At 68.0% G+C, this 50705-nt stretch carries 68 protein-coding genes and 2 tRNA genes (1 of these 70 running past the window's edge); 22 read left to right on the top strand and 48 right to left on the bottom strand.

Annotation, left to right across the window (positions count from 1 at the left end; genetic code table 11):
* The 3 genes in view from ACYQ0J_RS12065 to ACYQ0J_RS12055 are tightly spaced (at most 47 nt apart) and all read left to right on the top strand, a layout consistent with a single transcriptional unit that may run on beyond the window.
* On the top strand, window positions 1–833 hold the 3' portion of the coding sequence (locus ACYQ0J_RS12065; RefSeq protein WP_460172356.1) for a glucose-1-phosphate thymidylyltransferase. 214 nt of this gene lie to the left of the window's left edge; the window shows 833 of its 1047 coding nt (coding positions 215–1047); its start codon lies off the left edge, out of view; its stop codon occupies window positions 831–833.
* The gene (locus ACYQ0J_RS12060) at window positions 833–1717 is read left to right on the top strand and encodes a biotin--[acetyl-CoA-carboxylase] ligase (protein ID WP_460172355.1); all 885 of its coding nucleotides are present in this window, start codon (window positions 833–835) and stop codon (window positions 1715–1717) included. Before ACYQ0J_RS12065 ends, ACYQ0J_RS12060 begins: the two co-directional genes overlap by 1 nt.
* A 47-nt stretch (window positions 1718–1764) precedes the next feature.
* A complete protein-coding gene (locus ACYQ0J_RS12055) occupies window positions 1765–2190 on the top strand; it encodes a DUF2203 family protein (protein WP_460172354.1) in 426 nt (141 codons plus the stop codon).
* Here ACYQ0J_RS12055 and ACYQ0J_RS12050 read toward each other — a convergent pair.
* Both ACYQ0J_RS12050 and ACYQ0J_RS12045 read right to left on the bottom strand, forming a co-directional pair.
* On the bottom strand, window positions 2141–2533 hold the full coding sequence (locus ACYQ0J_RS12050; protein ID WP_460172353.1) for a metallopeptidase family protein: 393 nt from the start codon (window positions 2531–2533) through the stop codon (window positions 2141–2143). The two genes, ACYQ0J_RS12055 and ACYQ0J_RS12050, sit on opposite strands and share 50 nt — an antisense overlap.
* Window positions 2530–2943, bottom strand: a complete 414-nt coding sequence (locus tag ACYQ0J_RS12045; protein ID WP_460172352.1) for a 23S rRNA (pseudouridine(1915)-N(3))-methyltransferase RlmH — start codon at window positions 2941–2943, stop codon at window positions 2530–2532. The genes ACYQ0J_RS12050 and ACYQ0J_RS12045 overlap by 4 nt, the downstream gene beginning before the upstream one ends.
* Window positions 2944–3068: 125 nt before the next feature.
* Here ACYQ0J_RS12045 and ACYQ0J_RS12040 point away from each other — a divergent pair, with 125 nt between their 5' ends.
* Genes ACYQ0J_RS12040 through lpdA form a run of 6 tightly spaced genes read left to right on the top strand, consistent with a single transcriptional unit; the run spans window position 3069 to window position 8383 of the window.
* Window positions 3069–4172, top strand: coding sequence for a thiamine pyrophosphate-dependent dehydrogenase E1 component subunit alpha (locus ACYQ0J_RS12040; protein WP_460172351.1), 1104 nt, complete (start codon window positions 3069–3071; stop codon window positions 4170–4172).
* A 12-nt stretch (window positions 4173–4184) separates the two neighbouring features.
* On the top strand, window positions 4185–5159 hold the full coding sequence (locus ACYQ0J_RS12035; RefSeq protein WP_460172350.1) for an alpha-ketoacid dehydrogenase subunit beta: 975 nt from the start codon (window positions 4185–4187) through the stop codon (window positions 5157–5159).
* Window position 5160: 1 nt separating this feature from the next.
* Window positions 5161–5367: a 2-oxoisovalerate dehydrogenase gene (locus tag ACYQ0J_RS12030; protein WP_460172349.1), complete on the top strand. Its 207-nt coding sequence runs from the start codon at window positions 5161–5163 to the stop codon at window positions 5365–5367.
* The gene (locus tag ACYQ0J_RS12025) at window positions 5295–5609 is read left to right on the top strand and encodes a type II toxin-antitoxin system HicA family toxin (protein WP_460172348.1); all 315 of its coding nucleotides are present in this window, start codon (window positions 5295–5297) and stop codon (window positions 5607–5609) included. Before ACYQ0J_RS12030 ends, ACYQ0J_RS12025 begins: the two co-directional genes overlap by 73 nt.
* A gap of 10 nt (window positions 5610–5619) precedes the next feature.
* Window positions 5620–6987: a dihydrolipoamide acetyltransferase family protein gene (locus ACYQ0J_RS12020; RefSeq protein WP_460172347.1), complete on the top strand. Its 1368-nt coding sequence runs from the start codon at window positions 5620–5622 to the stop codon at window positions 6985–6987.
* 10 nt (window positions 6988–6997) lie between these two features.
* Window positions 6998–8383, top strand: a complete 1386-nt coding sequence (gene lpdA, locus ACYQ0J_RS12015) for a dihydrolipoyl dehydrogenase (protein ID WP_460172346.1) — start codon at window positions 6998–7000, stop codon at window positions 8381–8383.
* On the opposite strand, the gene ACYQ0J_RS12010 is transcribed toward lpdA, so the two are convergent.
* From ACYQ0J_RS12010 to ACYQ0J_RS11930, 17 genes are all read right to left on the bottom strand, one after another.
* Window positions 8380–8652, bottom strand: coding sequence for an AzlD domain-containing protein (locus ACYQ0J_RS12010; RefSeq protein WP_460172345.1), 273 nt, complete (start codon window positions 8650–8652; stop codon window positions 8380–8382). The genes lpdA and ACYQ0J_RS12010 overlap by 4 nt on opposite strands.
* On the bottom strand, window positions 8649–9299 hold the full coding sequence (locus tag ACYQ0J_RS12005; protein WP_460172344.1) for an AzlC family ABC transporter permease: 651 nt from the start codon (window positions 9297–9299) through the stop codon (window positions 8649–8651). Before ACYQ0J_RS12005 ends, ACYQ0J_RS12010 begins: the two co-directional genes overlap by 4 nt.
* Window positions 9300–9371: 72 nt before the next feature.
* Window positions 9372–9809, bottom strand: coding sequence for a PIN domain-containing protein (locus ACYQ0J_RS12000; RefSeq protein WP_460172343.1), 438 nt, complete (start codon window positions 9807–9809; stop codon window positions 9372–9374).
* Window positions 9781–10056, bottom strand: a complete 276-nt coding sequence (locus tag ACYQ0J_RS11995) for an AbrB/MazE/SpoVT family DNA-binding domain-containing protein (RefSeq protein WP_460172342.1) — start codon at window positions 10054–10056, stop codon at window positions 9781–9783. The genes ACYQ0J_RS12000 and ACYQ0J_RS11995 overlap by 29 nt, the downstream gene beginning before the upstream one ends.
* 206 nt (window positions 10057–10262) lie before the next feature.
* Complete coding sequence (locus tag ACYQ0J_RS11990) at window positions 10263–11132, bottom strand: NAD(P)-dependent oxidoreductase (protein ID WP_460172341.1); 870 nt, start codon at window positions 11130–11132, stop codon at window positions 10263–10265.
* 9 nt (window positions 11133–11141) lie between these two features.
* Complete coding sequence (locus ACYQ0J_RS11985) at window positions 11142–11501, bottom strand: DUF3054 domain-containing protein (protein ID WP_460172340.1); 360 nt, start codon at window positions 11499–11501, stop codon at window positions 11142–11144.
* Complete coding sequence (gene lipA, locus ACYQ0J_RS11980; RefSeq protein WP_460172339.1) at window positions 11498–12469, bottom strand: lipoyl synthase; 972 nt, start codon at window positions 12467–12469, stop codon at window positions 11498–11500. Before lipA ends, ACYQ0J_RS11985 begins: the two co-directional genes overlap by 4 nt.
* Window positions 12453–13112 carry a lipoyl(octanoyl) transferase LipB gene (gene lipB / locus ACYQ0J_RS11975; RefSeq protein WP_460172338.1) on the bottom strand — a complete coding sequence of 220 codons (660 nt, stop codon included), beginning with the start codon at window positions 13110–13112 and terminating at the stop codon, window positions 12453–12455. The genes lipA and lipB overlap by 17 nt, the downstream gene beginning before the upstream one ends.
* Before the next feature lie 55 nt (window positions 13113–13167).
* Window positions 13168–13989, bottom strand: a complete 822-nt coding sequence (locus tag ACYQ0J_RS11970) for an SDR family oxidoreductase (protein WP_460172337.1) — start codon at window positions 13987–13989, stop codon at window positions 13168–13170.
* Window positions 13990–14045: 56 nt separating this feature from the next.
* Window positions 14046–14489 carry a 50S ribosomal protein L9 gene (gene rplI, locus ACYQ0J_RS11965; protein WP_460172336.1) on the bottom strand — a complete coding sequence of 148 codons (444 nt, stop codon included), beginning with the start codon at window positions 14487–14489 and terminating at the stop codon, window positions 14046–14048.
* A gap of 9 nt (window positions 14490–14498) precedes the next feature.
* Window positions 14499–14789 (bottom strand): 30S ribosomal protein S18, encoded by a 291-nt coding sequence (rpsR, locus tag ACYQ0J_RS11960; RefSeq protein ID WP_460172335.1) that lies wholly within the window; start codon window positions 14787–14789, stop codon window positions 14499–14501.
* Window positions 14786–15613: a single-stranded DNA-binding protein gene (locus ACYQ0J_RS11955; RefSeq protein WP_460172334.1), complete on the bottom strand. Its 828-nt coding sequence runs from the start codon at window positions 15611–15613 to the stop codon at window positions 14786–14788. Before ACYQ0J_RS11955 ends, rpsR begins: the two co-directional genes overlap by 4 nt.
* A 9-nt stretch (window positions 15614–15622) precedes the next feature.
* On the bottom strand, window positions 15623–15928 hold the full coding sequence (gene rpsF, locus ACYQ0J_RS11950; RefSeq protein WP_460172434.1) for a 30S ribosomal protein S6: 306 nt from the start codon (window positions 15926–15928) through the stop codon (window positions 15623–15625).
* A gap of 97 nt (window positions 15929–16025) precedes the next feature.
* Window positions 16026–16101 (bottom strand) — tRNA-Asn (locus tag ACYQ0J_RS11945).
* A gap of 87 nt (window positions 16102–16188) precedes the next feature.
* Window positions 16189–17541, bottom strand: coding sequence for an NAD(P)(+) transhydrogenase (Re/Si-specific) subunit beta (locus ACYQ0J_RS11940; protein WP_460172333.1), 1353 nt, complete (start codon window positions 17539–17541; stop codon window positions 16189–16191).
* Window positions 17541–17843, bottom strand: coding sequence for a proton-translocating transhydrogenase family protein (locus ACYQ0J_RS11935; RefSeq protein WP_008630585.1), 303 nt, complete (start codon window positions 17841–17843; stop codon window positions 17541–17543). Before ACYQ0J_RS11935 ends, ACYQ0J_RS11940 begins: the two co-directional genes overlap by 1 nt.
* Window positions 17843–18970 (bottom strand): NAD(P) transhydrogenase subunit alpha, encoded by a 1128-nt coding sequence (locus ACYQ0J_RS11930; RefSeq protein ID WP_460172332.1) that lies wholly within the window; start codon window positions 18968–18970, stop codon window positions 17843–17845. The genes ACYQ0J_RS11935 and ACYQ0J_RS11930 overlap by 1 nt, the downstream gene beginning before the upstream one ends.
* Before the next feature lie 106 nt (window positions 18971–19076).
* Here ACYQ0J_RS11930 and ACYQ0J_RS11925 point away from each other — a divergent pair, with 106 nt between their 5' ends.
* From ACYQ0J_RS11925 to ACYQ0J_RS11915, 3 genes are read left to right on the top strand one after another with little or no spacing between them, the layout of a single operon-like run.
* Window positions 19077–19964, top strand: coding sequence for a DMT family transporter (locus ACYQ0J_RS11925; protein ID WP_460172331.1), 888 nt, complete (start codon window positions 19077–19079; stop codon window positions 19962–19964).
* Window positions 19961–20773, top strand: coding sequence for a DMT family transporter (locus ACYQ0J_RS11920; protein WP_460172330.1), 813 nt, complete (start codon window positions 19961–19963; stop codon window positions 20771–20773). Before ACYQ0J_RS11925 ends, ACYQ0J_RS11920 begins: the two co-directional genes overlap by 4 nt.
* 1 nt (window position 20774) lies before the next feature.
* Window positions 20775–21911 (top strand): MFS transporter, encoded by a 1137-nt coding sequence (locus ACYQ0J_RS11915; RefSeq protein WP_460172329.1) that lies wholly within the window; start codon window positions 20775–20777, stop codon window positions 21909–21911.
* Here ACYQ0J_RS11915 and ACYQ0J_RS11910 read toward each other — a convergent pair.
* Entirely contained in the window at window positions 21896–22954 is a 1059-nt protein-coding gene (locus ACYQ0J_RS11910; RefSeq protein ID WP_460172328.1) for a Fic family protein, read from the bottom strand. The two genes, ACYQ0J_RS11915 and ACYQ0J_RS11910, sit on opposite strands and share 16 nt — an antisense overlap.
* Window positions 22955–23071: 117 nt before the next feature.
* Here ACYQ0J_RS11910 and ACYQ0J_RS11905 point away from each other — a divergent pair, with 117 nt between their 5' ends.
* Window positions 23072–24556 carry a YifB family Mg chelatase-like AAA ATPase gene (locus ACYQ0J_RS11905; protein ID WP_460172327.1) on the top strand — a complete coding sequence of 495 codons (1485 nt, stop codon included), beginning with the start codon at window positions 23072–23074 and terminating at the stop codon, window positions 24554–24556.
* Here ACYQ0J_RS11905 and mgsA read toward each other — a convergent pair.
* A complete protein-coding gene (mgsA, locus tag ACYQ0J_RS11900) occupies window positions 24551–24931 on the bottom strand; it encodes a methylglyoxal synthase (protein WP_460172326.1) in 381 nt (126 codons plus the stop codon). The two genes, ACYQ0J_RS11905 and mgsA, sit on opposite strands and share 6 nt — an antisense overlap.
* 22 nt (window positions 24932–24953) lie before the next feature.
* Between mgsA and ACYQ0J_RS11895 the strand changes: the two genes are divergently transcribed.
* Together ACYQ0J_RS11895 and ACYQ0J_RS11890 are read left to right on the top strand one after the other, a co-directional pair.
* Window positions 24954–25985: a M42 family metallopeptidase gene (locus ACYQ0J_RS11895; RefSeq protein ID WP_460172325.1), complete on the top strand. Its 1032-nt coding sequence runs from the start codon at window positions 24954–24956 to the stop codon at window positions 25983–25985.
* Window positions 25986–25987: 2 nt separating this feature from the next.
* Window positions 25988–26308 carry a nucleotide pyrophosphohydrolase gene (locus tag ACYQ0J_RS11890; RefSeq protein WP_460172324.1) on the top strand — a complete coding sequence of 107 codons (321 nt, stop codon included), beginning with the start codon at window positions 25988–25990 and terminating at the stop codon, window positions 26306–26308.
* Here ACYQ0J_RS11890 and ACYQ0J_RS11885 read toward each other — a convergent pair.
* Window positions 26305–27840, bottom strand: a complete 1536-nt coding sequence (locus tag ACYQ0J_RS11885; protein ID WP_460172323.1) for a carboxypeptidase M32 — start codon at window positions 27838–27840, stop codon at window positions 26305–26307. The two genes, ACYQ0J_RS11890 and ACYQ0J_RS11885, sit on opposite strands and share 4 nt — an antisense overlap.
* Before the next feature lie 179 nt (window positions 27841–28019).
* Here ACYQ0J_RS11885 and ACYQ0J_RS11880 point away from each other — a divergent pair, with 179 nt between their 5' ends.
* The 3 genes from ACYQ0J_RS11880 to ACYQ0J_RS11870 all read left to right on the top strand — a co-directional run bounded on the left by ACYQ0J_RS11880 (window position 28020) and on the right by ACYQ0J_RS11870 (window position 30597).
* Window positions 28020–29084 (top strand): prepilin peptidase, encoded by a 1065-nt coding sequence (locus ACYQ0J_RS11880; protein WP_460172322.1) that lies wholly within the window; start codon window positions 28020–28022, stop codon window positions 29082–29084.
* Between the two features lie 75 nt (window positions 29085–29159).
* On the top strand, window positions 29160–29663 hold the full coding sequence (locus ACYQ0J_RS11875) for a DUF2939 domain-containing protein (RefSeq protein WP_460172321.1): 504 nt from the start codon (window positions 29160–29162) through the stop codon (window positions 29661–29663).
* Between the two features lie 13 nt (window positions 29664–29676).
* The gene (locus ACYQ0J_RS11870; RefSeq protein WP_460172320.1) at window positions 29677–30597 is read left to right on the top strand and encodes a nitroreductase family protein; all 921 of its coding nucleotides are present in this window, start codon (window positions 29677–29679) and stop codon (window positions 30595–30597) included.
* Here ACYQ0J_RS11870 and ACYQ0J_RS11865 read toward each other — a convergent pair.
* Window positions 30551–31363, bottom strand: coding sequence for a C40 family peptidase (locus tag ACYQ0J_RS11865; RefSeq protein ID WP_460172319.1), 813 nt, complete (start codon window positions 31361–31363; stop codon window positions 30551–30553). The two genes, ACYQ0J_RS11870 and ACYQ0J_RS11865, sit on opposite strands and share 47 nt — an antisense overlap.
* Before the next feature lie 65 nt (window positions 31364–31428).
* Between ACYQ0J_RS11865 and ACYQ0J_RS11860 the strand changes: the two genes are divergently transcribed.
* Both ACYQ0J_RS11860 and ACYQ0J_RS11855 read left to right on the top strand, forming a co-directional pair.
* A tRNA-Trp gene (locus ACYQ0J_RS11860) sits at window positions 31429–31504 on the top strand.
* Window positions 31505–31555: 51 nt separating this feature from the next.
* Window positions 31556–32254 (top strand): FAD-dependent oxidoreductase, encoded by a 699-nt coding sequence (locus tag ACYQ0J_RS11855; RefSeq protein ID WP_460172318.1) that lies wholly within the window; start codon window positions 31556–31558, stop codon window positions 32252–32254.
* Here ACYQ0J_RS11855 and mutY read toward each other — a convergent pair.
* From mutY to ACYQ0J_RS11790, 13 genes are all read right to left on the bottom strand, one after another.
* On the bottom strand, window positions 32171–33148 hold the full coding sequence (gene mutY / locus ACYQ0J_RS11850) for an A/G-specific adenine glycosylase MutY (RefSeq protein ID WP_460172317.1): 978 nt from the start codon (window positions 33146–33148) through the stop codon (window positions 32171–32173). The genes ACYQ0J_RS11855 and mutY overlap by 84 nt on opposite strands.
* Window positions 33149–33150: 2 nt before the next feature.
* Window positions 33151–33573, bottom strand: a complete 423-nt coding sequence (locus ACYQ0J_RS11845) for a CoA-binding protein (protein WP_460172316.1) — start codon at window positions 33571–33573, stop codon at window positions 33151–33153.
* Window positions 33573–34223 carry a nuclease-related domain-containing protein gene (locus ACYQ0J_RS11840; protein ID WP_460172315.1) on the bottom strand — a complete coding sequence of 217 codons (651 nt, stop codon included), beginning with the start codon at window positions 34221–34223 and terminating at the stop codon, window positions 33573–33575. Before ACYQ0J_RS11840 ends, ACYQ0J_RS11845 begins: the two co-directional genes overlap by 1 nt.
* A 9-nt stretch (window positions 34224–34232) precedes the next feature.
* Window positions 34233–35078: an NAD+ synthase gene (locus ACYQ0J_RS11835; RefSeq protein ID WP_460172314.1), complete on the bottom strand. Its 846-nt coding sequence runs from the start codon at window positions 35076–35078 to the stop codon at window positions 34233–34235.
* Complete coding sequence (locus ACYQ0J_RS11830; RefSeq protein WP_460172313.1) at window positions 35065–35940, bottom strand: nitrilase-related carbon-nitrogen hydrolase; 876 nt, start codon at window positions 35938–35940, stop codon at window positions 35065–35067. The genes ACYQ0J_RS11835 and ACYQ0J_RS11830 overlap by 14 nt, the downstream gene beginning before the upstream one ends.
* A 4-nt stretch (window positions 35941–35944) precedes the next feature.
* Window positions 35945–37522, bottom strand: coding sequence for a 1,4-alpha-glucan branching protein (locus ACYQ0J_RS11825; RefSeq protein WP_460172312.1), 1578 nt, complete (start codon window positions 37520–37522; stop codon window positions 35945–35947).
* A 4-nt stretch (window positions 37523–37526) separates the two neighbouring features.
* Entirely contained in the window at window positions 37527–38336 is an 810-nt protein-coding gene (locus ACYQ0J_RS11820) for a [LysW]-aminoadipate kinase (RefSeq protein ID WP_460172311.1), read from the bottom strand.
* A 46-nt stretch (window positions 38337–38382) separates the two neighbouring features.
* Complete coding sequence (argC, locus tag ACYQ0J_RS11815) at window positions 38383–39420, bottom strand: N-acetyl-gamma-glutamyl-phosphate reductase (RefSeq protein WP_460172310.1); 1038 nt, start codon at window positions 39418–39420, stop codon at window positions 38383–38385.
* Between the two features lie 195 nt (window positions 39421–39615).
* The gene (lysX, locus tag ACYQ0J_RS11810) at window positions 39616–40458 is read right to left on the bottom strand and encodes a lysine biosynthesis protein LysX (protein WP_460172309.1); all 843 of its coding nucleotides are present in this window, start codon (window positions 40456–40458) and stop codon (window positions 39616–39618) included.
* A gap of 166 nt (window positions 40459–40624) precedes the next feature.
* On the bottom strand, window positions 40625–40789 hold the full coding sequence (lysW, locus tag ACYQ0J_RS11805) for a lysine biosynthesis protein LysW (protein WP_460172308.1): 165 nt from the start codon (window positions 40787–40789) through the stop codon (window positions 40625–40627).
* Window positions 40783–41097, bottom strand: a complete 315-nt coding sequence (locus ACYQ0J_RS11800; protein ID WP_460172307.1) for a paraquat-inducible protein A — start codon at window positions 41095–41097, stop codon at window positions 40783–40785. The genes lysW and ACYQ0J_RS11800 overlap by 7 nt, the downstream gene beginning before the upstream one ends.
* Before the next feature lie 9 nt (window positions 41098–41106).
* Complete coding sequence (locus ACYQ0J_RS11795; RefSeq protein WP_460172306.1) at window positions 41107–41598, bottom strand: LeuD/DmdB family oxidoreductase small subunit; 492 nt, start codon at window positions 41596–41598, stop codon at window positions 41107–41109.
* On the bottom strand, window positions 41591–42853 hold the full coding sequence (locus ACYQ0J_RS11790; RefSeq protein WP_460172305.1) for a 3-isopropylmalate dehydratase large subunit: 1263 nt from the start codon (window positions 42851–42853) through the stop codon (window positions 41591–41593). Before ACYQ0J_RS11790 ends, ACYQ0J_RS11795 begins: the two co-directional genes overlap by 8 nt.
* A 33-nt stretch (window positions 42854–42886) precedes the next feature.
* Between ACYQ0J_RS11790 and ACYQ0J_RS11785 the strand changes: the two genes are divergently transcribed.
* Together ACYQ0J_RS11785 and ACYQ0J_RS11780 are read left to right on the top strand one after the other, a co-directional pair.
* Window positions 42887–43114, top strand: a complete 228-nt coding sequence (locus ACYQ0J_RS11785; protein WP_460172304.1) for a type II toxin-antitoxin system HicB family antitoxin — start codon at window positions 42887–42889, stop codon at window positions 43112–43114.
* Entirely contained in the window at window positions 43104–43310 is a 207-nt protein-coding gene (locus ACYQ0J_RS11780) for a type II toxin-antitoxin system HicA family toxin (protein ID WP_460172303.1), read from the top strand. The genes ACYQ0J_RS11785 and ACYQ0J_RS11780 overlap by 11 nt, the downstream gene beginning before the upstream one ends.
* A 2-nt stretch (window positions 43311–43312) precedes the next feature.
* On the opposite strand, the gene lysS is transcribed toward ACYQ0J_RS11780, so the two are convergent.
* From lysS to ACYQ0J_RS11720, 12 genes are all read right to left on the bottom strand, one after another.
* The gene (gene lysS, locus ACYQ0J_RS11775; protein WP_460172302.1) at window positions 43313–44443 is read right to left on the bottom strand and encodes a homocitrate synthase; all 1131 of its coding nucleotides are present in this window, start codon (window positions 44441–44443) and stop codon (window positions 43313–43315) included.
* 143 nt (window positions 44444–44586) lie between these two features.
* A complete protein-coding gene (locus ACYQ0J_RS11770) occupies window positions 44587–45378 on the bottom strand; it encodes an isoprenyl transferase (protein ID WP_460172301.1) in 792 nt (263 codons plus the stop codon).
* Window positions 45379–45444: 66 nt separating this feature from the next.
* On the bottom strand, window positions 45445–46563 hold the full coding sequence (locus ACYQ0J_RS11765; RefSeq protein ID WP_460172300.1) for an acyl-CoA dehydrogenase family protein: 1119 nt from the start codon (window positions 46561–46563) through the stop codon (window positions 45445–45447).
* A gap of 37 nt (window positions 46564–46600) precedes the next feature.
* Window positions 46601–47164 carry a UbiX family flavin prenyltransferase gene (locus ACYQ0J_RS11760; RefSeq protein WP_460172299.1) on the bottom strand — a complete coding sequence of 188 codons (564 nt, stop codon included), beginning with the start codon at window positions 47162–47164 and terminating at the stop codon, window positions 46601–46603.
* Window positions 47165–47245: 81 nt separating this feature from the next.
* Window positions 47246–47623, bottom strand: a complete 378-nt coding sequence (rplL, locus tag ACYQ0J_RS11755) for a 50S ribosomal protein L7/L12 (RefSeq protein ID WP_460172298.1) — start codon at window positions 47621–47623, stop codon at window positions 47246–47248.
* A gap of 10 nt (window positions 47624–47633) precedes the next feature.
* Window positions 47634–48155 carry a 50S ribosomal protein L10 gene (gene rplJ, locus ACYQ0J_RS11750; protein WP_460172297.1) on the bottom strand — a complete coding sequence of 174 codons (522 nt, stop codon included), beginning with the start codon at window positions 48153–48155 and terminating at the stop codon, window positions 47634–47636.
* Window positions 48156–48356: 201 nt separating this feature from the next.
* Window positions 48357–49046: a 50S ribosomal protein L1 gene (gene rplA, locus ACYQ0J_RS11745; protein ID WP_460172296.1), complete on the bottom strand. Its 690-nt coding sequence runs from the start codon at window positions 49044–49046 to the stop codon at window positions 48357–48359.
* Window positions 49039–49482 (bottom strand): 50S ribosomal protein L11, encoded by a 444-nt coding sequence (gene rplK / locus ACYQ0J_RS11740; RefSeq protein WP_460172295.1) that lies wholly within the window; start codon window positions 49480–49482, stop codon window positions 49039–49041. Before rplK ends, rplA begins: the two co-directional genes overlap by 8 nt.
* Before the next feature lie 44 nt (window positions 49483–49526).
* Window positions 49527–50081: a transcription termination/antitermination protein NusG gene (gene nusG, locus ACYQ0J_RS11735; protein WP_460172294.1), complete on the bottom strand. Its 555-nt coding sequence runs from the start codon at window positions 50079–50081 to the stop codon at window positions 49527–49529.
* Window positions 50078–50260 (bottom strand): preprotein translocase subunit SecE, encoded by a 183-nt coding sequence (secE, locus tag ACYQ0J_RS11730; protein WP_460172293.1) that lies wholly within the window; start codon window positions 50258–50260, stop codon window positions 50078–50080. The genes nusG and secE overlap by 4 nt, the downstream gene beginning before the upstream one ends.
* The gene (rpmG, locus tag ACYQ0J_RS11725) at window positions 50260–50424 is read right to left on the bottom strand and encodes a 50S ribosomal protein L33 (protein WP_460172292.1); all 165 of its coding nucleotides are present in this window, start codon (window positions 50422–50424) and stop codon (window positions 50260–50262) included. The genes secE and rpmG overlap by 1 nt, the downstream gene beginning before the upstream one ends.
* Window positions 50425–50468: 44 nt before the next feature.
* Window positions 50469–50705, bottom strand: a 237-nt coding sequence (locus ACYQ0J_RS11720; RefSeq protein WP_460172026.1) for an EF-Tu C-terminal domain-related protein, incomplete at its 5' end; no start/stop codon positions are given.

Genomic DNA, 50705 nt, shown 5'->3' with positions numbered 1-50705 from the left:
ACATCCTGCAGGAGGAGCCCCAGGGCCTGGCCCACGCGGTGGCCGTGGCCCAGGGGTTCCTGGGGGAAAGCCCCTTTGTCCTCTACCTGGGGGACAACCTCTTCCAAAAGGGGATCGGGAGTTTCATAGAAGCTTTCCAGGAGGGGGTGAGCGCGGTCATCGCCCTGGTGCGGGTGGAAAACCCCAGGCAGTTCGGGGTGGCGGTCCTGGAAGGGGATCGCATCGTGCGCCTCCTGGAAAAGCCCAAGGAACCCCCCTCGGACCTGGCGGTGGCCGGGGTCTACGTCTTCACCCCCGAGGTCTTCTCCGTCATCCGGGACCTAAAGCCCTCGGCCCGGGGGGAGTACGAGATCACCGACGCCATCCAAGGCCTCATTGACCAGGGGAAGCGGGTGGTGGGCGTGGAGGTCAAGGGCTGGTGGAAGGACACGGGCCGCCCCCAGGACCTCTTGGACGCCAACCGCCTCCTCCTGGAGGAGCTCTCCCCCCGGGTGGAGGGGGAGGTGGTGGCAAGCCAGCTCACGGGCCGGGTGGTGGTGGAGCGGGGCGCCAAGGTGGCGGGGAGCACGGTCATCGGCCCGGCCTTTATCGGGGAAGGGGCCGTGGTGGAGGAGGCTTACGTGGGCCCCTTCACCTCCTTGGGGCCGGGGGCACGGGTGGTGCGCTCGGAGGTGGAGTACTCCATCCTGGAGGACCACGCGGTGCTGGAAGACGTCCCCTTGCGCCTCCAGGAAAGCATCCTGGGCGTGGGGGCCGAGGTGCGAAGCCGGAACGGCCTTCCCCGGGCCCACCGCCTGATCCTCGGGGACCTCTCCCAGGTGGAACTGGCCTGATGCCCCTGCTTTCCCTCCTCACCGAGGACTACCAAGGCGGCGAGGCCCTGGCCCGGGCCTTAGGGGTGAGCCGGGCCGCGGTCTCCAAGGAGGCGAAGCGGCTTCTCGCCGAGGGCTTTCCCCTGGAGGTGGGGCGGAAGGGCTACCGCATCCTCCCGGGGACCCCCCTGCCCCACCTCTTCCGGCCGTTAGGGCGCCTGGGGCGGCCCTACCGCTATTTGGGCCGGGTGGGGAGCACCCAGGACGTCCTCAGGGCCTGGGCCGAGGCGGGGGCCCCCGAGGGGGCCTTGGTCCTGGCCGAGGTCCAGGAACGGGGCCGGGGAAGGCGGGGAAGGCCATGGGAAAGCCGCCCCGGGGCAAGCCTCACCTTCTCCCTCCTCCTGAGGCCAAGCCTTCCCCTCTCCGCCCTCGCCCTCCTCCCCCTCCTCGCGGGCCTCGCCCTCCGGGAGGCGGTGGGGGTGGGGGGGCTCAAGTGGCCCAACGACCTCCTCGCCCCGGACGGACGCAAGCTGGCGGGCCTCCTCCTGGAGGCCAAGGCCGAGGGGGAGGAGGTGGCCTACGCCCTCCTGGGGGTGGGGGTGAACGTGGCCTGGGCCCCGGAGGGGGCGGCCTTCCTCCGGGAGTTCACGCCCCTCTCCCGGCGGGAGGTTCTGGAGGGGTTTCTCCTCAAGCTGGAAGGACTCCTCCCCCTCCTGGAAACCCCGGAAGCCCTTCTGGACCGCTACCGGGGGGCCTCCTACACCCTGGGGCGAAGGGTGCGGGTGCGCACGGCCAGGGGCGTGGTGGAGGGGGTGGCGGAGGCGGTCCTGAACGACGGAAGCCTCCAGGTGGGAGGGGTGCGGGTGGGGGCCGGGGAGGTGGAGCTTCTGCCCCTAATTGAGTGAGGTAGGCTTAGATTTTCCCAAGCGCTTGTGCTAGGATGGGGCTAGGTATGTTCGCCCGCATCTTCACCAAGGAAGAGGCCGACGCCCTCCTGCCCGAGCTCCGGAGGGTCCTCTCCCAGATGCGGCAGGCCCGGAAGGAACTGGGGGAGATCCAGGCCCGGCTCCCCGAGGCCCGGGGCGTGGAAAGACGGGCCCTGGAGGAGGAGGCCCGCTTTCTCCTGGGTTCCCTGGAGGCCGACGCCCGCTACCTCACCTCCCTCGGGGTCTTCCTCAAGGACCTGGACCGGGGCCTCGTGGACTTCCCCGCCCGGATAGGAGGGGAAGTGGTCTTCCTCTGCTGGCAGGAGGGGGAACCCGAGGTGGCCCACTACCACCCCCTCTCCGGGGGCTTCAGGGAAAGGCGGCCCCTTCTGGCGGAAGAGCTCACCCTTCTCCCCCAGGACCACCCCGGCGAAAAGCGTCCAGGCGCTTGAGGTCCTCCCGGACCAGGTCGTCCCGCCCCGCCAGGGACTCCAGGTGGTGCCGGAGCTCGTGGAGGAGGGTTTCCCACGCCTCGGCCTCCCAGTCAAAACCGGGTCCCGCCACCTCCCGGAAGGAGCCGTAGTAGAGGGCGATGTGCCGCCCCAAGCCCTCAAACCCTCCAAAGGCCGAGGGCGGCCCCGGGTCCAGGTACTCCCCCAGGCGCCACACGCCCTCAAGCCCCGGCTCGGGCTTGGCCTGAGGCAGGACGTGCACCCCCTGAAGCCCCCGCTTGAAGGCCTCGGGGATCTCCTCCCAAAGCCTCCCCACCAGCTCCACGAAGGCCTCGTAGGTCATGGCCGGTGATAGGGGTGCCCCGCCCCCAAGGTCAGGACCCGGTAGAGCTGCTCCAGGAGCACCACAAGGGCCAGCTCGTGCTGCAGGGTGAGGGGGGAGAGGGAAAGGAGGAGGTCCGCCTCCCGCCGCACCGCCTCGGGATGCCCCTCCGCCCCCCCCACCAGGAAGGCCACCCGCTCCCCTTCCCACCCCCTCAGGAAGCGGAAGAGCCCCTCCGTGGTGAAAAGCCTTCCCCGCTCGTCCAAGACCACCTTGCGGTGCCCCTCCGCCCGGGGAAGGAGCTCCCGCGCCTCCTTGACGAAGAGGACCTCGAGGGGAGCATACCTGGCGATGCGCCCGGCGTACTCCTCCACACCCAGCCGGGCGTAGGCCAGCCTGGGCCTGCCCACCGCCACCACCCGCAGGCGCACACCCCCATCCTAACGGGGTATACTCGGGGCGAAGGGAAAGTGGGACCGACCCCCACCCCCAGGAGCCCCAAGCCCTTACCCAGGGAGGGCTCAGCCAGCGCCAAAAGCGCAAGAGAGGAGGGCTTATGGTCAAGGACACCCACCGGTTCCAGCCCTTCACCCCAGAGCCCATAAGGCTGATCGGGGAGAAGGGGGAGTGGCTAGGGGACTTCCCCCTGGACCTAGACGAGGAGAAGCTACGCCGCCTCTACCGGGACATGCTGGCGGCCCGGATGCTGGATGAACGCTACACCATCCTCATCCGCACCGGCAAGACCAGCTTCATCGCCCCCGCCGCCGGCCACGAGGCCGCCCAGGTGGCCATCGCCCACGCGGTGAGGAAGGGCTTTGACTGGCTCTTCCCCTACTACCGCGACCACGGCCTGGCCTTGGCCCTGGGCATCCCCGCCAAGGAGCTCTTCGGCCAGATGCTGGCCACCCGGGCCGACCCCAACAAGGGCCGCCAGATGCCCGAGCACCCGGGCTCCAAGGCCCTCCACTACTTCACCGTGGCCTCCCCCATCGCCTCCCACGTGCCCCCCGCCGCCGGGGCCGCCATCAGCATGAAGCTCCTCCGCACGGGCCAGGTGGCGGTCTGCACCTTCGGGGACGGGGCCACCAGCGAAGGGGACTGGTACGCAGGGATCAACTTCGCCGCCGTGCAGGGGGCACCGGCCGTCTTCATCGCCGAGAACAACTTCTACGCCATCAGCGTGGACTACCGCCGCCAGACCCACAGCCCCACCATCGCCGACAAGGCCCACGCCTTCGGCATCCCCGGCTACCTGGTGGACGGCATGGACGTGCTGGCCAGCTACTACGTGGTGAAGGAGGCGGTGGAAAGGGCCCGCATGGGGGAGGGGCCAAGCCTTGTGGAGCTAAGGGTCTACCGCTACGGCCCCCATTCCTCCGCCGACGACGACAGCCGCTACCGCCCCCGGGAAGAGGTGGAGGCCTGGCGGAAGCGGGACCCCCTCCTCCGCTTCCAGCGCTTCCTGGAGGCCAAGGGCCTGTGGAACCCGGAGTGGGAGGAAGACCTGAAGGCGGAGATCCGCGCCGAGCTGGAAAGGGCCTTGCAGGAGGCCGAGGAGGCGGGTCCCGTGGCCGCGGAGTGGATGTTTGAGGACGTCTTCTCCGAAAAGCCTTGGCACCTCCTCCGCCAGGAAGCCCTCCTGCGGGAAGAACTCTAAGGGAGGTGGGCCGTGGCCGTGATGACCATGGTGCAGGCCCTGAACCGGGCCCTGGACGAGGAGATGGCCAAGGACCCCCGGGTGGTGGTCCTGGGGGAGGACGTGGGCAAGCGGGGCGGGGTCTTCCTGGTGACCGAGGGGCTTCTCCAGAAGTACGGGCCCGACCGGGTCATGGACACCCCCCTCTCCGAGGCGGCCATCGTGGGGGCCGCCTTGGGCATGGCCGCCCACGGCCTGAGGCCGGTGGCCGAGATCCAGTTCGCCGACTACATCTTCCCCGGGTTTGACCAGCTGGTGAGCCAGGTGGCCAAGCTCCGCTACCGCTCGGGAGGCCAGTTCACCGCGCCCCTGGTGGTGCGCATGCCCTCCGGGGGTGGGGTGAAGGGCGGGCACCACCACTCGCAAAGCCCCGAGGCCCACTTCGTGCACACCGCCGGGCTCAAGGTGGTGGCCGTCTCCACCCCCTACGACGCCAAGGGGCTGCTGAAGGCGGCCATCCGCGACGAGGATCCCGTGGTCTTCCTGGAGCCCAAAAGGCTCTACCGCTCGGTGAAGGAGGAGGTGCCGGAGGACGACTACGTCCTGCCCCTGGGCAAGGCGGCCCTGAGGCGCGAAGGGAAGGACATAACCCTCATCGGCTATGGCACCGTGATGCCCGAGGTCTTACAGGCGGCGGAGGAACTCGCCAAAGCCGGGGTAGCCGCCGAGGTCTTGGACTTAAGGAGCCTCATGCCCTGGGACTACGAGGCGGTGATGGACTCCGTGGCCAAGACGGGAAGGGCCGTCCTGGTCTCCGACGCCCCCCGGCACGCGAGCTTCGTGAGCGAGGTGGCAGCCACCATCGCCGAGGACATCCTGGACATGCTCCTCGCCCCGCCCATCCGGGTCACGGGGTTTGACACCCCCTACCCCTACGCCCAGGACAAGCTCTACCTGCCCACCGTCACCCGCATCCTGAACGCCGCCAAGCGGGCGCTAGACTACTGATATGCCAAGGGAAATCATCTTCCTGGTAGAAGAGGCGGAAGAAGGAGGGTTTGTTGCCCGTGCCCTAGGGGAAGCCATCTTCACGGAGGGAGAAACCTGGGAGGAGCTCAAGGAGATGATCCGGGATGCGGTCCGGTGCCACTTTGGCGAAGAAGCACCTCCGATCATTCGTCTGCACTTCGTCCGCGAGGAGGTCCTTACCCCGTGAAGCTTCCCCGCGACCTCACCGGGGAGGAACTTGTCAAGAGGTTAGCCCGCCTGGGCTATCGGGTGGAGCGTCAAACGGGAAGCCATGTGCGTATGACCTGGGAAGGCCCTAGCGGTCCTCATGCCATCACCATCCCCCTTCATCGCCCGCTAAAGGTGGAAACCTTGGCCGGAATCCTAAAGGCGGTGGCAGAAGCCCGTGGGATAGACCGCAAAGGACTTCAACAACTCCTGGACCTGTAAAGGGAGGACTATGCCCAAGGAAATCCTCATGCCCGAGCTCGCCGAAAGCGTGGTGGAAGGCGAGATCCTGAAGTGGCTGGTGGCGGAAGGGGACTACCTGAAGAAGGACCAGCCCTTCGTGGAGGTCATGACCGACAAGGTCACGGTGGAGCTACCCTCCCCTTACGAGGGGGTGCTCTTGAAGAAGCTGGCCAAGGAGGGGGAGGTGGTCAAGGTCCACGCCCCCCTCGCCCTCATCGCCGAGCCCGGTGAGGCGGTGGAAGGGGTGAAGGAGGCTCCCCCGGTGCAGGCGGTGGAGGAGCGCTCCATCGTGGAGCCTGGCCTTCCCGCAAAGGAGGAGAAGGAGGACCTCTCCCTCTTCAAGCCCGACATCACCCAGGTGGCGGTGAAGAACCCCTTCCTGCAAGGGGCCAAGCCCCAGGAGGCGGCCAGGCCGGGGGGCCGGGTCCTCGCCGTCCCCGCCGCCAGGAAGCTCGCCCGGGAGCTCGGAATCCCCATTGAAGAGGTCCCGGGCTCGGGGCCCTTGGGGAGGGTCAGGGTGGAGGACGTGAGGGCCTATGCCGAGGGGAAGAAGGCCCCGCCCCTGGCGCAAGCGCCTTCTCCAGAGGCACCCCAGGTTCCCCCTTCCGGCTTCCCGCCCCCGCCCAAGTACGCGCCGCCCAAGGGCTACGAGCACCTGGAGGAGCGCGTGCCCTTAAGGGGCATCCGCCGCACCATCGCCCAGGGGCTTTGGCAGAGCCACCTCTACACCGTGCGCACCCTGAACGTGGACGAGGCGGACCTCACGGAGCTCGTGGCTCTAAGGGAGCGCCTCAAGCCCGAGGCCGAGGCCCAAGGGGTCAAGCTCACCTACCTCCCCTTCATCTTCAAGGCGGTGGCGCGGGCCCTGAAGAAGTTCCCCGTGCTGAACACCAGCCTGGACGAGGAGAGGCAGGAGATCGTCTACAAGCGCTACTACCACCTGGGGCTGGCGGTGGCCACGGAAAGGGGCCTCATCGTGCCCGTGGTGCGGGATGCGGACCGGAAGAGCATCCTGGAGCTCGCCCGGGAAATCACCGAGCTCTCCCAGAAGGCCCGGGAAGGGCGCCTTTCTCCGGAAGAGGTCACGGGGTCCACCTTCACCGTCACCAACATCGGCTCCGTGGGGGCCCTCATGAGCTTCCCCATCATCAACGTGCCGGACGCGGCCATCCTGGGGGTCCACTCCATTAGGAAGCGCCCCTGGATCCTGCCCGATGGCTCCATAGCGGCCCGGGACATCATGTACCTCTCCCTCTCCTTTGACCACCGCCTGGTGGACGGGGCCGAGGCGGCCATGTTCACCCGGGAGGTCATAAGGCTCTTGGAAAACCCCGACCTGCTCCTTCTGGAAATGTAGGATGACGCCCATGAAGACCTACGACCTCATCGTGATCGGTACCGGACCCGGGGGCTACCATGCGGCCATAAGGGCCGCCCAGCTCGGCCTCAAGGTGCTGGCGGTGGAGGCCGCCGAGGTGGGCGGGGTGTGCCTGAACGTGGGGTGCATCCCCACCAAGGCCCTCCTGCACGCGGCGGAGACCGTCCACCACCTGAAGGTGGCCGAGGGCTTCGGGGTGAAGGCCAAGCCGGAGCTGGACCTGAAGAGGCTTGCCGCCTGGCGGGAGAGCGTGGTGAAGAAGCTCACCGGAGGCGTGGGCACCCTCCTCAAGGGGAACGGGGTGGAGCTCGTGCGGGGCTTCGCCCGCTTGGCGGGCCCCAAGGAGGTGGAGGTGGAGGGCGAGCGCTACGGGGCGAGGAGCGTGATCCTCGCCCCGGGGAGCGAGCCCCAAGAGCTCAAGGGCTTCCCTTTCGGCGAGGACATCTGGGACTCCACCCGGGCCCTCAAGGTGGAGGAAGGGATTCCCCCCCGCCTCCTGGTGATCGGAGGCGGGGCGGTGGGGCTGGAGCTCGGCCAGGTCTACCACCGCCTGGGCGCGGAGGTCACCCTCATTGAGTACATGCCCGAGATCCTGCCCCAGGGAGACCCCGAGACCGCAGCCCTCCTGAGGCGCGCCCTGGAGAAGGAGGGGATCCGGGTGCGCACCGGCACCAAGGCGGTGGGCTACGAGAAGAGGAAGGACGGCCTCCACGTGCGCCTCGAGCCGGCCCAAGGCGGGCGGCAGGAAACCCTGGTGGTGGACAAGGTCCTGGTGGCCGTGGGCCGCAAACCCCGCACGGAGGGCCTGGGCCTGGAGAAGGCCGGGGTCAAGGTGGACGCGCGGGGCTTCGTCCAGGTGAACGCCAGGATGGAGACCTCCGTCCCCGGGGTCTACGCCATCGGCGACGCGGCCCGCCCCCCCCTCCTCGCCCACAAGGCCATGAAGGAGGGCCTGGTGGCGGCGGAAAACGCCGCCGGCAAGGACAGCGCCTTTGACTACCAGATCCCCAGCGTGGTCTACACCTCCCCCGAGTGGGCGGGGGTGGGGCTTACGGAGGAGGAGGCGAAGCGGGCGGGCTACAAGGTGAAGGTGGGGAAGTTCCCCCTCGCCGCCAGTGGCCGGGCCCTCACCCTAGGCGGGGCGGAGGGGATGGTCAAGGTGGTGGGGGATGCGGAAACGGACCTCCTCCTCGGGGTCTTCATCGTGGGGCCCCAGGCGGGAGAGCTCATCGCCGAGGCCACCTTGGCCTTAGAGATGGGGGCCACGGTCACCGACCTCGCCCTCACCGTCCACGCCCACCCCACCCTTTCCGAGGGGCTCATGGAGGCGGCGGAGGCTCTCCACAAGCAGGCCATCCACATCCTGAACCGCTAAAAGAGGCCTAAAAGCCCGTAAAGCCCCGCCCCCAGGAAGACGGCAAGGCCCAGATTTCCCGTGAGGCGCACCCCCATGTAGGTGCCGAGAAGGGCTAAGAGGGCGCGGAGCCACTCGGAGGAAGGGGGCGGGCCGAAGGCGGAAACCAGGAAAAGGGCCACCACCAAGGCGGGCCCCGACTGGCCCGCCTTTAGGCTTTTCTCCGCCCGCCAGGGCAGGAACCGGAGGAGAAAGGTGCCCAGGGCCATAAGAAAAAGGGCCAAGGTCATGGACGCCTCCTTTCGCCAAATCCCTCTCCAAGAAGCCCGGTGATCCCTGCCAGGAAGAGGCCCCAGGCCGTCTGGCCCAGAAGGTGAAAGCCCAGGGCCACCCCGCCCGCCAGCAGGGCCACGGGGTTCTTTAAATGGGGCAGGGCCAGGAGGAAGAAAAGGGCGGGAAGGGCGAAGGAAAGGGCCTCTCCCAAACCCGGAAAGGCCAAGAGCCCCTGGGCCCCCACGACCCCGAGGGCGGTGCCCAGGTTCCAGGAGAGGTAGGCCCCTAGGCCCAGCCCCAGGAAGTAGCCCCGCCTTTCCCGTGGGGGAAGGGTGGGAAGGGCCCTCGAGGCCAGGGCGAAGACCTCATCGGTGAGGAGGAAGGCCTCCAGGGGCCCTCCCTTCAGGTGGGGCCTCAGGGCGGGGCCGTAGAAGGCGTGGCGCAGGTTGAGGAGAAGGCCCAAAAGGGCCGCCAGCAAGGGCGGCACCCCCTGGGCCAGAAGCCCCACCAGGGCGAACTGGCTGGCCCCGGCGAAGACCAGGAGGGAGGTGAGCTGGACCCAAAGGGGGCTGAGCCCCGTCTGGGCCCCCAAAGCGCCGAAGGCCACGGCCACGGGGAAATACCCCAGGGCGATGGGCCAGGCCGCCCGCAGACCCCGTTTCATATCACCCCATGCTGGCCTAAGTTAGCATGGGATGCCATCATAAGGCTCCCCTTCGTACCCAAGGCAGCACATCTAACCCGAAGGGCGGAAGCTTCGGATGAGGCCGCCGGGGGTGAGGACCCTTAGGGGGAGATCCTGGCGGGCCATCAAGGGACCGAAGTGGCGGGTATCCCCGGTGAGGAGAACAGAAGCCCCTGCGGCCGCGGCGGCGGCGAGGACGGGAAGGTCTTTTTCGGGCACCAGGCCCTCCATCCAAGCTTCCCCTTTGGCTTCCGGCACCAAGCGCACCACCTTGAGCCGGTCCTCCGGCCCTCTAAGGGCTTGGGGTCGTTTGCGCGCGAGGTTTTCCCGGGCCTCCAGCAGGCAGTAGGGGCTTGTGGCCAGCCGATACCTTCCCTTCCTGGCCCCCAGCCAGATCGCCTCAAACACCTCCTCCCCGAGGCTGGCCGAGAAGAGGACGTTGGCGTCCAAAAAGACCAACTCAGAGGCCCCAGGCCCGGCGGAAGGCATCCAGCTCCTCCGGGGTGGCCTGGGCGTTTTCGGCGAACTCCCGGATGCGCTCCTCCGTGTAGAGCTCCACGGGCAACACCACCGCGGGCTCCAAGACGACCCGGCCCGCTTCCACCCGGACCACCAAGGTGTCCCCCGGCTTCAAACCCAAGGCCTGGCGTACCTCCGCGGGGAGGGTGATCTGGCCCCGTTTGGAGAGGGAGGTGAGGGCCTTTATGTTTTCAGTATATCCGAAGATCAGAAACACAGAAGCCTGGGGGCTTCCCTTAAGAAGCCGTCGGTAAAGCGCTCCTGACCTACCCTATTGGTCCACCGTCTACCTCTTTCCGCAAGCGGCCGGAGGCAACGACGGGGCGAAGCAGGTCAGGCCACCCCCTGCCGGCTTGCCCCAGCATGAGGGCCCTGGTGGAGGTTTCCGGTGGCGGCGGGGTGAACGAAACCGGGAAAAGGGTATCAGCGGATCTCCACCCCGCCCCAGTGCTCTAAGAGCTTGAGGGCCTCCACGTGGTCCGCATCCGGGCCCAGCTCCCGCTTGGCCATCTCGTACACCTCCCGGGCGAGGCGGAGGAGGGGGCTTGGGGCCTTCTCCCCGTCCAAAACCCCCATGGCGATCCCCAGGTCCTTCACCAGTAGCCCCAAGGCGAAGGTCTTGGGGAAGGCGCGGGTGAGGACCCTTTGGGGGATCAGGCTCTCCGTGGCGTTGGAGCGGCCGCTGGACGCGTTGATGACCTCGAGGGCCTTCTCCGCGGAAACCCCCTGCCGCACCAGGGCCAAAAGCCCCTCCCCCGCCGCCCAGAGGTTCACGGCGAGGAGGGCGTTGTTGATGGCCTTCACCGCGTGCCCCGCCCCCACGGGGCCCACGTGGACCACCTTCTCGGCGTAGGCCAGGTAGGGCCTAACCCGCACCACCGCCTCCTCCGGCCCCCCCAGCATCACCGTGAGGGTGCCCCGCTCCGCCCCCACCGTCCCCCCGGAGACGGGGGCGTCCAGGTAGGTGACGCCCCTTTGGGCCAGCCTTGCCGCAAGCCTCCGGCTCGCCTCGGGCTCGCCGCTCGTGGCATCCACCCAGTAGGTGCCGGGCCTGAGGTGGGGCAGGAGGGCCTCCGCCACCTCGGCCACCTCCTTGGTGGTGGGCAGGCAGGTGAAGACCACCTGGGCCTCGGCCACCCTTTCCAGGGGCACGGCCTCGGAGCCGAACTCCTCCTGGTGCCTAAGGGCCTTGGCGAAGGTGCGGTTCCAGACCAAGGTGGGGAAGCGCCGCGCCAGGTGCCCCGCCATGGGGTAGCCCATGGCCCCAAGACCGAGGAAGGCCACCTTCTCCATGCCCCCTTTTTACCAGAGGCGGAGGAGCTTGGCGAGGCCCCGAAGGAGAAGGAGGAAAAGGAGGCTAAAACCCATGGCCACGCCCAGGAAGACGAAAAACCCCGCCCCGAAGCCTCCCCCGAGGACCATCTGCCTGAGCCATAGCCCCGCAGGGAAGGCCAAGGCCCAGGTGAGGAGGAGGTTTTTCCAGGTGGGCCTGCGGTAGGTGCCGAGGAAGGGGCTTAGGAGAAGCCACACGAAGAGGACGGGGAGGACGTTCCGGGCGAGGCCTCCCAAGGAGAGGGGAAGCCCGTGGGAAAGAAGCCCCGCCCCGGCAAAGAGGAGGAGGGCCAGGAGGTCCAGGAGAAGAAGGGCCCTGCCCCGGCTCATCGGCGGGTGGCCTCCAGGAACACCCGGTCCGCCCGGTAGGAGCTCCGCACCAAGGGCCCGGCGAAGACCTCCCTAAAGCCCAGCTCGTACCCCCACCCCTCGTACCGCTTGAAGTCCTCCGGGGGGACATACCGCTCCACGGGGAGGTGGGCGGGGGTGGGCCTCAGGTACTGGCCCAGGGTGAGGATGTCCACCCCCGCGGCCCGGAGGTCCCGCATGGCCTCCAGGATCTCCTCCTCCGTCTCCCCCAGGCCCAGCATGAGGCTACTCTTGGTGAGGATATCGGGCCGGACCCTTTTGGCGTGGGCCAGGACCTTTAGGGTCTGCTCGTACCCCGCCCGGGGGTCCCGCACCTTGGGGGTGAGGCGGCGCACGGTTTCCAGGTTCTGGGCGTAGACCTCGGGGTTTGCGGCGAGAACCGTTTCCACCGCTTTCAGGTCCCCCTGGAAGTCGGGGGTCAGGGCCTCCACAAAGACCCCGGGCGCCTTCTCCTTGATGGCCCTTATGGTGGCGGCGAAGTGGGCCGCGCCGCCGTCGGGGAGGTCGTCCCGGTCCACGCTGGTGAGGACCACGTAGCGGATGTTGAGCCGGGCGATGGCCTCGGCCACCCTCCGGGGCTCCTCCTCGTCCACCCAGCCCTTAGGGTTGCCGGTGTGGACAGCGCAGAACTTGCAGGCCCGGGTGCAGACGCTCCCCAGGATCATCACCGTGAGCGTGCCGTGGGTCCAGCACTCCCCCACGTTGGGGCACAAGGCCTCCTGGCACACGGTGTGGAGCCTGAGCTCCGCCACCGTGTGCTTCAGGGCCTGGTACTTGGCCCCGGTGGGCAGGGTGGCCCGGAGCCAGGCGGGCTTATGGCGGTCCACGGGCTCGGGCCGGGTCTGGGCCAGGCCCCGCTTCACCACCTTGAGCTCAATCACCTCCCCCGTGGGGGCGAGGAGCTCCACCGTTTCAAACTTGGGCTTCATGTTCTTCCTCCCGGTCGTGGGGCGCGCCGAGGACCTCGGCCAAGGCCTCCACCACCCGTTCCTTCACCTCGGGCATGGGCACCTTCCGCCCCAGAAGCTTTTCCAAGGAGGTGACCCCCTTGCCCTTCAAGCCGCAGGGAACGATCACGGAGAAGTCGTTGAGGTCGGTGGACACGTTCAGGGCAAAGCCGTGGAAGCTCACCCCCTCCTTCACCGCCACCCCGATGGCGCAGAGCTTGTCCTCCCCCACCCAGACCCCGGCGTAGCCGGGGGTGGGGTAGGCCGCGATCCCGTAGGAAGCCGCCACCTTGACGATGGCCTCCTCAATCTGCCGGAGGAAGCGGCGCACCTCCCGGCCCACGGGGAAGATGGGGTAGCCCACGAGTTGCCCTGGGCCGTGGTAGGTCACGTCCCCGCCCCGCTCCACCCAATAGAGCTCAAAACCGTTTTCCCGGTACCAGCTCTCGGGGAAGAGGAGGTTTTCCCCCGTGGCCTTACGGCCCAGGGTGATCACCCGGGGGTGCTCCAGGAGAAGCAGGGTGGGGGGGCGTTCCCCCCGCACCACCTCCTGGTGCACCCGCTTCTGGTAGGCCCAGGCTTCCCCGTAGGGCACCAGGCCGAGGTCCTCCACCAGGAACTCCACCCCCTAAGGATACGCCGCCTGGGCTCCCCCGTGCAAAAGGGAAAGCCCACAAAGCCTAAACGCCCAGGAACCGGGCGAGGATCCGGTCCCGCAAGGAGGTGGGAAGAAGCCTGAGGAGGAGGGTTTCCCGGGCCCGGGCCGGGTGGGCCACCAGGTAGCGGGCCCTGGGGTTCGGGCTTTCCAGGGCCAGGCGCACCGCCTCCGCCACCTTCTCGGGGGGAAGGCCCCTTTGGGCGCTTCGTTCCGCCGCCTTCCGGGCCACCTCCAGGTAGCGGCCGTAGACCTCCTCGGTTCCGGGAGGCGGGGGCTTTAAGTAGGCCTCGGCCCGCCTTAGGGAGCGTTCCCAGATGGGGGTGGCCACGGAGCCAGGCTCAACGAGGACCACCCGGACCCCGAAGGGAAGGAGTTCCACCCGGAGGGCGTCCGCCAGGGCCTCGAGGGCGAACTTGCTGGCGGCGTAGGGCCCCATGAGGGGAAGGGCCACCAGGCCGGAGACCGAGCCCATGAGGACCACCCGGCCCCGGGCCTCCCGGAGGTGAGGCAGAAAGGCCTGCACCGTGGCCAAGGCCCCGAGGACGTTCACCTCCAGGGCCTCTCGGAAGGCCGAGAGGGGCACGAGCTCCAAGGGCCCCGCCACGGCGATCCCGGCGTTGGCCACCAGGCCGTGAAGCCCCCCCTTAAGGGCCTCCCGGGCCCTTTCCAGGTCCTCCTCCCGGGCCACGTCCAGGAAAAGGGGTTCCACGCCTACCCGCCTTAAGGCCTCCGCATCCTCCGCCTTGCGCACCCCACCCACGACCCCATACCCCTTCTCGGCCAAAAGCCGGGCCGTGGCCAGGCCGATGCCGCTTCCCGCCCCGGTCACGAGCACCCGCCGCATGGGAAAAGCTTAAGGCCCCTGGACTCCAGGGGCCCCGCAGCCTGCCGGGTTCGGGCCTACTGGGACACCACGCTCACCTTGAGCTGGATGGGAACCTCGGGGTGGGGCTTGTAGGTGAGGACGTACTCCCCCAGCTCCTTGATGGGCCGCTCCAGCTGAAGCCGCTTGGGGTCAATGGTGATGCCGTGCTGGCGCGAGAGGGCCTCGGCCACGTCCTTGGCGGTCACCGAGCCGTAGATCTTGGTCTCCCCCGCCCGCACCGGGATGGTGAGGGTGAGGGCCTCCAGGATCTCCTTGAGCCGCTCGGCCTCCGCCTTCCTTTCCGCCAGGCGCTTGGCTTGGGCGCGGATCTTGGCCTCCAGGGCCTTCAGGTTGCTCTCCGTGGCCAAGACCGCCAGGCCCCGGGGCAGGAGGTAGTTTTTGGCGTAGCCGGGCTTCACCCGCACCACCTGGCCCACGTCGCCCAGGTTCTCTAGGGGTTCCAGCAGGATAACCTTCACGCCCACCCCCTATTTGCGCACCAGCTTCTCCGTGAAGGGAAGAAGCCCCAGCACCCGGGCCCGCTTGATGGTGCGGGCCAGGATGCGCTGCTCCTTGGCGGAAAGCCCCGTGCGGCGGCGGGGAAGAATCTTCCCCGTCTCCGACAGGAACCGCTTCAGGACCTCCACGTTGCGGTAGTCTTTCAGGTCAAACTCCCCCAGGCTGGCCTTGACCTTGGCCTTCCTGGAGGGGCGCCGCGAGGTACGGGCCTCGCCCGTGCCCTGCGCCTCCTTCTTGGGTTTAGCGCTCTTCGTGCTCAAAACGGTAAATCCTCCTCCGGCGGGAAGTCTTCCAAACCTTCGTCGATGTCCACCCCACCCGTTTGGACCGTTTGGGGCCTGCTTCCGCCGGCTTGGGCAGGCCCACGGGTGGGTTGCTCCAGGCGGAGGGCTTCCACGCGGGTCTGGAAGCGCCGCTCCCCACTGGAGCTCGTCCAGGAGTCGTTCACCAAACGGCCAATGACCAAAAGCCCGTCGCCCCGTTTGAGATCCCCAGCCCACTCGGCCAGGTCGCGCCAGGCCTGAACCTCAATGAAGTGGGTCCTCTCCTCGGGCTGCTTCCCAGAGGGGAAGGCCCCATCCCCTCCCTGGCCCCGGCGGCGCTCGTTCACCGCCAGGCCCAGCCGGACCACCGCCGTTCCCTGGGGGGTGTAGCGGAGGTCGGGATCGCGGGTCAGGTTCCCCATGAGCACCACCTGGTTGAGGGCGTGCCGGAGCCGGGGCTGGCCCTTAGCGTCCTCCAGGGTCTCACGGCCCCGCTCCTCCAGGGGGTCCACAAACTCCGCCCGCACCTGGAGCTCGCTCCGCTTCTCCCCGTCCCGTTCCCACTGGCGGTACTCCAGCCGCCCCTCCACGAAGAGGAGCTGGCCCTTCTTCAGCACGTCCCCCCACATCTCCGCCTGGCGGCCCAAAAGCCGCACCCGATGGTACCAGGGGATTTCCCGCCCCTGGCCCGACTCGTCCACCAGGGTGTCCTGGCCCGCCAGGTTGAGGTCCAGGATGGCCATGCCTCCCGCCGTGTACTTCATGTCCGGCTGAGCGGTGAGGGTGCCTATGAGGAATACGCGGTTCAGGCCTCTTGCCATGAGAACAGTTTACGCCTTGGTGAGGAGGGGTTCTTGAACCTTCGCCACCATCACCCGGCGCACGTTGTCGCGGATGCGGAGCTCACGGGCCAGATCGTTTACCCGATCCTCGGGCATCTCCACCCGGTACCAGAGGAAGTAGGCCTGGGAGTCCTTGGCGATGGGATAGGCCAGGCGGCGCAGGCCCCACTCCTCCACCTTCTCCACCTTGGCCCCGTGGGCCTCGAGGGCCTTCCCGATGATCTCCTTCTCCAGGGTGAGCTGGCTCTGGTCCAGGTTGGGGCTCAGGACCACGTTCACCTCGTACTTGCGCATCTCCACCTCCCTTCCGGGCCCGGCAGGCCGCACGAAGGTTGATTATACCCCCTTCTCCCCCCAAAGAAAAGACCCAGGGGGCCCTTAGGCCCCCACCTGGCTCCGCGGGCAGGACTCGAACCTGCGACCAACCGGTTAACAGCCGGCCGCTCTACCGACTGAGCTACCGCGGACCGACCGCACTAGGCACTATAGCAGGGGCTCTCTAGGGCGTCAAGAAGGAGGGCCCGGGGGGTCCCCCGGGCCCGGAAAGGGGCCGCCTAGAGTTTCTTGAGGGCCTGGGTGAGCTGGCTGAGGACGCCCTGAGCGTCCCCGTAGAGCATCCGGGTGTTGTCCGCGTAGAAGAGCTCGTTCTCCACTCCGGCGAAGCCCTTGCCCTGGCCCCGCTTGATGACGATGACGTTCTTGGCCTTGTCCACGTCCAAGATGGGCATGCCGTAAAGGGGGCTTCCCGGGCGGCGGGCGGCGGGGTTCACCACGTCGTTGGCCCCGATGACCACCGCCACGTCCACGGTGGGGAACTCGGGGTTGATCTCCTCGAGGTCCTTGAGCTTGTCGTACTCCACCCCGGCCTCCGCCAGGAGCACGTTCATGTGCCCGGGCATCCGCCCCGCCACCGGGTGGATGGCGAACTTTACCTCCACCCCCTTGCTCTCCAAAAGGTCCGCCAGCTCCTTCACCTTGTGCTGGGCCTGGGAGAGGGCCATGCCGTAGCCGGGCACGAAGACCACCTTGTTGGCGTAGGCCAGCATGACGGCGGCGTCCTCCACGTCGATGGGCTTGAGGCTTCCCTTGACCTCCCCCGCCTCCTGCTCCACGCCGAACCCACCCACCAGCACGTTCCACACGGAGCGGTTCATGGCCCGGGCCATCAGCACGGTGAGAAGGGTACCCGCAGCCCCCACCAGGGTACCCGCCACCATCAAGGCCGGGTTCCCCACGGCAAAGCCCTCAAAGCCCACGGCCATACCGGTGAAGGCGTTGTAGAAGCTGATGGCCACCGGCATGTCCCCGCCGCCGATGGGCAGGGTCATGAGGATGCCGAAAAGGAGGGCCAGGAGGAAGAAGAGCACGATGCTCAGGGTGGGATCGTTCCAGAGCAGGGAAAAGCCCAAAAGCACCGTGATGAGGAGCGCCAGGGCGTTCACCACCTTCTGCCCGGGGAAGAGGATGGGCCGGCTTTTCATGATGCCCTGGAGCTTGGCGAAGGCGATGAGGCTTCCCGTGAAGGCCACGCTCCCGATGAGGCCGCCCAGGATGGCCAAGGCCATGAGGCCCGGGTTGTCAAAGGCTCCCTTCAGGAGCTCCACCGCGGCGATGGTGGCGGCCGCACCCCCACCCATGCCGTTGTAGATGGCCACCATCTGGGGCATGTCGGTCATGGCCACCTTGATGGCCGCCCACCAGGCCACCACGGAGCCCACCAGGAGAGCGATGAGCATGAGGCCAAAGTTCTGCATCCCCGGCCAGAAGAAGGTGGCCAGAACCGCCAGGGCCATGCCCCACCCCGCCCAGACGATGCCGCTTTTGGCGGTGGTGGGGTGGGCCATGCGCTTCAGGCCCACGATGAAGAGGATGGCCACCACGAAGTAGGCCGCCTGGATGAGATCCATTACTGACCACCCCCCTTGCCCGGCTTTTTCTCAAACATCTCCAGCATGCGCACCGTGACCGCATACCCCCCGGCGGCGTTGGCCGCCCCCAGGATGACCCCCAGGAAGCCGATGAGCTTCTCCAAACCGGTTTCCGCATGCCCCAGGACCACCATGGCCCCCACCACCACCACCCCGTGGATGAAGTTGGACCCGGACATCAAGGGGGTGTGGAGGATCACCGGCACCCGGGTGATGAGCTCATAACCCAAGAAAGCCGTGAGCACGAAGATGTAAAGGGCAGACCAGAAGCCAAACTCCATCACGCACCTCCCACGAGGGCCTTGGTGGGCCCGTGCAGGATCTCGCCCTCTTTCATCAAAAGGGCCCCTTGGACGATCTCGTCCTCCCACTTAGGGGCGAACTCGCCCTTTTCCATGAGCAGGCTGGAAAGGTTCAAAAGGTTTTTGGCGTACATCTCCGAGGCGTGCACGGAAAGCTCGCTGGGGAGGTTGAGAGGGCCATAGATGCGCACCCCCCTCACCTCCACCACCTCGCCGGGCTGGGTGAGGACGCAGTTCCCCCCCGACTCGGCGGCCAAATCCACCACCACGGTCCCGGGCCTCAAGCGCTCCACCATGTCCTCGGTGAGGAGGATGGGGGCCCGGCGGCCCGGCACCTGGGCGGTGGTGATGATGGCGTCCATCCCCGCCACGTGCTCCCGCAGGGCCTCGTGCTGGATGCGCTTCTCCTCCTCGGTGAGCTCCCGGGCGTAGCCCCCCTCCCCTTCCGCGCTGATGGGAAGCTCAATGGGCTTGGCCCCCAGGGAGATGGCCTGCTCCAGGGCCGCCTTCCGCACATCGTAGGCGAAGACCTGGGCCCCCAGGCGCTTGGCGGTGGCGATGGCCATAAGCCCCGCCACCCCCACCCCCATGACCATCACCTTGGCGGGGCGGATGGTGCCCGCCGCCGTGGTGAGCATGGGGAAGAAGCGGGGGGATAGCCTTGCGGCGTGGATGGCCGCCAGGTACCCCGCCACCGTGGCCTGGCTGGAGAGGGCATCCATGCTCTGGGCCCGGGTGATACGGGGGATGAGCTCCATGGCGATCACCGTGGCCTTTTTGGCGGCCAGGGCCTTCACCAGGTCCAGGTTCTTGTGGGCCTGGACAAACCCCACCACGATGGCCCCGGGCTCCAGGGCCCCTATCAGGTCCTCCGGGGGCGGCTGAACGGTGAAGAGGAGGTTCGCGCCCTTTAGGAGCTCCCCTCGCTCCACCACTTCCGCCCCGGCCTCCAGGTAGGCGGCGTCGGGATAGTAGGCGCCCTCGCCCGCGCCCCGCTCCACCCGAACCCGCGCCCCCTGCTTGACCAGGCGGGCCACCACCTCGGGCACCAGGGCCACCCTCCTTTCCCCAGGAGCCCTTTCCTTAGGAACCGCGACGGTCACCATAGGACCTCCTTACCGCGCCAGTATACCAACCCAGGTATGGGCATTTGCCCCAGCCCCGGGCGCTGACCTACTGGTCAGGAACCCCGGTTTGTGAAAAAATGCCGCCATGCGGCCCTCCGGCCTCCAGATTGCCGCCGTCCTGGTGGTGGGGATCCTGGCCATCAGCTTTGGCTCCATCCTGGTGCGCCTGGCCCTGTTGGCCTCGGGGGACAGAAGCCTGGCCTTCAGCCTGGTGATGAGCGCGGGCAGGATGGGCCTGGCCGCCCTGCTCCTGGCCCCCGGCTGGCGGGTCCCCTTGGGCAACCGGACCGGCCTCCCCTGGGGGATGGCGGCCGGGACCTTCCTCGCCCTCCACTTCTCCCTCTGGATCACCTCCCTCTCCTACACCTCCGTGGCCGCCAGCACCGCCTTGGTCACCACGAACCCGGTATGGGTCACCCTCTTGGGCTGGCTCTTTTTCCGGGAAACCCCCTCCGCCCTCACCCTCCTGGGGGTGGGGGTAGCCCTCCTGGGGGGGCTTCTCATCGGCCTGGGCGATGCCGCCGGGACCGGGGGAACCAACCCCCTTTTGGGGGACATCCTGGCGGTGCTGGGCGCGGTGGCCGCCTCCCTCTATTTCCTCCTGGGACGGGAGGCGCAAAGGCGGGGCCTCTCCCTTCTGGAGTACGTGCGGGTGGCCTACACCACCGCGGCCCTCCTTCTCCTTCCCCTCCCCTACCTCTTCGGCGGGGGGTATGGGGGCTATCCCTGGCCCGTCTACCTCTACCTCCTCCTCATGGCCCTCCTGCCCCAGCTGGTGGGGCACACCAGCTTCAACTGGGCCACCCGGCACATCCCTCCGGTCCTGGTGACCCTGGCCATCCTCTTTGAGCCGGTGGGGGCGAGCCTCCTCGCCTTCCTCCTCTTTGGGGAGCTCCCGGGCTCCAGGGTGCTCCTGGGAGCCCTGGTCCTCCTCCTGGGGGTGGGGTTGGCGGTCCTGGGGGGCAGGCGGTGATCCCCGTGGCCCTGGCCGCCCTGCTTTGGGGCCTGGGCGGGGCCCTGGCTGGACGCTTCATGGAGGCCATCCCCCCAGGGGTGCTCATCCCCTTGCGTTTTTCCCTGAGCTTTTTGTTGCTCTTCCCCTTGGTCCTGCGCCTGCCCCCCAGGCCGGCAGAAGGCCCCCGTCTGGTTCTGGTGGGCCTTTCCCTCTCGGGAGCCCAGGCCTTCTACTACCTGGCCATCCACGCCACCACCGTGGCCACGGGGATCTTCCTGCAGTACCTGGCCCCGGCCCTCCTCACCCTCTACGCCCTCCTCAAAGGGGAACGGCTTCCCGCCCGGGCCCTTCTGGGGGTGGCCCTGGCCCTGGCCGGGGCCTACGTGCTGGTGGTGGGGCCCGGAGGCCTGGCCGGGGGCCCCCTGGGCGCGGCCTACGGGCTCCTTTCCGCATTGTCCTTCGCCCTCTACGCCGCCCTCTCCCACGGGCTCAGGACCCCGCCCCTGGTGAGCCTGGGGGTGGCCACGGGGGTGGGAAGCCTCCTCTCCCTGCCCGTCCTCCTCCTGAACCTGCCCCAGGTCCTGGCCTTAGGGCTGGAAAACTGGGGCGCGGTGGCCTATCTGGTGGTCTTTGGCACGGTGGTGCCCTTTGGGCTCTTCCTCCTGGGGGTGCGCACGCTGCCCGCCCGCCAGGCCACCTTGGTGGCCATGCTGGAGCCGGTGGCGGGGGCGGTCTTCGCCTGGCCCCTGGCGGGAGAACCCCTGCACCCCTTGGCCCTGGTGGGCGGCGCCCTTATCCTCTGGGGCGTGGCCCTTAACCGGAGGTGATATGGCAGCGCGCGTGTTTTTCCTCTTTACCCTGGGCTACTTCCTCTCCTACTTCTACCGCTCGGCCAATGCGGTGCTCGCCCAGGACCTCTCCCGGGAGCTCGGTTTGGGGCCTGCGGAGCTAGGCTTCATGACGAGCCTCTTCTACCTCACCTTCGCCGCAGTGCAGCTCCCCCTGGGGGGCCTCCTGGACCGGCTGGGCCCCAGGACCATTACCCCCGCCCTCCTCCTGGTGGCGGCCCTGGGGAGCGTGGTCTTCGGGTTGGCCCAAAGCTTTCCCGTCCTGGCCCTGGGCCGGGCCCTCATCGGGGCCGGGATGGCCGCGGCCCTCATGGGCGCCCTGAAGGCCTTTAGCCTCTGGTTTCCCAGAAGCTACGCCACGGTGTCCACCCTGCTCGTGGGCCTGGGGGCCACGGGGGGGCTCATGGCGGCCACCCCCTTGGCCCTCCTCAAGGAGGCCCTGGGCTGGCGGGGGGTCTTCCTCCTGGGGGCTTTGGCGGTGGCCTTGGTGGCCCTGGCCCTCCGCCTGGGGGTGCGGAACACCCCGCCCGGGGTGGCCTGGCCCCAAGGAGGGGGCCCGGGGGGCCTGGGCGAGGTCTTCCGCAACGGGAGGCTCCTCCGGGTGGCCTTTCTGGCCTTCGCCTTCGCCGGGAGCTTCCTCGCCCTCCAGACCCTCTGGGCCGGGGCCTACGCCTACCACCTGGGCCTCGAGGCCCTGGCGGTGGGCAACCTCCTCTTCCTCTACTCGGGGGGGGCGGTTTTGGGCTTCCTGGTCTCGGGCTACCTGGCGGACCGCCTGGGCACGGCGCGGGTGCTTTGGGCTTCGGGCCTCCTCTTCGCCCTGGGCCTCGTCCTCCTCCTCCTCAAGCTCCTGGTTCCCGCCTACCTGATCTTGGGCTTCTTCGGAGCCTTCAACATCCTCACCCTTACCCAGGCCCGGGAGCTGGTGGCGGGCCACCTGGTGGGCCGGGGGACCACCCTGGTCAACCTCTTCGGCATCGGGGGCACCTTCCTCCTCCAGTGGGGCGTGGGGGTGGCGGTGGGCGTGGGCGGGTACGGGCTGGCCTTGGGAGGGCTCCTTCTCCTCCTCCTCCTGGCCCTCGCCCTTTACCTGCCCCTCCTTCAAAGGTCGGGATGAAACAGGAGGCGCTGGAGGCTTTCCACCCTCTTGGGCCAGTCGGGCCGGGGGGGTGGGAGTTCGGGGGGGAGGCCAGGAGGCCGCCTTTGGGTCCCGAGGAAAAGCCAAGGATGCGAAAGGAAACCCCGCCTGCCGCCTGGGCGGTAGACCACAAGCCTGCCCCTCTGTTGCCAGACGTAAAGGACCGGCCTGCTCACCCCCAAGGCCGAGGCCACCCGGTCCAGGGGGAAAAGGTCGTCAAAGCGTAGAAGGGCCAAGGCGGCGGCCTTTTCCACGCGGGCGATAAGGGCCTCGCCTAAAAGGAGGGCCAGGGGACGCCACTCCCCCTTGTCCAGGGCCTCTGCGAGGGCCTTGGGCTCGGGTGGGGGGAAACCGGCGTGGAAGCCCCGGTCCGCCCGCTCCAAGGCAAGGTAATAGCGCCCACGGTCCTCCTCCTCTAGGCCCTTGACCACCAGGGGGGGAAGACCTGAGCGTATGGCCACGTAGTTGAGGAGAATCCTTCCCACGCGGCCGTTGCCATCCCGGTAAGGATGGATCGCTTTAAAGAGGACGTGGATCTTGGCCAGGGCCTCAAGGATCTCGCCGGTTTTCAGGAGCAAGGGCACCGTCCGAACAAAGGCCCTGAGGTAGTCTCCGGCCTCCAGGGGGGGGCGTACCTTAGCCCCCAGGATCTGACGCTCCACCCCGTCGGCGGGCCTGCCCCGTTCCCCTTCCAGAGGGGTTTCCCGGAACAGCTGGCCGTGGATATTGTTCACGAAGGCCACGTCCAGGTGCCATGCATCTTCCTGAACGTCCTGAAAGGCCTGCTCGTAGACGAACTGGGCCGTGCGAAAGTAGTTTAGAACCTCCGCCGCGCCCCTCCGCCCCCTCATGACGTCCCGAAGCTCCTGTTCCGTGGCGAAATAACCTTCAATAGCCAAGGAGTGACGTGTGTCTTCTTGAAGCATGTAGAGCCACTCCTCGTTGGCCACCTGGATCAAGCGCAGGTCTATCCCACCAAGACGCCGGAGAAGCGCCAGGCGCTCCTCCAAGGCGCGGCGCATTTTGTTATACGCAAACCCGGCCCTATCCGCCACCTTGGTCAATCTTAAGGCAAAGTCCCGCTGATGACAAAGCATGAACTAGGGGCGAAACTAACAGGTTTGTGCTAAACTCCTTCCATGCTGGCCCAGGTGCGAAGCTACGCCCTCTTCGGTCTGGACGCGGTTCCCGTCACCGTGGAGGTGGACGTTAGCCCCGGGCTGCCCAGCTACGCCCTGGTGGGCCTGCCGGACAAGGCGGTGGAGGAAAGCCGGGAAAGGGTGCGGGCCGCCCTGAAGAACGCGGGTTTCCCCTACCCCCAGGCCCGGGTGGTGGTGAACCTGGCCCCGGCGGAGCTCCGCAAGGAGGGGAGCCACTTTGACCTGCCCATCGCCCTGGGGCTCCTGGCGGCGCAAGGGGTGGTGCCCCTCGAGGCCCTCGCCCCTCTCGCCGTGGCCGGGGAGCTGGGCCTGGACGGGACGCTCCGCCCGGTGCCGGGGGCGGTGAACCTGGCCCTAGGCGCCCTGCAGGAGGGGAGAAGGCTCCTCTTGCCCCGGGAAAGCGCCAAGGAGGCCGCCCTGGTGGAGGGGGTGGAGGTGTGGGGAGTGGAAAGCCTGCCCCAGGCGGTGGCCTACCTCAAGGGGGAGGAACCCCCCTTCAGGCCAACCCCGGAGGACCCCGGGGAGGCGGAGCCCCTTCTGGACCTCCGGGACGTGAAGGGGCAGGCCAAGGCCAAGCGGGCCCTGGAGATCGCCGCCGCGGGCTACCACCACCTCCTCATGGTAGGAAGCCCGGGCTCGGGCAAGACCATGCTGGCCAGGCGCCTCCCCTTCCTCCTGCCGCCTTTGGGCCAGGAGGCGGCCCTGGAGGTGACCCGGATCCACTCCGCCGCGGGGAGGCCCATCCGGGGCCTTCTGCGCACGCCCCCCTTCCGCGCCCCCCACCACACGGTGAGCTACGCGGGGCTCATCGGGGGCGGGGCCATCCCCAAGCCCGGGGAGGTGTCCTTGGCCCACCGCGGGGTCCTCTTCTTGGACGAGTTCCCCGAGTTCTCCCGGGATGCCCTCGAGGCCCTCCGCCAGCCCCTGGAGGACGGGGTGGTCACCGTGGCCCGGGCCCGGGCCAGCCTCACCTTCCCCGCCCGCTTCCTCCTGGTGGGGGCCATGAACCCCTGCCCCTGCGGCTGGTACGGGGACCCGGAAAGGCCTTGCACCTGCACCCCCGCAAGCCGCCAGCGCTACGTGGGCAAGATCTCCGGGCCCCTCCTGGACCGCTTTGACCTGGTGGTGGAGGTGCCCCGCCTCACGCCCCAAGAACTCTCCCGCGCCCCGGAAGGGGAAGGCACGGAGAAGGTGAGGGAGCGGGTCCTCCGGGCCAGGGAAAGGATGCTCAAGCGCCAGGGGAAGCCCAACGGGGAACTGGCGGGCAAGGCCCTCAGGGAACACGTCCGCCTCACCCCGGGGGCCGAGGCCCTCCTCCTGGCGGCGGCCAAGAAGATGCTCCTTTCCGCCCGCTCCTTTGATCGCCTCCTCCGGGTGGCCCGGACCGTGGCCGACCTGCAGGGGTGCGAGCGGGTGGAAGAGGCCCACGTGGCCGAGGCCCTGGCCTACCGCAAGACCCTATAGGCCCGCCTGCGCCCTGAGCCAGGGAACCAGGGCCTCCGCGGCCTCGAGGTTGGTGGCCAAGGGGACGCCGTGCACGTCACAGACCCGAAGGAGCGCCTGCACGTCGGGTTCGTGGGGCTGGGCGGTGAGGGGGTCGCGCAGGAAGAGGACCGCCAGGACACGCCCCTCGGCCACCCTGGCCCCGATCTGCTGGTCCCCCCCGAAGGGTCCGGAGAGCACCCGCTCCACGGGAAGCCCCGTGGCCTCGGCGATGCGCCTCCCCGTGGTGCCCGTGGCCAGGAGGGGAAAGCGCTCCAGTAGCGCCCGGTGGCGCTGGCAGAAGGCCACCATCTCCTCCTTCTTGGCATCGTGGGCGATGAGGGCGAGGGCCTTCATGGGGGCATTGTAAGCTTGGGGCATGGACTACGCGCCCAACCTGGACTTCCTGGAAAGGCTCCTCCTCGCCGTGGGGCCCTCGGGGTTTGAGGAGGAGGCAGCCCAGGCCTTCCTGGAGGAGGCGGGCACCTTCGCCGAAACGGAGCGGGACCGGCACGGCAACGTCTACGCCCGCATCCACCCCGGGGGCAAGCCCAAGATCCTCCTCTTGGGGCACTTGGACGAGATCGGGGTCATCGTGAGCCACGTGGAGGAGAAGGGCTTCCTGCGCCTGAAGCCCCTGGGAGGCTGGGACCCCCAGGTCCTGGTGGGCCAGCGCCTGCGCTTTTTGGGAAAGCGGGGGCACGTGCTGGGAGTGGTGGGGCGGAAGGCCATCCACGTGCTGAAGGAGGAGGAGCGCAGTAAGGCGGTGGAGCTCTCTGAGCTCTTCGCCGACATCGGGGCGAGGAGCCGGGAGGAGGTCCTGGAGCACCTGGAGGTGGGGGCAGTAGGGGTCCTGGACCAGGCCCCCCAGTGGCTCCTGGGGGAAAGGCTGGTTTCCAAGGCCCTGGACAACCGCCTAGGGGCCTTCGTGGTCCTCGAGGCCCTGCGTCTCCTCAAGGGCAACACCCCCGCCGAGGTGGTGGCGGTGGGCACCGTGCAGGAGGAGATCGGGGCCTACGGGGCCAGGACCGCCGCCTTCCGGGAGAATCCGGACCTGGCGGTGGTGGTGGACGTGACCCACGACAGCGCCACCCCCGGGATGGAGAAGGCCCAGGTAGGGGAGGCGGAGCTGGGGCGTGGGGCGGTCCTGGACATCGGCCCCTTCGTGGACAAGGGGGTCTTCCAGGCCCTGAGGAAGGCAGCGGACAAGGAGGGCCTCCCCTATGTCCTCCACGCCCACGGCCGCTGGTCGGGCACCGACGCGGACGAGGTGGCCAAGGTGCGGGAAGGGATCCCCACGGGGATCGTCTCCATCCCCTTGCGCTACATGCACTCCCCCGTGGAGATGGTGGACCTAAGGGACGTGGAGCGGGCCGTACGCCTCCTCGCCGCCTTTGCCAAGGAGGTGTAGCCGTGGACCTCACCTTCAAGGAGGCCCAGAAGCAGGTGGACGCCTGGATCTCCTCATTCCAGGAGGGCTACTTCCCTCCCCTCCTCATGCTCGCCCGCCTGGCGGAGGAGCTCGGGGAGGTGGCCCGGGTCCTGGCCCACCGCCACGGCAAGAAGCCCAAGCCGGGGGAGGAGGAGGGGGACCTGGCCATGGAGCTCGCCGACCTCCTCTTCGTCCTCATCTCCCTGGCCAACCGGGAAGGGATAGACCTGGAGGCCGCCTTCCGCAAGGCCATGGAGAAGTACCAAGCCCGGGACAGCGAGCGCTGGACCCGAAGGGGCTAAAACCCGTAGAGGGCGGTAAACTTCCGCTCCAAGTAGTCCAGGAAGGGCTTGGCGCTCGGGGCCTTCCCGGTTACGCGCTCCACCAGGACCTTGGGCCGGAAACGGCTCCCCTCGGCGTGGATCTTCCTCCGCGCCCACGCCAAGAAGGGCCGGAACTCGCCCCGGGCGAACATGGGCTCCAGGGCCCCCAGCTCCTCCTCGGCCTTCCCGAAGAACTGGGCGGCGTAGAGGTTGCCCAGGGTGTAGGTGGGGAAGTAGCCGAATAGCCCCCCGGACCAGTGCACATCCTGCATGACCCCGTCCTTGTAGTCCTTGGGGGCCACGCCCAGATAGGCCCGGTACTTCTCCTGCCACGCCCCCGGCAGGTCCTCCAGGGCGAGCTCCTTCCGGAAGAGGAGGAGCTCCAGCTCCAGGCGCACCAGGATGTGCAGGTTATAGGTGACCTCGTCCGCCTCCACTCGGATGAGGGAGGGCTCCACGGCGTTCACGGCGAAGTGGAAGTCCTGGAGGGCCACGTCCCGTAGGCTCGGGAAGACCTCCTGGGCCCTTGGGAAGAAGCGCTCCCAAAAGCCTAAGGAACGGCCCACCAGGTTCTCCCAGGTGCGGCTTTGCGACTCGTGGATCCCCAAGGAGACCGCCTCGCCCCTAGGGGTGCCCCAGTGCTCCTTGGGCAGGCCTTGCTCGTAGAGGGCATGGCCCATCTCGTGGAGGGTGCCGAAGATGCCCGCGTTGAAGAAATCCTCAAAGTAACGGGTGGTGATGCGCACATCCCCGGGGCCGATGGAGATCTCAAAGGGGTGGGCGGTGGGGTCCAGGCGGCCCGCCTCCAGGTCGTAGCCACAGGCGGAAAGGAGCTCGAGGGCGAAGGCCCGCTGGGCCTCCTTGGGGTAGGGGCGGCGCAAGAGGGCGGTGTCGGGCCGCCTTCCGCTCCCCAAGATGCGGTCTAGGAGGGCCTGGAGGCCGGAGCGCAACTCGGCGAAGAGGGGCTCCAGCTCCCTCGCCCGCATCCCCGGCTCAAACCCGTCCAGGAGGGCGTCATAAAGCTCCCCGTAGGGTGGGTCCCCCGGGGCCACGGGCAGGGCGTAGAGGATCTCCGCCTTCTCCTTGGTGAGGGAGAAGATGCGCTTTAAGTAGGGCAAAAACCCCTGCCAGTCGTCCTTGGGGCGGGCCTCCTCCCAGAAGCTTTCCCCCTCGCTTTGGGCCTGGGCCAGCTCCACCATGAGCCGCTCGGGGATGGCCCGGGCCCTTTCGTAGGCCAGTCGCCACTCCCGCACGTTCACCGCGGCATCGGAGAGGGGGTCTTGCACCAGGGAAGAGCCCTCCACCTTCTCCAGCCACTCCCCGATCCGGGGGTCGGTCATGCGCTGGTGCAGGAGACGGGCCAGGGCCGCCATCTGCCGGGCCCGGTGCTCGTGCCCCTTCTTGGGGATCATGGTCCGCTGGTCCCAGGCGGCCAAGGCCCCCAAGGAGGCCAGGTAAGCCGTTTCCCTTTGGAACTCCAGGAGGTTCTCGTAAGCGGCTTCAGGCGTCACGGGGGCATCATACCTCCGCCCTGGGAAAGCTCTGTGAAAAAAGCCCTCTTCCCCTTAGCCTCCCCTAAGCGTCCGCGCCTTGGTTTCGCCACATAAGAGGCCCTGGCCAGGCTTAAGGAAAAGCCCTTTTGGGGCCCCCGCCGAGGCTTTCGCCTCGGCGGGGTAATTAAAATGCCCTCATGTGGCCCCTTTTCGCCCTGGTCCTCGGCCTCGTGGTGGGTTCTTTCTTGAACGTGGTCATCCACCGCCTGCCCAAGGGGGAGTCCTTGGTCTATCCCCCTTCCCGCTGCCCCGCCTGCGGCCACCGGCTTGGGCCTTTGGACCTGGTCCCCCTCCTCTCCTACCTGGCCCTAAGGGGGCGGTGCCGCTACTGCCAAGCCCCCATCAGCCCCCGCTACCCCCTGGTGGAGGCCCTCACGGGGGGGCTTTTCCTCCTCGGGGCTCTCTTCTATCCCCCCTCCCCTGAAGCCCTCCTCGTCTTCCTCTTCCTCGCCTTCCTGGTGGCCCTCGCCTTCATTGACCTGGACACCTTTGAGCTCCCCGACGCCCTCACCTACGGTCTCCTCTTCCTGGGGCTTCTTGCCGCCTGGTTCTTCGCCTTCCCCCTTTCCTTCCGGGAGAGCCTGGACGGGGCCCTGGTGGCGGCGGGGGTCTTGGGGCTCGTGGCGGGGTACGGGAACCTCCTCCTGAGGCGGTTTAAGGAGGGGCGGGCCGAGGTGCCCGTGGGGCCCCACCAGGTGCACATGGCGGCCCTCTTCGGGGCGCTTTTGGGCCCGGGGGTGGGCATGGCCCTGGCCTTCCTCGCCTGGGCCCTTTCGGGGCGCACGGGCCGGGCCGTGGTCCTCCCCGACCGGCTCACCCTCCCCCTTCTTCCCCTGGCCTTCCTCCTCGCCCCCCACCTGGGTCTGGACTTCCTGGAAAGCCTCAGGGGAAGCCTCCTCGCCGCCGGGGGGCTCGCCCTCGCCGGGGGGCTCTACTGGGCCTTCCGTCCCCTTCCCGAGGCAGAGGAGGAGCCCGTGGCCATGGGCTACGGGGACGTGAAGCTCCTCGGGGCCCTCGGGGCCTGGCTTGGGCCTTACGCCCTCCTGGCCCTCTTCCTCGGGGTCTTCGCCGGGGCGGCCCTTGGCCTCCTCTTCCGCAAGCGGAAGATCCCCTTCGGGCCCTACCTGGCCTTTGGGGGGGTGGTGGCCTTCTTCTTTGGGGAGGCGGTCTGGGAAGCTTATCTCCGCCTCTTGGGAATTTGAACACGGCGGGAAAAGCTTTGTGCTATCCTCACCCCAGAGGAAGCGGGGTCCACTCCGCCTTCGAAGGAGGAATGCATGGGGCGCTCTCTAAAGCTTTTCCTGGCGGCGATGGGACTTGGACTCTTCGCCCTTGTCCTTTACCTTTGGGCCTCTCCTTACCTCTTCCTCCGTTCCCTCCAGGGGGCCGTCCTGGAGGGAGACCGGGCTCGGCTTGAGCGGCTTGTGGACTTCCCCAGGATCCGGGAGGGGCTCAAGTCGCAGATTCAGGCCCAGCTCCTCCAAGAAATGAGCCGGGAGGCAGAGCGGAACCCCTTTGCCAGCCTCGGCTACCTCTTCGTGGCCGGGATGGTAGACCCCCTGGTGGAGGCCCTGGTTTCCCCCGAGGGGCTCGCCGCTTTAGGCACGGGGGCCGGGCCCGGGGAGGCGCCTAAGGAGGCGGTGAAGGAATGGAGGCTCGCCTACCGGGACTTCCATACCGCTTACGTTTACAACCCCGAGGACCCCAAAAGCCGCCTCTACCTAGAACGGCAGGGGCTTTTCAGGTGGAGGGTGACGCGGGTGGAGCTTCCTCTGAAGTAGTATCCTGGCCCCCGTGGAACTTCTAAACATCCTCGCCAAAAGGCGAAGCGTGCGGCGCTTCAAGCCCCTGCCCATCCCGGAGGAGGACCTGGAGAAGCTCCTCTTCGCCCTGCAACGGGCCCCCACGGACGCCAGCGCCCAGCTCTACTCCGCGATCCGAATAAGGGACAAGGGGCTTAGGGACGAGATCGCAAGGCTTTCCGGGGACCAGGAGCACATCAGGCAGGCGGCGGAGTTCTTCGTCTTCCTGGCGGACGTCCACCGCCTGGAAAGGCTCCTCGCCCACCGGGGGCAGGGGATGGCCTTCTGGCCCAGGACCGCCCTCCACTTCGCCATCCTGGACGCGGGGATCGCCGCCTCGTACCTCGCCCTCACCGCCGAGGCCTTGGGGTATGGGGCCTGCTTCATCGGCGGGGTGCTGAACGGGGTTGAGGCCCTGGTGGACCTCCTCGGGCTTCCCCCTGGGGTCTTGCCGGTGGTGGGCCTTGCCGTGGGCGTCCCCGACGAGGAAGGCCCCCCCAGGCCCAGGCTTCCCCGGAGGCTCGTGGTCCACGAGGACCGGTACCGCCCCTACACGGAGGAGGACCTGGAGGAGGCCTACCGGGCCATGGCCCCCTACAGCCGGGTGGGGGACTGGAACCGGGTCCTGAGGCGCTACTTCGCCGAGGGGGGCACCATGGAAGCCAGGGAAAAGCCTTACGGGAAGGTCCTTTCCCGGCAGGGGTTTGACCCCGACCTACCGAGGGGAACCCCCTTCTACTCTCTGGGGGCCCTCCTGGAAGAGGCCTTGGCCGAGGCCCGGGGGGTGCTCTTCCGCAAGGGGGAGGCCTGGCTGGAGGAGGAGGCCCGGGCCTTCCGGGGGGAAGGGAGGCCGGGGGAGGCCCTCCTCACCGCCCTGAGGAAGGCCCGGGGGGAGGTGCCGGACTGGCCCTGACCTCCTGGAGCACGCGCCTTGCCCCCCGGTAGGCCTTCCGGTAGAAGGGGGCCTCGAGGCTCTCTATGACCACCCGGCTTCCGTAGCTGGAGGCGTGGGCGAAGACCCCCCGGCCCAGGTAGATGCCCACGTGGTCCACCTCCTTGCCCCCAAAGCTGAAGAAGACCAGGTCCCCGGGCCGCAGGGCATCCACGGGCAAGAGGGCCTGGTACTGCTCCTTGCTGGTGCGGGGCAAGGCCACCTCGAGCTCGGCGTAGACCTGGGCCACGAAGGCGGAGCAGTCCAGGGAAAGCGGGGAGTTCGCCCCGTACTTGTAGGGCACCCCCAGGTAGCGGAGAACGGCCCTGAGGAGCGGGCTTTCCGGGTCGTAGTCCTCCGCTTCGGAAGGCGTCCCGGGACCCGGCCCTTGGCCCGGCGGGGGGGAGGCGGCTCCGGGCAGGGCGAGCACCTGCCCCACCTTGATCTCCGGGGAGACGAGGCCGTTTAGGCGCATGAGCTCCTCCACCGTGGTGCCGTAGCGCCGGGCCAGGGAAAAGAGGGTGTCCCCCGGGGCCACCACGTGGGTGCCCGCCGGTCTTTCGGGAAGCTTAAGCACCTGCCCCGGCTGGATGAGGAAACCCTCTAGCCCGTTCAGGCGCACGAGCTCCTCCACCGTGGTGCCGTAGCGGCGGGCGATGGAAAAGAGGGTGTCTCCCTTCTCCACGGTGTGGGTCTGGGCCAAGGCCAGGGAAAGGAGGAGGGCCAAGGTCAGACCTTGTCGGGGCATGGCCCCATTCTATGCCACCGCCCCTTGGCCTCTGTCCGGGGGTGTGCTACAATCCCTCAAGGCGGGGGCCGTTAGCTCAACTGGCAGAGCACCGGTCTCCAAAACCGGGGGTTGGAGGTTCGAGTCCTTCACGGCCCGCCAGATCGCCCCTTCAAGGTAGCCCCTTCGGGGCTGGCCGGGGGGCTTTTTGTTATGGGAGGGTACCAAGTCCTCATCGTGGGCGCCGGGTTCTCCGGCGCCGAGGCGGCCTGGCACCTGGCCCAGAGGGGGGTGCGGGTGGGCCTCCTCACCCAGAGCCTGGACGCGGTGATGATGCCCTTCCTGCCCCCCAAGCCCCCCTTTCCCCCGGGAAGCCTTCTGGAAAGGGCCTACGACCCCAAGGACGAGCGGGTCTGGGCCTTCCACGCCCGGGCCAAGTACCTCCTGGAAGGGCTTAAACCCCTCCACCTCTTCCAGGCCACGGCCACGGGACTCCTCCTGGAGGGGGAAAGGGTGGTGGGAGTGAAGACCTGGGAAGGCCCCCCCGCCCGGGCAGATAAGGTGGTGCTCGCCGTGGGGAGCTTCCTGGGGGCGAGGCTTTTTCTGGGCGAGGTGGCGGAGGAGGCGGGAAGGCTTTCCGAGGCCAGCTACCCTGACCTCTTTGAGGACCTGAACGCCCTGGGCTTTCGCTTCGTGGAGCGGGAAGGAGAGGTTCCCGAAACCCCCACCACCCCGGGCTACCGGGTGCGCTACCGCGCCTTCCACCCCGAGGAGTGGGAGGAAGAGACCTTCCGGCTCAAGCGCCTGGAGGGGCTTTACGCCGTGGGCCTATGCGTCCGGGAGGGGGACTACGCCCGCATGAGCGAGGAGGGGAAGCGCCTTGCGGAGCACCTTCTCCATGAGCTTGGGTAGGGGCCTCTTCCAAGGGTCCTCCCCCTCCCCCGGCCAGAGGGCTCCCCGCACCTCCACGAGAAGCCTCCGGTGGGTGAGGGCGTGGCGCACCTCGCCCAGGGGGAAGGAGCGCACCCCGAAGGCCGCCTCCCGCCCGGGAAGCTCCTCAGGGGGAAAGAGGGGGACGCCGTAGAGGCCCTGGAAGCGCCCCTCAAGCCTTTCCAGGTGCACCCCCTTCCGCCCGAGGAGGACGAGGGCGGTAAGGCGCTCCTCCTTCGCCCGGCGCTTCCTGGGCGCGGGGTAGCGCCCGGGGGCCTCCTTCCCCCGGCAGAAGGCCCCCAGGGGGCAGGTCCCGCAGCGGGGCCTTTTCGGCAGGCAGACCGTGGCCCCGAGCTCCATGAGGGCCTGGTTCCACACCCCCGGGTCCACGCCCTCGGGGAGGAGGCCCTGGGCGAGGGCGAAAAGCTCCTTCTCCTTGGGGCTTTCCCGGGCGAAGAGGCGGGAGAGGACCCTCCGGACGTTCCCGTCCACCGCCGCCACCCGTTCGCCGAAGGCGATGGAGGCCACCGCCGCCGCGGTGTAGGGCCCAAGGCCGGGGAGACGCTTTAGCGCGGCGAAGCTTTGGGGAAGCTCGCCTACGCTTCGGGCCAGGCGGTGGAGGTGTTCCGCCCGCCGGTAATACCCCGCCCCTTGCCACACCTTCAGCACCTCCTCCAGGGAAGCCTCCCGCAGGGCCTTCAGGGTGGGAAAGCGCTCCAGAAAGCGGCGGTAGTAAGGGATGGCCTGCTCCACCCGGGTCTGTTGCAAGAGCACCTCGGAGACCAAGACCCGGTAGGGGTCCCTCTCCCCCCGCCAGGGGAGGGGGCGGGCGTTTTCCCGGTACCAGGCGAGGAGGGCTTCCTGCCAGGATTCCATGCCTAAAGGGGGAAGGCTCCTCCGAAGAGGCGCCTGTGCTCCACCATGAGGCAGCGGTCCGCCACCACGGGAATCCCCGCCGCCTCCAGGGCCCCCTCAAAGGCGGGATGGCGGATCCCCGACTGGAGCCAGACCAGGCCGGGCCTTAGAGCGAGGATCTCCTCGAGGTGGCCCATGAGGGCGGAAGGGGGGCGGAAGACGTCCAGGATGTCCACGGGCCCCTTCAGGTCCAAAAGGCTCGCCACCGCCTTCTCCCCGAAAAGCTCCTCCCCCTGGAACCTGGGGTTCACGGGCAGGATGCGGTAGCCCGCTTCCCGAAGGTAACGGGGCACGTAGTGGGCGGGGCGGGAAGGGTCCTTGTGGGCGCCCAAGACGGCGATGGTCCGGGCTCCCTCCAGGTAGGCCCGCAAAGCCTCATCCTCCATCAGCGCACCCTCCTCTCGAGGACCTCGGCCACCCGCCTGGCCTGGGTAAAGTCCAGGCGAGGGGGCAGCCCCTTCAGGTAGGGGGCCACTTCCTCGGGTCTTAGCACGGGAAGCCGGCCCACTTGCCGTCCCTCCAGCTTCCCGCTCACGAAGACCAAAAGGGGCTCCACCTCCACCCCCAAAAGCTCCCTTAGCTTGTGGGCCTGGCGCCAGGCCTGGCGGACCAGGTCATCGCGCCGCTCCCCCCGGACCCAAAGCCCCTTGGGCGTAGCCCGGATAGTACCGGTGTAGTTCTTTACCTCCACGTTGAAGACCCCAGGGGGCCCCACCACCACGTGGTCGGCGTTCTCCCCACCCAGGTCCACATCATGGAAAACCCTCCAGGTGGAAGGGAGCTCGGCAAGGAACCGGCCCACTTGGGCCTCCCCCAGGTAGCCCTGTGTGGTCGCCACCACCGTCCGCTCCACCTCCTTGTCCTGGAGGAACCGGGCCACGGCCAAAAAGGCGAGAGGCAGGGCCAAGGCCCCGAGCCAAGGTGCGAAGAGCTTGGCGAGAAGCCAAACCACAAAGCCGAAGCTCAGGATCACGGCGACTATCCGCCAAAGCTTCCGAGAAAGGGTCTTGCCCGCCTTGCCCAGCTCGCGCGCCATTGGTCCTCCTTAGGGCCTATAGTCCAAGGGCCTCAGGTAAAACTCCCCGATGGCGGTGGAGGAAAGGAGGGCCACCGTGGGCAGGGCCCGCTTCCAGTGGGTGCGGTTCACCCGTTCCTTCACCCGCCTGAGCTCCTCCTCGCTGAAGCCGAGGCCCAGGATGTAGGCATCGGGATAGCCCTTCAGGTAGTGCTCCAGGATCACGTCGGCCCGGAGGTAGCGCACCCCCAGATCGGCCTCGTCCGTCTGCCCGGGGATGAGGTCGGCGGTGGGGGGTTTTCTCACCACCACCTCGGGCACGCCCAGGTACTCGGCGAGCCGCCAGACCTGGGTCTTGTAGAGGTCGCCCAGGGGGTTCAAGGGGGGTGTGTCGTCCCCGTGCCAGGTGAAGTAGCCGAAAAGCCTTTCCGTCTTGTTGCCCGTGCCCAAAGGAAGGGCCCCGTAGGCCTGGGACTTGTCAAAGAGGACGATCATTCGGGCCCGGGCCATGACGTTGCCCTTGCGGTGGGGGGTTAGGTCAGGGGTGAGGGCGGCGTAGCCCTCCACCATGGGGGTGATGTCCACCTCCTCCAGGGCGACGCCGAAGGTCTGGGCCACCAAATGGGCGTGCTCCCGGGAGAGGGGGCTACTCTCCCGGTGGGGCAGGAAGAGGGCGTGGACCTTCTCCGGTCCCAGGGCCCGCACCGCCAGGGCCAGGGTGGTGGCGGAGTCCACCCCCCCGGAGACCGCCACGAGGGCCTTCTCGTACCCCCGCCAGGCGAGTTCCTCCCGGATGAAGCGGGTGAGGAAATCCGCCACCAGGGGCCAGTTGAGCTCCAGGGTCTCCTGGGCCTTAGGGGCTTCAACGATCCGCATTCCGCCTCCCGTTTAAGACCCGATTCAGGTCGGGAAGGAGGAGGGGCAAGCCGGCCTCGAAGTCGGAAAGAAGCGGGCTATCGTAGCGCACCGGGGGGATGCGCTCCCGGTCCAAAGAGAAGAGAAGGGCCGCCTCCTCGAAGAGGGGGGCCTCGGCCAGGATGCGGCCGTCCGGCCCCACCACCAGGCTTCCCCCGCTCATCCCCTTCCCCCCCTCAAACCCCACGAGGCTCGCCAGGACCACGTAAAGCCCGTGCTCCGCCGCCACCGCCTGACTCAGGGTGCGCCACCGTTCCACGTTTTCGGGGCGCACGCCTTGGAAACCCCTGGCCGGGCTTGCCGCGGGCACGTAGATCACCTCGGCCCCGTCCAGGGCCGCGAGGGTGGCGGTGATGGAGTGCCAGAAGTCCTCGCAGATGAGGAGGGCCGCCCGGCCAAAACGGGTCCCAAAAGCCTCCACCCGGCTACCCCGGGCCAGGTAGCGCTCCTCGTCAAAGACCCCGTAGGTGGGCAGGAAGACCTTGCGGTGCACGTGGACGATGCGGTGGGGAAGCTCCAGGTAGGCGGCGCTGTTGTAGTAGGCCCCCTCGTCCCGCTCATAAAAGCCCACCACCATGTCCAAAAGCCCCTCGTACCCCGCCCGCTTGTGGACTTGGGAGAGGAGTTCCAGGAGCTCAAAGCGGGTCAGGGCCAGCTCCCGCACCCCCCCCTGCAGGAAGTAGCCTGTCAGGGCGGCCTCGGGCAGGACCACCACCTCGGGGGCGTGGGGGCGAAGGGCGGCGAGGGCCGCTCCCAGGCGGGCCAGGTTCTCCTGGAGCCTGGCCTTCTCGGGGCGGAACTGGAGCACCGCGTGCCGAACCACAGGCCTATCCTACGCCCCTGGGCGCCACCCCCTCCAGGTAAAGCCTGGGGTCGGCCTCGGAGAAGGGGTTGTCCTGCTCTTCCAAAGCCTTTAGCTCCTCGGGGGACACCCCCCGGAGCAGGCGGAAAAAGGCCTCCGCATGCCCCTGGTAACGCGCTGTGGCGTAGGCCTCCGCCTGCCCGGTGTCCACCAAAAACGGCCAGTCGGAAGCCTCCAAAAGCAAGAGCTCCCGCATGGCCTGCTGCAACACCTTATGGGGCAGACTCCCCTGGCGCGCCGCCTCCCGCATGAGCGCCTCGGCCCGGTACACCAAGCGCCAGTAGTCCAGGGTCTTCTCGTTGAGCCAGACCCGGTGGTCCCCACCCCGGCCCCAGGACCCCTCAGGAAGAGCGGTGCGCACCGCAGGCCCCTGCACCGCCTCCCTGGCGGTCACCGCCCGCACCCCCTTCTGCCGGGAAAGAAGCCTGAGCACCTCCTCCAGCCAGGCCACCCCCTCGTACCACCAGTGGCCGAAGAGTTCGGCATCGTAAGGGGAGAGGATGACCCCTTCCGGGTGCTCCCAGGCCAGGCGGGCCACCAGGTCCACGAAGTGGGCCGCGTGCTCCTTCACCTTGGCGAAGGCCGCCTCGGGGTCGTAGGGGGCCTTTTGGGACAGGTCCGCTTGCCGGTGGGTTACCCGCCAGTGGTGGAGGCCCGAGAGGGGGTCCTTGCGGTGGAACTCCCGGTAAAGCCCCTCCCCCGGGTAGCCGTAATCCGCGCTCCAGACCTGGAGGGCCGTCTCCTGGTTTCTGGCCAGCACCCTGAGGCCGCTCTCCAACTCGTGCACGCGGAAGGTGGCCTCCCCGCTTTCCACGGGGCCCAAGGAGGCTTCCCCGTAAGGGGCGAGGGGCCTCCCCCCCTGCACCAGGTGGGCGTCCACGAAGGTGTAGCGGATCCCGGCCCGCATCAGGACCTCGTCCACCCCCGCCCGCATGCCCTCCGGGGCTCCCTCCACCGGGGGCTTCCAGGGGCCCTTGGGCCGGTAGGCCATCTCGGGGAGCCAGAAGCCCGTGGGGTCCTTGGCGAAGTGGCGGCGGTAGGTGGCCACCCCGGTCTTCACCTGGGCCCAGAGGGCCTCCTCGTAGCCGAGGAGGGGGGAGTAGCCGTGGGTGGCGTTAGAGGTGATGAGCTCCACCTGGCCCCGCTCCTGGACCTTGCGTAGGGCGGCCGGGAGGTCCTGGCCAATCTGGTGGAAATGATCCAGGGTGAGTTCCCAAAAGGCCACCTGGTGGCGGGTGCTCTTCTCCAGCTCCGTGCCCTGGTAGCGCAGGTAGTCGCTCTGGGCCCTCTCCAAACGGTCTAGGGCGTAGGCGCGAAAGCCCTCCTTGATGCGGGCATCGGAAAGCTGCTCCGCCAGGATGGGCGTGACCCCCAGGGTGAAGCGGGCCTCCACCCCCTCCTGGTGGAGCCTCTCCAAGGCCCTCAGGAGGGGGAGGTAGGTTTCGGCCATGGCCTCGTAAAGGGTCTCCTCCCCAAAGGGCCAGGCCCCGTGGGCCCGCACGTAGGGAAGGTGGGCGTGGAGGACCAAGGCGAAGCGCGCCATAGGCCTAGCGTACCACGGTGCCCTCCCCGAAAAGAGCCCGCCTTATGGGGCTTTCCACCCGGGCGTCGGCGAAGACCACCCGCTTTACCCCGCCCTTTACCGCCTCCACCGCCCCCATGACCTTGCGCTTCATCCGCCCCTGGGCCAAGGCCAGGTACTCGGGCTCCCCCACCCGCTCCACCGGGATCTCCCGCACCAAGGAGGCCTCGTCCGGGTAGCGGGCGAGGAGCCCGGGCACGTTGGAGAGGTAGACCAGGGCCTCCGCCCGGTAGGTGGTGGCGAGGAGGGCGGCGATCTGGTCCCCGTCGGTGTTGATGGCCTCGCCCTCATAGCTTAGGGCGGGCGGGGTGAGGACAGGGAGGTAGCCTGCCCCAAGGAGGAGGTCCAGGAGGGCCTTGTTCACCTCCTCCACCGTGCCGGTGTAGTCTCCCCGGTGGATCTTGACCTTGCCGTCCTCCACGTACTTGACCGCCGTCTTCCTCCGGCCCACGAGAAGCCTCCCGTCCAACCCCGAAAGGCCGATGGCGTTCGCCCCCTCCCGCTGCAGGAGCTCCACCAGGCGCTTGTTCACCAGGCCGCAGTAGACCATCTCAAAGATCTCCAGGGTCTTCCGGTCCGTGAGGCGGCTCACCTGCCCCCCGGGGTGGGTGAGGAAGCGGGGCGGGTGGCCCAGGGCCTCCGCCACCTTGTTGGTCTCGCTGCTTCCCCCGTGGACCAAAAGGAGCCTCACCCCCTCCTTCCACAGGGAGGCCGCGTCCTTGGCCACGGCCTCGTAGTTGATCCCCTCGGCGCCTCCCACCTTGACCACGATCACGGCTCACCTCCCACATGGCCTTAGGCCCCGCCAGCACGGGGTGGCCTTAGGGGTGCAACCCCGGGAAGTCCAGGCCCAGGGTCTCGAGCCAGCCCATGCGGAGGTTCAAGGCCTGGAGGGCGTGGCCCGCGGTGCCCTTCACCAGGTTGTCAATGGCGGTCATCACCACGAGCCGCCCGGTGTCCTCCTCCAGCTCAAAGCCGATGTCCGCGTAGTTGGTGCCCTGGACGAAGCGGGGGTCGGGGTAGCGGTGGATGCCCTTCTTCTGCTTGACCAGGCGGACGAAGGGCTCCTGCCCGTAGGCCTCCCGGTAGGCCTGCCACACATCCCTTTCGCTCCAGCCATCCTGGAGGAAGGTCTGGGCGGTCATGAGGATCCCCCGCACCCGGTCTGTGGCGATGGCGGTGAGGTGGACCTCGGGGCGGCCCGGGAGGTTTTCCACCACCTCTGCGGTGTGGCGGTGGCCCGTGGGCTTGTAGACCCGAAATGACCCCGCCCTTTCGGGGTGGTGGCTCGCCGGGGTGGCCTCGGCCCCGGCGGCCGAGGTGGAGATGAGGAGGGTGACGAAGATGGGGGAAGGCTTCAGGACCCCGGCCTTGAGGAGGGGATAGAGGCCCAGGAGGGTGGCGGTGGCGTTGCACCCGGCCCCCGCGATCCAGTCCGCCCCCCTCAAGGCCTCCCGGTAAAGCTCAGGCACGGCGTAGACGAAGCGGCCCAAGAGGTCCGGCCTCGGGTGCTCCCCGTAGTACTTCCGGTAAAGCTCCGGGTCCCTCAGGCGGAAGTCCGCGGAGAGGTCCAGGAGGACGGGGGCAAGGGCGGCGTAGCGGTCAAACTCCCGGGCCAAAACCCCGTGGGGCAGGGCCAGGACCAGGATGTCCGCGGGCTCCAGCTTCTCCGGGGGGATGAACTTGAGGTTCGTGCGCCCGCGAAGGTTGGGGTGGACGAAGGGCACGGGTTCACCCGCGAAGCGCCTCGAGGTCACCTGCTTCACCTCCAAATAGGGGTGAGAAAGGGCGAGCCTCAGGAACTCCCCCCCGGCGTACCCCGAGGCTCCCACGATGGAGAGGGTCTTCCTATCAGCCATGGGGCCACCTCCTCGGTTCCGCCAACGGCGCTCGGGCTAACACCAGCGCCTCCCGGGCCTCCAGGCCGGAACCATGCGCCTCCACATCAAAAGCCAAGTGGTCAGGGTTCAGCGCCACCATCACCTTGTCCTCCACTGCCTCCCAAAGACCGCCTAGGAACGGAACCCGTTCCCCTGCCCCCTGGACCCAAAGGGTCACAACGCCAGGCTCCACGCGTACTTCAGAATTTCCCCCGGGATGTCCACCCCCGTGGTGTGCACGGAGTTCTTGAACTCCATGGTGTGGTTCACCTCGTTGACGAGAAGCCCCCTCTCGGACTCAAAGAGGTCTATGGCCACCACCCCACCCCCCACCGCCCCCGCGGCCCTCACGGAAAGCTCGGCGATCTCCTCCGTGAGGGGGCAGTTTTCCGCCTGCCCCCCCCGGGCGGTGTTGGTGATCCAGTGCTGGCTCCGCCGGTAGATGGCGGCGATGGCCCTCTCCCCCACCACGAAGACCCGTATGTCCCGGCCGGGCTTTTTCACGTACTCCTGCAGGTAGAGGAGCTGGTGCTGGAACCCCCCCAGGACCTCCTTGTGCTCCAGGATGGCCTCCGCGGCCTCCCGGTCCGTGATCTTGGCCAAAAGACGCCCCCAGCTTCCGATCACGGGCTTCAGGACCACCGGATAGCCCCAGGCCTCCATGAGCTTAAGGGCCTCCTCCGCATCGGTGAGGAGGGCCGTCTTGGGCTGGGGGAGGCCCGCCCGGGCGAGGGCCACGCTGGTGGCCCACTTGTCCCCGCAGGTCTCTATGACCTCGGGCCGGTTCACCACGGGGATGCCGAGGGCGGTGAGGTAGCGGGCCACGGCGAGGCCCCGGGACTGGCTCACGCACCGCTCCAGGGCCACCGTAACCCCCTCCAGCTCCTTGGGCCTTTCCCCCAAGACCATGGGGAGGGCGGGGACGTAGACCTTCTTGTGGGGGATGCCCAGGGCCTCGGCCCGCTCAAAGAGCATCCGCTCGTCGGGACGGATGCGATCGTAGAGGATGGCCAGCATCTAGCCTCCGGGAAAGAGGGCGCAGGCCCTGTCATACCACCCCCATGCTGGCTTGCGCCAGCATGGGGGCCCCGGTAAAAGGACCCGCTGCCGCAATCTCGGACCCTTCAGGGCAAAGGAAACCGGGAAAAAGGGTATCAGGGGCGCAGGCCGGCATGGGGTGGGATCACTCGCCCCAGTCCTCCGCCTCCTCGGGGGCGGGCTCGAGCCTCAAGGGGTCAAGCCCCACCACCTCCAGCTCCGCGCCGCAGTCCTCGCAGACCACGAGCTCGCCCAGCTCCGGGTTGTCCAGGTTCAGCTCCGCACCGCACTCGGGACAAGTGGCTACCATTCCTCGTCCTCCCCCACCTCGCTCCAGTCGGGGACAAAGCGGAAACCGCACTCGGGGCACTGCACCTCCTGGCCCTGGTCCTCCTCGGAAACCTCAAAGGTGTACCCGCAACGGGGGCAGTCCACGAAGAAGCCCTCGAGGCCCTCCTCCGTCACCTCCACCTCCAGGGGATCCAAGGAGACCACCTCCAGGAAAGCGCCGCAGGCCTCGCACTCCAGCACGTCCCCTATCTCCAGGGTCTCCAAGTCCTCGGCCAGCACCACGCTGGCCTCGCCGCACACCGGGCAGGTGATCTCCAGGTCCTCCATGACAAGAGTCTACTCCCCCGGGAAGCGCCCGTGCCGCTTGTAGTAGTCCAGAAGCGACCCCTCCTTGAGCGCTTCCAAGAGGAAAGGGGGCGGGGGACGGAGGGTAAAGCGCTCCTCCCCCCGGAGCAAAACCCCCCGCTCCACGTCCAGCTCCACCTCGTCGCCGTCCTCTAGCGCATCCACCACCTCCTCCGACTCAAAGGGGATGATCCCCAGGTTCACCAGGTTGCGGAAGAAGATGCGGGCGTAGCTTTTGGCGATCACCGCCCGAATGCCGAGCTTCCGCAGGGCCTCGGGGGCGTACTCGCGGCTAGAGCCAAGCCCCGCGTTCCGCCCGAAGACCAGGATGTCCCCGGGGCGCACCTCCTTGGCGAACTCGGGCCTCAGGTGGGCGAAGGCGAAGGTGTGGAACCGGTCCTCCCCCACCATGAAGGGGGCATACTTGCCGGGAAGGATGTCGTCCGTGTTCACATGGTCGCCAAACTTCCACACCCTAGGCATGGCCTACCTCCTCCTCTACCTCCAGCTCCTCCGGGGTGGTGAGGTACCCCGCCACCGCGCTCGCCGCCGCCACCCGGGGGCTCGCCAGGTAGATCTCCGCGTCCGGGGCCCCCATGCGCCCCCGGAAGTTGCGGTTGGAGGTGGAGACGCACACCTCCCCGGGGGCCAAGACCCCCATGTGCCGCCCCATGCAGGGGCCGCACCCGGGGGTGCCCAGGGTGGCCCCGGCCTCCAGGAGGGTGAGGAGGGTGCCGTCCCGGGCCGCCTCCTCCAGGACCTGGGAGCTTGCCGGGACCACGAGGAGCCTGACCCAAGGGGCCACCCTCCTGCCCCTGAGGACCTCCGCCGCCGCCTTTAGGTCCTCGAGGCGGCCGTTGGTGCAGGTGCCGATGAAGACCTGGTCCACCCGCTTGCCCTTGACCTGGGCCACCTCGTGGACGTTGTCCACGTAGAAGGGCACGGAAACCCTGGGGGTGAGGGCGGAGAGGTCTATCTCCACCTCCTGGGCGTACTGGGCCTCGGGGTCGGGGTAAAGCCACTCGGGCACCCGGTACATCTTCAGGATCTCCCCTGAGGGCACCACGAGCCCCGCCTTGGCCCCCGCCTCCACCGTGAGGTTGGCGAGGGTCATGCGCTCCCCCCGGCTTAGGGCCTCCGCCCCGTCCAGGAGGTGGATCTCCACCGCCATGTAGGTGGCCCCCTCGGCGGTGAGGCGCCGCACCATCTCCAAGGCAGCGTCCTTGGCGGTGACCCCCTTGGGGAGCCTCCCCCGGAAGACCACCTTCACGCTCTCGGGCACCCTAAGCCAGGTACGCCCGCTGGCGGCGGCCAGGGCGATGTCCGTAGCCCCCATCCCCGTGCCAAAGGCCCCCACCGCCCCGTAGGTGGTGGAGTGGCTGTCCGAGCCCACCACGAGGAAGCCCGGCTGGGCCAGGCCCTCCTCTATGAGGACCTGGTGGCACACCCCCCTCCCCACGTCAAACACCCGGATGCCGTGCTTGTGGCCCCACTCCCTTATCTCCTTCTGGGCCTTGGCCACCTCGAGGTTCGCCGCCGGGGCCACGTGGTCAATGACGATGGAGACCCTTTCCGGGTAGCGGGGGGTGGCGTTTAGGTACTCCAGGCGCTTGAAGAAGCTCCCGGCGATGGAGTCCACCACCATCACCTGGTCCACCTCCACCACCACGAGCTCCCCCGCGCGGACGGGCCTTCCCGCCTTGTGGGAGAGGATCTTTTCCGCCAAGGTCTGGGGCATCTTCACCCTCCTCTGCCTTCTTATAATGGGGCCATGGGCCGGTACTGGATTCGGGTCTACCCCGATCCCGAGGAGCCCGGGGTATGGCTCGCCGAGGTCCCCGCGGTGCCCGGGGTGCGCTCGGACGGGGACACCCGGGAGGAGGCCATTAAAAACGTACGGGAAGCCCTGGAGGCCATGCTGGAAGTCCTCCAGGCCAGAAACCTCCCTATCCCCGAACCTGACGAGGAGTGGGTGGAAGTCCACGTGAATGCCGCCTAGACCCGAAGAAGCGGTGCGCAAGCTGAAACGCTTGGGCTTTGAAGAGGCCGGGGGAAAGGGCAGCCACCGCGTCTTTCTGCACCCCGACGGACGGCGTACCGTGGTCCCTTTCCACCGCAAGGAGCTCAAGAAAGGCACTTTCCTAGGCATTCTCAAAGACATCGGTCTCACCGAGGAGGAGTTCCGCAACCTCTAGCCTCATGCCGTGATCCACTCCCGGAGGATCCGGTCCAGCTCCTCCAGGGTGAGCTGGCCCCGGTCGGCCAAGGCCTTGATGTGCTGGGTGACCCGCTGCAGCTCCTCCTCCCCATAGTGAAGGCCGAGCTCCTCCGCCCGCGCCTTGATGGCGTGCCGCCCGGTGAGCCTCGAGGCGATGATGAGCTTCCGCTTCACCCCGAAGACCTCCGGGGGGTAGGGCTCGTAGGCCTCGGGGTTGATGTAGATGGCCTTGAGGTGCATCCCCGCCTTGTGGCTGAAGGCCGTCTCCCCGGTGATGTAGTTGTTGAAGGGGATCTCCACCCCAACCATCCGGGCCACCATCCGGTCCAGCTCGGGGAGCATCTCCAGCTTGTACTTCCTGCGCACGTACTCGGGCTGGAGGGTGTACATGCGGGCGAGGAACCCCCCCAAAGGCGTAATCCCGTTCCTCTCCCCGATCCCCAGGATGGTGGTGTCCACGTGGGTGGCCCCGGCCTCAATGGCTTCATACGCGTTGGCGATGGCGCACCCGGTGTCGTTGTGGCCGTGGAACTCAATGTCCACCCTGGGCCCCACCACCCGCCGCACCTCCCGCACCAGGGCGTAGACCTGCCGGGGCGTGGCCACGCCCACGGTGTCCGCCAGGCCCACCCGGTCCACGTAGGGGGCGATGGCCCCGTAGATCTCCAAGAGGTCGTGCTCATCGGAGCGGAAGGTGTCCTCGGCGGAGAAGCGGACCTCCACCTGGGGGGCGGTTTCCCGGATGTACTGGATCACCTCCCTGGCCTCGGCGATGATGCGGGGGATGTCCCGCCCGTGGGCGGCCCTGAGGTACCTGCTGGTGCCAAAGAGAAGGTCAATCCCCTGAACCCCCGTCTCCACCGCTACCTTGGCCGCATCCATTCGGGTCTGGATGTGGGTGACCACCTTGGCCTTCAGGCCCAAGGCGGCCAGGACCTCCGCGTCCTTGCGGGACTGGGGGGAGGCCATGGGGGTGGTGACCTCGATGTACTCAACGCCGAACTCGTCCAGGGCCTTGGCGATCTCCACCTTGTCCTGGGTGGAGAAGTTCGCCCTTTCAAACTGTTCCCCTTCCCGTAAGGTGGAGTCAATAATCTTCCACTCCCGCATGCACCCCTCCCCAAAAGAAAACCGGCCCGAACCCGGGCCGGGGGATAAGAAGCCCTTGGAGGGCTATCCTACCCCCCGGCGGCCGAGTTTTTTCACACGGGCCAGCATCTTGCCCGTAAGGGTATACGAAACGCCGCGAGTTGTCAACGCCCAAACCGCCTCTCCCGGGCCTGGTAGCTCCTTAGGGCGCGCAGGAAGTCAATCTTGCGGAACTCGGGCCAGAGGACGTCGGCGAAGTAGAACTCGGAGTAGGCGGACTGCCAGAGGAGGAAACCGGAAAGCCGGATCTCCCCCGAGGTGCGGATGATGAAGTCGGGGTCGGGAAGCCCGGCGGTGTAGAGGTGGCGGGCGATGTCCTCCGGGGTGAGGCCCTCGGCCACCTCCTTGGGGGAGAGGCCCCGGGCCTCCGCCTCCAGAAGAAGCCGCTTCACGGCGTCCACGATCTCCTCCCGCCCCCCGTAGCCTAAGGCGATGTTGAGGAACATGCCCCGGTGCCCCTCCGTCCTCCGCTCCAGGCGCTCTATGGCCCGGACCACCTCCGGGGAAAACCCCTCCCGCCTGCCGATGAAGCGGACCCGCACCTGGTTTTCCAGGATCCGGTGGTCCTCCGCCATCCGCTCGGCCTCCCGCAGGAAGAGGTTCATGAGGGTCTCCACCTCCTCCGGGGGGCGCTTGAAGTTGTCCGTGGAGAAGACCCAGACGGTCACGGTCTTGATGCCCATCTCCAGGCACCACTCCAGGACCTCGTAGGCCTTCTGCACCCCGAACTCGTGCCCCTTGGTGGGGGAAAGGCCGATGGCTTTGGCGTAGCGGCGGTTCCCGTCCAGGATGAGGCCCAGGTGCTTGGGCATGGGGCCTCCCTTCACCTCCCGCAGAAGGCGCCTTTCATAAAGCCAGTAAAGGGGGCGGGACAGGGAGAGGAGGCGGCGCACCATACCTAATCCACCCTAAGCCGGAGGGATGAGAAAGGGAAGGGGTTCCAGGCCCCCTTCCCCCCACGCCTAACGGTAAAGCTCCCGGGCGATGACGTGGCGCTGGATCTCCGAGGTGCCCTCGTAGATCTCCGTCACCTTGGCGTCCCGGTAGTACCGCTCCACCCGGTAGTCCCGGTGGTAGCCGTACCCCCCCAGGACCTGGACCGCCTCCCGGGTCACCTCCACGGCGGCGGCGCTGGCGAAGAGCTTGGCGGCGCTGGCCTCGAGGGTGAACCTCTCCCCCAGGTCCTTCTTCCTCGCGGCCTCGAGGACCAAGGCGCGGGCAGCGGCGATCTTCACGTGCATGTCGGCGATCTTGAAGGCGATGGCCTGGTGCTCGCGGAGCTTCTTCCCGAACTGCTCCCGCTCCTCGGCGTAGGCCTTGGCGATCTCAAAGGCCCCGCGGGCAATGCCCACCGCCTGGGCCGCCACGCCGACGCGCCCAGAGTCAAGCCCGGCCAGGGCGTAGGCGAGCCCCCGCCCCTCCTCGCCCAAAAGGTTCTCCTCCGGGACGAAAACCTCCTCCAGGCGCACCTCGGCGGTGTGGGCCGCGTGGAGGCCCATCTTCTCCTCGGGGCGGCCGAAGGAAAGCCCCGGGGTGTCCTTCTCCACCAAGAAGGCGCTGATCCCCTTCTCCGTGCGGGCCATGACCACGTAGAGGTGGGCGTGGCCAGCAGAGGTGATCCAGCTTTTGACCCCGTTCAGCACGAACCCGCCCTTGACCCGCCGCGCCTCGGCGCGGAGGCTTTTGGCGTCGGAGCCCGCCTGGGGCTCGGTGAGGCAGAAGGCCCCGATCCACTCCCCCTGGGCCAGGGGCACGAGGTAGCGCCGCTTCTGCGCCTCGGTGCCGAAGCGGAGGAGCATGTACTGGGGAAGGCCGCTGGTCACGGAGACGATGACGGCCACGCTGGGGTCGGCGGCGGCGATCTCCTCCAGGGCCAAGGCCCAGGTCACGGAGTCCAGGCCCACCCCCCCCCACGCCTCGGGCGTGGTCATGCCGAGGAAGCCTAGGTCGGCCAAGGCCTTCAGCTGCGGCCAGGGGTACTTGCCCTCCCGGTCGTACTCCGGGGCCAGGGGGTAGAGGACCTCCTTGGCCAGCTTGCGCACCGTGTCCAGCACCAGCTTTTGCTCCTGGGTGAGGGTCATCGGCCCTATCGTATCATTGCAGGGCCGAAAAAAAACGTCACCCTTCCCCCCACCTGGGCGCCCGCGCCCCCGGGAGCCCCAGGTGGTCTAGGATGCGCTGGGTCACGAAACCCAGGAGGTCCCGGATCTCCTTGGGGCGGTGGTAGAAGCCGGGGCTCGCGGGGAGGACGATGGCCCCCGCCTCCGCCGCCTGGACCATGGCCCTCAGGGTGGGAAGGGGCAGGGGGGTTTCCCGGGGCACCAGGATGAGGGGGCGCTTCTCCTTCAGGTGCACGTAGGCCGCCCGGGTGAGAAGGGTGTCCGCGAGGCCCCAGGCGATCTTGGCCAGGGTGGTGGCGGAACAGGGGACCACCACCATCCCCCGGGTGGGAAAGGAGCCCGAGGCGATGGGGGCTCCCAGATCGGCGTCCTTGTAAAGGCGGCTTGCCCAGGGGTGGAGGTCCTTGGGCGCCAAGCCCATCTCCTCCCACAAGACCCGCTTGGCCCCCTGGCTCACCACCAGGTGCACCTCGGCCAAGCCCTGCAGGGCCTGCAAAAGATCCAAGGCGTAGGGCATCCCGCTCGCCCCCGTCAAGCCCACCACCACCCGGGGAAGCGCCATGGCCCCCATTCTAAGTACCCCACAAGGGCGATAGAAAACCCCAGGCCCTTTGGGCCTGGGGGGCACCCCGCGGGCGGGGGCTTACTTCAGCTCCACCACCGCGCCCACGGCCTCCAGCTTCTTCTTGATCTCCTCGGCCTCGGCCTTGGGGATGCCCTCCTTGATGGGGCCGCCCTTTTCCGCCAGGTCCTTGGCCTCCTTGAGGCCCAGGCCGGTGATGGCGCGGAGCTCCTTGATGACCTCCAGCTTCTTGGCCCCTGCATCCTTGAGGACCACGTCGAACTCGGTCTTCTCCTCCACGGGGGCCGCCGCGGCGGCCGCCGCAGGGGCCGCAGCCACGGCCACGGGGGCCGCCGCGGTCACACCCCAGGTCTCCTTGAGAACGTCAATGAGCTGCTTGAGTTCCAGAACCGTAGCCTGAGAGAGCTCTTCCTTGATGCGCTCGATGTCCAAAGCCATCTTCTACCTCCTAAGCTGCCTTCTTCTCCGCGTACGCTTCCAAGATGCCTACCAGCTCGCGGGCCACGCCGCCCAAGACCCCCACAAGCTCCGCCATGGGGGCCTGCAGCACGCCCACGAGCTCCGCCCGGAGCTCGTCCATGGTGGGCAGCTCCGCCAGGGCCACCACGTCCTTGGCCGAGAGCACCTGGCCCTGCAGGAGCCCGCCCTTGGCCTCGGGGATGCCCTTAGGGCTCTTCTTGGCGAACTCCGAAAGGGCCTTGGCCGCGGCCACGGGGTCCTGGTAGAAGACCACGGCGCTGGGCCCTTGGAGCCCATCCAGCTCAGGCAGGCCAAGCTCCTTTAGGGCGATGCGGATCAGGGTGTTCTTGGCCACGAAGAGCCTGGCCCCCTTCTCCTTTAGGGCTTGGCGCAGGGCGTGGGTCTCCTTGGCGGAGAGCCCCTGGTAGTTCACCAGGAAGAAGGAGCCACGGGCCCGCTCAAGGTTCTCCTTGAGGGCGGCAAGAAGCTCAACGTTGCGCTTGTTTGGCACGCCTTCCTCCCTTTCGGGGCAGGGGAACCCCGGCCGACTTTTCAGGGCTTTTTGCGAAACGCTCCCCCTCAAGCGCCTCGGCGGGATGTTTAAGGCCTGAAGCCCCCCGCTGTCTTTGGCCTGGGCGCAAAAGCGCCCGGGGTGCCATCCTGGAGTGTAAGGGAAGGGGGCCCCTTCGTCAAGCGAGGCCCCCGGCAACGCCTAGGAGTGGGGGTTGATGCGGATGCTCGGCCCCATGGTGCTGGTCACGTAGACCGAGCGCAGAAAAGTGCCCTTGGCCGCCTCGGGCTTGCTGGCCTCCAAGGCCCGGATAAAGGCCCGGATGTTCTCGGCGATCTTCTCCGGGGGGAAGCTCACCTTGCCCACGGGGGCGTGGATGGCCCCGGTCTTGTCGTTGCGGAACTCGATGCGGCCCGCCTTAATCTCCCGGATGATCTCCCCGATGTTGAAGCCCACGGTGCCGGCCTTGGGATTGGGGAGGAGGCCACGGGGGCCCAGGATGCGGCCTAGCTTGGAGCCCACCGCCCCCATCACGTCCGGGGTGGCCACCACCGCATCAAAGTCCATCCAGCCATCCAGGATCTTCTGGATGATCTCCTCCCCGCCCACGTAATCGGCCCCCGCCTCCTCGGCCTCCTTGATCTTCTCTCCCTTGGCGATGGCCAAGACCCGCACCTGCTTGCCCAGGCCGTGGGGAAGGGAAACGGTGCCGCGGACGTTTTGGTCGGACTTACGGGGATCGATGCCCAGCTTGGCGTGGACCTCCACGGTCTCGTCAAACTTGGCCGTGGCGAGCTCCTTCACGAGCCTGGCCGCCTCGTCGATGGTGTAGACCTTGGCCGGGTCCACCTTCTCCAGGAGGGCCCGGTAGCGCTTGCCGTGCTTAGGCATCCTTCACCTCCGGCGCGCCCACCACCTCCACCCCCATGGAGCGGGCCGAGCCCGCGATCATGCGGGCGGCGGCCTCGAGGTCGGTGGTGTTCATGTCGGGGAGTTTCTGCTTGGCGATCTCCAGCACCTGCTGCCAGGTGATCCTTCCCACCTTCTCCCGCCCCGCCTTGTGGGCCCCCTTCTCCAGGCCCGCCGCCTTGCGGATGAGGTAGCTGGCGGGGGGCGTCTTGGTGACGAAGGTGAAGGAGCGGTCCGCGTAGATGGTGATCTCCACGGGGACGATGGCGTCCCCCATGTTGGCGGTGGCCGCGTTGAAGGCCTTCACGAACTCCATGATGTTGGCCCCGTGCTGGCCCAAAGCCGGGCCCACCGGGGGCGCGGGCGTGGCCTTGCCCGCGGGCAACTGCAGCTTGACTACGGCAACGACTTTCTTCATTTTTCCCTCCTAGGCTCCCCCCAACTTGGGGGTACAGACGCCTTTTAGGCCTTAGCCACCTGGGAGAAATCCAGCTCCACAGGGGTTTCGCGCCCGAAGATGGTCACCATGACCTTGACCTTGCCCTTTTCCGGGTTGATCTCGGTCACGGTGCCGGTAAAGTCGGCGAAGGGGCCGGAGATCACCCGGACCTGGTCGCCCTCCCGGAAAGCCACCTGGGCCTTGGGGGCTTCCTTCCTGCCCAAGAGGCCGGACACCTCCAGGATGTGGCGCACCTCGTCCGGAGAGAGGGGCACCGGACGGTTGCCCGCCCCCACGAATCCCGTGATGCCCGGGGTACCCCGCACCACCTCCCAGGCCTCGTTGGGCTCCTCCTCGTCCCCCAGGTCCATCTGCACGAACAGGTAACCGGGGAAGAGCTTCTTCTTGACGACCTCCTTCTTGCCCCCCTCGCGGAGTTCCACCACCTCCTCCGTGGGGATGAGGACCTGGTAGATCTTATCCTCCATGCCGAAGGCCCGGATGCGCTTCTCCAGGTTGGCCTTGGCCTTCTCCTCCTGCCCCACGTAGGTGTGGACCGCGTACCATTCAATGCTCATCGCAAAAGCCCTATGAGGAAGCGGAAGACCAGATCGTAAAGGCCCAGGACAACCATGGAGGCCAGGGTAAAGATCAGGATGGCCTGGGTGCCCTCCACGATCTGCTCCCGCGTGGGCCAGGTAACCCGGGCTAGCTCCGCCCGGGCCTCCTGAAAGTAGCGGACGATCCGGGCCAACATCAGATCTTCACTTCCTTGTGGACCGTGTGCTTATCGCACCAGGGGCAGTACTTCTTCAGCTCCAGCTTGGAGGTGGTGTTGCGCTTGTTCTTCTCGGTGGCGTAGTTGCGCCGCTTGCACTCGGTGCACTCCAAGAGGATCTTGATGCGGACCTCGCTGGCCATGCCTCACCTCGTTAGGGGTGGGGGAGGCGTGCCTCCCCCAGGGCTTACTCCAGGATCTTGGTGACCACGCCGGCACCCACGGTCCGCCCACCCTCACGAATGGCAAACCGCAAGCCCTCCTCCAACGCCACCGGCTTGATCAGCTCCACCGTAAACGTCACATTGTCCCCAGGCATCACCATCTCCACCCCCTGGGGCAACTCCACCACCCCCGTCACATCCGTCGTCCGAAAGTAAAACTGCGGCCGGTACCCAGAAAAAAACCCCGTGTGCCGGCCCCC

The organism is Thermus sp. FJN-A, from assembly GCF_054655095.1.
The sequence above is the reverse complement of the archived record's forward strand: the minus strand, read 5'-3'. Positions and strand labels throughout refer to the sequence as shown.

Excerpts from the sequence above, each read along its gene's own strand:
- ACYQ0J_RS12060 (WP_460172355.1), top strand. The coding sequence starts at position 833 with ATGCCCCTGCTTTCCCTCCTCACCGAGGACTACCAAGGCGGCGAGGCC.
- ACYQ0J_RS12055 (WP_460172354.1), top strand. The coding sequence starts at position 1,765 with ATGTTCGCCCGCATCTTCACCAAGGAAGAGGCCGACGCCCTCCTGCCC.
- ACYQ0J_RS12050 (WP_460172353.1), bottom strand. The coding sequence starts at position 2,533 with ATGACCTACGAGGCCTTCGTGGAGCTGGTGGGGAGGCTTTGGGAGGAG.
- ACYQ0J_RS12040 (WP_460172351.1), top strand. The coding sequence starts at position 3,069 with ATGGTCAAGGACACCCACCGGTTCCAGCCCTTCACCCCAGAGCCCATA.
- ACYQ0J_RS12030 (WP_460172349.1), top strand. The coding sequence starts at position 5,161 with ATGCCAAGGGAAATCATCTTCCTGGTAGAAGAGGCGGAAGAAGGAGGG.
- ACYQ0J_RS12020 (WP_460172347.1), top strand. The coding sequence starts at position 5,620 with ATGCCCAAGGAAATCCTCATGCCCGAGCTCGCCGAAAGCGTGGTGGAA.
- lpdA (WP_460172346.1), top strand. The coding sequence starts at position 6,998 with ATGAAGACCTACGACCTCATCGTGATCGGTACCGGACCCGGGGGCTAC.
- ACYQ0J_RS12010 (WP_460172345.1), bottom strand. The coding sequence starts at position 8,652 with ATGACCTTGGCCCTTTTTCTTATGGCCCTGGGCACCTTTCTCCTCCGG.
- ACYQ0J_RS12005 (WP_460172344.1), bottom strand. The coding sequence starts at position 9,299 with ATGAAACGGGGTCTGCGGGCGGCCTGGCCCATCGCCCTGGGGTATTTC.
- ACYQ0J_RS12000 (WP_460172343.1), bottom strand. The coding sequence starts at position 9,809 with ATGCCTTCCGCCGGGCCTGGGGCCTCTGAGTTGGTCTTTTTGGACGCC.
- ACYQ0J_RS11990 (WP_460172341.1), bottom strand. The coding sequence starts at position 11,132 with ATGGAGAAGGTGGCCTTCCTCGGTCTTGGGGCCATGGGCTACCCCATG.
- ACYQ0J_RS11985 (WP_460172340.1), bottom strand. The coding sequence starts at position 11,501 with ATGAGCCGGGGCAGGGCCCTTCTTCTCCTGGACCTCCTGGCCCTCCTC.
- lipA (WP_460172339.1), bottom strand. The coding sequence starts at position 12,469 with ATGAAGCCCAAGTTTGAAACGGTGGAGCTCCTCGCCCCCACGGGGGAG.
- ACYQ0J_RS11970 (WP_460172337.1), bottom strand. The coding sequence starts at position 13,989 with ATGCGGCGGGTGCTCGTGACCGGGGCGGGAAGCGGCATCGGCCTGGCC.
- ACYQ0J_RS11955 (WP_460172334.1), bottom strand. The coding sequence starts at position 15,613 with ATGGCAAGAGGCCTGAACCGCGTATTCCTCATAGGCACCCTCACCGCT.
- rpsF (WP_460172434.1), bottom strand. The coding sequence starts at position 15,928 with ATGCGCAAGTACGAGGTGAACGTGGTCCTGAGCCCCAACCTGGACCAG.
- ACYQ0J_RS11940 (WP_460172333.1), bottom strand. The coding sequence starts at position 17,541 with ATGGATCTCATCCAGGCGGCCTACTTCGTGGTGGCCATCCTCTTCATC.
- ACYQ0J_RS11935 (WP_008630585.1), bottom strand. The coding sequence starts at position 17,843 with ATGGAGTTTGGCTTCTGGTCTGCCCTTTACATCTTCGTGCTCACGGCT.
- ACYQ0J_RS11930 (WP_460172332.1), bottom strand. The coding sequence starts at position 18,970 with ATGGTGACCGTCGCGGTTCCTAAGGAAAGGGCTCCTGGGGAAAGGAGG.
- ACYQ0J_RS11925 (WP_460172331.1), top strand. The coding sequence starts at position 19,077 with ATGCGGCCCTCCGGCCTCCAGATTGCCGCCGTCCTGGTGGTGGGGATC.
- ACYQ0J_RS11915 (WP_460172329.1), top strand. The coding sequence starts at position 20,775 with ATGGCAGCGCGCGTGTTTTTCCTCTTTACCCTGGGCTACTTCCTCTCC.
- ACYQ0J_RS11910 (WP_460172328.1), bottom strand. The coding sequence starts at position 22,954 with ATGCGCCGCGCCTTGGAGGAGCGCCTGGCGCTTCTCCGGCGTCTTGGT.
- ACYQ0J_RS11905 (WP_460172327.1), top strand. The coding sequence starts at position 23,072 with ATGCTGGCCCAGGTGCGAAGCTACGCCCTCTTCGGTCTGGACGCGGTT.
- mgsA (WP_460172326.1), bottom strand. The coding sequence starts at position 24,931 with ATGAAGGCCCTCGCCCTCATCGCCCACGATGCCAAGAAGGAGGAGATG.
- ACYQ0J_RS11895 (WP_460172325.1), top strand. The coding sequence starts at position 24,954 with ATGGACTACGCGCCCAACCTGGACTTCCTGGAAAGGCTCCTCCTCGCC.
- ACYQ0J_RS11880 (WP_460172322.1), top strand. The coding sequence starts at position 28,020 with ATGTGGCCCCTTTTCGCCCTGGTCCTCGGCCTCGTGGTGGGTTCTTTC.
- ACYQ0J_RS11875 (WP_460172321.1), top strand. The coding sequence starts at position 29,160 with ATGGGGCGCTCTCTAAAGCTTTTCCTGGCGGCGATGGGACTTGGACTC.
- ACYQ0J_RS11865 (WP_460172319.1), bottom strand. The coding sequence starts at position 31,363 with ATGCCCCGACAAGGTCTGACCTTGGCCCTCCTCCTTTCCCTGGCCTTG.
- ACYQ0J_RS11855 (WP_460172318.1), top strand. The coding sequence starts at position 31,556 with ATGGGAGGGTACCAAGTCCTCATCGTGGGCGCCGGGTTCTCCGGCGCC.
- mutY (WP_460172317.1), bottom strand. The coding sequence starts at position 33,148 with ATGGAATCCTGGCAGGAAGCCCTCCTCGCCTGGTACCGGGAAAACGCC.
- ACYQ0J_RS11845 (WP_460172316.1), bottom strand. The coding sequence starts at position 33,573 with ATGGAGGATGAGGCTTTGCGGGCCTACCTGGAGGGAGCCCGGACCATC.
- ACYQ0J_RS11840 (WP_460172315.1), bottom strand. The coding sequence starts at position 34,223 with ATGGCGCGCGAGCTGGGCAAGGCGGGCAAGACCCTTTCTCGGAAGCTT.
- ACYQ0J_RS11835 (WP_460172314.1), bottom strand. The coding sequence starts at position 35,078 with ATGCGGATCGTTGAAGCCCCTAAGGCCCAGGAGACCCTGGAGCTCAAC.
- ACYQ0J_RS11825 (WP_460172312.1), bottom strand. The coding sequence starts at position 37,522 with ATGGCGCGCTTCGCCTTGGTCCTCCACGCCCACCTTCCCTACGTGCGG.
- argC (WP_460172310.1), bottom strand. The coding sequence starts at position 39,420 with ATGGCTGATAGGAAGACCCTCTCCATCGTGGGAGCCTCGGGGTACGCC.
- lysX (WP_460172309.1), bottom strand. The coding sequence starts at position 40,458 with ATGCTGGCCATCCTCTACGATCGCATCCGTCCCGACGAGCGGATGCTC.
- lysW (WP_460172308.1), bottom strand. The coding sequence starts at position 40,789 with ATGGTAGCCACTTGTCCCGAGTGCGGTGCGGAGCTGAACCTGGACAAC.
- ACYQ0J_RS11800 (WP_460172307.1), bottom strand. The coding sequence starts at position 41,097 with ATGGAGGACCTGGAGATCACCTGCCCGGTGTGCGGCGAGGCCAGCGTG.
- ACYQ0J_RS11795 (WP_460172306.1), bottom strand. The coding sequence starts at position 41,598 with ATGCCTAGGGTGTGGAAGTTTGGCGACCATGTGAACACGGACGACATC.
- ACYQ0J_RS11790 (WP_460172305.1), bottom strand. The coding sequence starts at position 42,853 with ATGCCCCAGACCTTGGCGGAAAAGATCCTCTCCCACAAGGCGGGAAGG.
- ACYQ0J_RS11785 (WP_460172304.1), top strand. The coding sequence starts at position 42,887 with ATGGGCCGGTACTGGATTCGGGTCTACCCCGATCCCGAGGAGCCCGGG.
- ACYQ0J_RS11780 (WP_460172303.1), top strand. The coding sequence starts at position 43,104 with ATGCCGCCTAGACCCGAAGAAGCGGTGCGCAAGCTGAAACGCTTGGGC.
- lysS (WP_460172302.1), bottom strand. The coding sequence starts at position 44,443 with ATGCGGGAGTGGAAGATTATTGACTCCACCTTACGGGAAGGGGAACAG.
- ACYQ0J_RS11770 (WP_460172301.1), bottom strand. The coding sequence starts at position 45,378 with ATGGTGCGCCGCCTCCTCTCCCTGTCCCGCCCCCTTTACTGGCTTTAT.
- ACYQ0J_RS11765 (WP_460172300.1), bottom strand. The coding sequence starts at position 46,563 with ATGACCCTCACCCAGGAGCAAAAGCTGGTGCTGGACACGGTGCGCAAG.
- ACYQ0J_RS11760 (WP_460172299.1), bottom strand. The coding sequence starts at position 47,164 with ATGGCGCTTCCCCGGGTGGTGGTGGGCTTGACGGGGGCGAGCGGGATG.
- rplL (WP_460172298.1), bottom strand. The coding sequence starts at position 47,623 with ATGGCTTTGGACATCGAGCGCATCAAGGAAGAGCTCTCTCAGGCTACG.
- rplA (WP_460172296.1), bottom strand. The coding sequence starts at position 49,046 with ATGCCTAAGCACGGCAAGCGCTACCGGGCCCTCCTGGAGAAGGTGGAC.
- rplK (WP_460172295.1), bottom strand. The coding sequence starts at position 49,482 with ATGAAGAAAGTCGTTGCCGTAGTCAAGCTGCAGTTGCCCGCGGGCAAG.
- nusG (WP_460172294.1), bottom strand. The coding sequence starts at position 50,081 with ATGAGCATTGAATGGTACGCGGTCCACACCTACGTGGGGCAGGAGGAG.
- secE (WP_460172293.1), bottom strand. The coding sequence starts at position 50,260 with ATGTTGGCCCGGATCGTCCGCTACTTTCAGGAGGCCCGGGCGGAGCTA.
- rpmG (WP_460172292.1), bottom strand. The coding sequence starts at position 50,424 with ATGGCCAGCGAGGTCCGCATCAAGATCCTCTTGGAGTGCACCGAGTGC.